Source organism: Dyella sp. (genome assembly GCF_035685805.1).
GTDB lineage: Bacteria > Pseudomonadota > Gammaproteobacteria > Xanthomonadales > Rhodanobacteraceae > Dyella_A.
The window spans coordinates 1-56,683 of record NZ_DASSAB010000035.1 but is presented as its reverse complement, the minus strand read 5'-3'; the positions used below and the strand labels follow the sequence as shown (position 1 = coordinate 56,683).

Annotated in this window: 53 protein-coding genes (1 of these 53 cut by a window edge); 33 read left to right on the top strand and 20 right to left on the bottom strand. The window is 67.0% G+C overall.

What is annotated here, in order from left to right; translation table 11 throughout:
• The 4 genes from aroA to VFG40_RS09105 all read right to left on the bottom strand — a co-directional run.
• Positions 1–703 carry the 5' portion of a 3-phosphoshikimate 1-carboxyvinyltransferase gene (gene aroA, locus VFG40_RS09120; protein WP_324897035.1) on the bottom strand. The gene continues 611 nt to the left of window position 1, outside the view, so 703 of the gene's 1,314 nt are visible here — the first part of the coding sequence; it begins with the start codon at positions 701–703; its stop codon lies off the left edge, out of view.
• The gene (pheA, locus tag VFG40_RS09115; protein WP_324897034.1) at positions 700–1,788 is read right to left on the bottom strand and encodes a prephenate dehydratase; all 1,089 of its coding nucleotides are present in this window, start codon (positions 1,786–1,788) and stop codon (positions 700–702) included. Before pheA ends, aroA begins: the two co-directional genes overlap by 4 nt.
• Before the next feature lie 81 nt (positions 1,789–1,869).
• Positions 1,870–2,955: a 3-phosphoserine/phosphohydroxythreonine transaminase gene (serC, locus tag VFG40_RS09110; RefSeq protein WP_324897096.1), complete on the bottom strand. Its 1,086-nt coding sequence runs from the start codon at positions 2,953–2,955 to the stop codon at positions 1,870–1,872.
• 86 nt (positions 2,956–3,041) lie between these two features.
• Positions 3,042–3,809 (bottom strand): FHA domain-containing protein, encoded by a 768-nt coding sequence (locus VFG40_RS09105; RefSeq protein WP_324897033.1) that lies wholly within the window; start codon positions 3,807–3,809, stop codon positions 3,042–3,044.
• A gap of 98 nt (positions 3,810–3,907) precedes the next feature.
• On the opposite strand from VFG40_RS09105, the gene VFG40_RS09100 reads away from it, so the two are divergent.
• A complete protein-coding gene (locus VFG40_RS09100; protein ID WP_324897032.1) occupies positions 3,908–4,183 on the top strand; it encodes a polyhydroxyalkanoic acid system family protein in 276 nt (91 codons plus the stop codon).
• 82 nt (positions 4,184–4,265) lie between these two features.
• Positions 4,266–4,484, top strand: a complete 219-nt coding sequence (gene infA / locus VFG40_RS09095) for a translation initiation factor IF-1 (RefSeq protein ID WP_007508585.1) — start codon at positions 4,266–4,268, stop codon at positions 4,482–4,484.
• Positions 4,485–4,657: 173 nt separating this feature from the next.
• Here the strand turns inward: infA and clpA are convergent, their stop codons facing one another.
• Both clpA and clpS read right to left on the bottom strand, forming a co-directional pair.
• Entirely contained in the window at positions 4,658–6,928 is a 2,271-nt protein-coding gene (gene clpA, locus VFG40_RS09090; protein WP_324897031.1) for an ATP-dependent Clp protease ATP-binding subunit ClpA, read from the bottom strand.
• Between the two features lie 64 nt (positions 6,929–6,992).
• Positions 6,993–7,319 carry an ATP-dependent Clp protease adapter ClpS gene (gene clpS, locus VFG40_RS09085; protein WP_324897030.1) on the bottom strand — a complete coding sequence of 109 codons (327 nt, stop codon included), beginning with the start codon at positions 7,317–7,319 and terminating at the stop codon, positions 6,993–6,995.
• A 119-nt stretch (positions 7,320–7,438) separates the two neighbouring features.
• On the opposite strand from clpS, the gene VFG40_RS09080 reads away from it, so the two are divergent.
• Genes VFG40_RS09080 through hflD form a run of 3 tightly spaced genes read left to right on the top strand, consistent with a single transcriptional unit; the run spans position 7,439 to position 9,681 of the window.
• The gene (locus tag VFG40_RS09080; RefSeq protein WP_324897095.1) at positions 7,439–7,927 is read left to right on the top strand and encodes an NUDIX hydrolase; all 489 of its coding nucleotides are present in this window, start codon (positions 7,439–7,441) and stop codon (positions 7,925–7,927) included.
• Positions 7,924–9,036: a tRNA 2-thiouridine(34) synthase MnmA gene (gene mnmA, locus VFG40_RS09075; protein WP_324897029.1), complete on the top strand. Its 1,113-nt coding sequence runs from the start codon at positions 7,924–7,926 to the stop codon at positions 9,034–9,036. The genes VFG40_RS09080 and mnmA overlap by 4 nt, the downstream gene beginning before the upstream one ends.
• A gap of 21 nt (positions 9,037–9,057) precedes the next feature.
• Positions 9,058–9,681 (top strand): high frequency lysogenization protein HflD, encoded by a 624-nt coding sequence (gene hflD / locus VFG40_RS09070; RefSeq protein WP_324897094.1) that lies wholly within the window; start codon positions 9,058–9,060, stop codon positions 9,679–9,681.
• 13 nt (positions 9,682–9,694) lie between these two features.
• On the opposite strand, the gene VFG40_RS09065 is transcribed toward hflD, so the two are convergent.
• Positions 9,695–10,612, bottom strand: coding sequence for a LysR family transcriptional regulator (locus tag VFG40_RS09065; RefSeq protein WP_324897028.1), 918 nt, complete (start codon positions 10,610–10,612; stop codon positions 9,695–9,697).
• 227 nt (positions 10,613–10,839) lie between these two features.
• Between VFG40_RS09065 and acnA the strand changes: the two genes are divergently transcribed.
• Positions 10,840–13,590, top strand: a complete 2,751-nt coding sequence (gene acnA / locus VFG40_RS09060) for an aconitate hydratase AcnA (RefSeq protein ID WP_324897027.1) — start codon at positions 10,840–10,842, stop codon at positions 13,588–13,590.
• A gap of 111 nt (positions 13,591–13,701) precedes the next feature.
• Here the strand turns inward: acnA and VFG40_RS09055 are convergent, their stop codons facing one another.
• Positions 13,702–14,145 carry a nuclear transport factor 2 family protein gene (locus tag VFG40_RS09055; RefSeq protein WP_324897026.1) on the bottom strand — a complete coding sequence of 148 codons (444 nt, stop codon included), beginning with the start codon at positions 14,143–14,145 and terminating at the stop codon, positions 13,702–13,704.
• A 129-nt stretch (positions 14,146–14,274) separates the two neighbouring features.
• Between VFG40_RS09055 and VFG40_RS09050 the strand changes: the two genes are divergently transcribed.
• Entirely contained in the window at positions 14,275–15,966 is a 1,692-nt protein-coding gene (locus VFG40_RS09050; RefSeq protein ID WP_324897025.1) for an AMP-binding protein, read from the top strand.
• Positions 15,967–16,044: 78 nt separating this feature from the next.
• On the opposite strand, the gene VFG40_RS09045 is transcribed toward VFG40_RS09050, so the two are convergent.
• Entirely contained in the window at positions 16,045–16,407 is a 363-nt protein-coding gene (locus VFG40_RS09045) for a PilZ domain-containing protein (RefSeq protein WP_324897024.1), read from the bottom strand.
• A 735-nt stretch (positions 16,408–17,142) separates the two neighbouring features.
• Between VFG40_RS09045 and VFG40_RS09040 the strand changes: the two genes are divergently transcribed.
• The 3 genes from VFG40_RS09040 to VFG40_RS09030 are packed head-to-tail and all read left to right on the top strand — an operon-like array spanning position 17,143 to position 20,446.
• A complete protein-coding gene (locus VFG40_RS09040) occupies positions 17,143–18,069 on the top strand; it encodes a segregation and condensation protein A (RefSeq protein WP_414649278.1) in 927 nt (308 codons plus the stop codon).
• Positions 18,062–18,994 (top strand): SMC-Scp complex subunit ScpB, encoded by a 933-nt coding sequence (gene scpB / locus VFG40_RS09035; RefSeq protein ID WP_324897023.1) that lies wholly within the window; start codon positions 18,062–18,064, stop codon positions 18,992–18,994. Before VFG40_RS09040 ends, scpB begins: the two co-directional genes overlap by 8 nt.
• A gap of 12 nt (positions 18,995–19,006) precedes the next feature.
• Positions 19,007–20,446 carry a pseudouridine synthase gene (locus VFG40_RS09030; protein ID WP_324897022.1) on the top strand — a complete coding sequence of 480 codons (1,440 nt, stop codon included), beginning with the start codon at positions 19,007–19,009 and terminating at the stop codon, positions 20,444–20,446.
• A gap of 115 nt (positions 20,447–20,561) precedes the next feature.
• Here the strand turns inward: VFG40_RS09030 and VFG40_RS09025 are convergent, their stop codons facing one another.
• The 4 genes from VFG40_RS09025 to VFG40_RS09010 form a co-directional block, all read right to left on the bottom strand.
• Entirely contained in the window at positions 20,562–21,521 is a 960-nt protein-coding gene (locus tag VFG40_RS09025) for a peptidoglycan-binding protein (protein WP_324897021.1), read from the bottom strand.
• A gap of 540 nt (positions 21,522–22,061) precedes the next feature.
• Positions 22,062–22,862: an amidohydrolase gene (locus tag VFG40_RS09020; protein ID WP_324897092.1), complete on the bottom strand. Its 801-nt coding sequence runs from the start codon at positions 22,860–22,862 to the stop codon at positions 22,062–22,064.
• Between the two features lie 5 nt (positions 22,863–22,867).
• On the bottom strand, positions 22,868–24,013 hold the full coding sequence (locus VFG40_RS09015) for a pyridoxal phosphate-dependent aminotransferase (protein WP_324897020.1): 1,146 nt from the start codon (positions 24,011–24,013) through the stop codon (positions 22,868–22,870).
• A 44-nt stretch (positions 24,014–24,057) separates the two neighbouring features.
• On the bottom strand, positions 24,058–25,035 hold the full coding sequence (locus tag VFG40_RS09010; protein ID WP_324897019.1) for a LysR substrate-binding domain-containing protein: 978 nt from the start codon (positions 25,033–25,035) through the stop codon (positions 24,058–24,060).
• Between the two features lie 112 nt (positions 25,036–25,147).
• Between VFG40_RS09010 and VFG40_RS09005 the strand changes: the two genes are divergently transcribed.
• Positions 25,148–25,729, top strand: coding sequence for an FMN-dependent NADH-azoreductase (locus tag VFG40_RS09005; RefSeq protein ID WP_324897018.1), 582 nt, complete (start codon positions 25,148–25,150; stop codon positions 25,727–25,729).
• Between the two features lie 114 nt (positions 25,730–25,843).
• A complete protein-coding gene (locus VFG40_RS09000) occupies positions 25,844–27,508 on the top strand; it encodes an amidohydrolase (RefSeq protein WP_324897017.1) in 1,665 nt (554 codons plus the stop codon).
• A gap of 255 nt (positions 27,509–27,763) precedes the next feature.
• Here VFG40_RS09000 and VFG40_RS08995 read toward each other — a convergent pair whose 3' ends face one another.
• Positions 27,764–28,549 carry an SDR family NAD(P)-dependent oxidoreductase gene (locus VFG40_RS08995; protein WP_324897016.1) on the bottom strand — a complete coding sequence of 262 codons (786 nt, stop codon included), beginning with the start codon at positions 28,547–28,549 and terminating at the stop codon, positions 27,764–27,766.
• 197 nt (positions 28,550–28,746) lie between these two features.
• Here VFG40_RS08995 and VFG40_RS08990 point away from each other — a divergent pair, with 197 nt between their 5' ends.
• The 8 genes from VFG40_RS08990 (at position 28,747) to VFG40_RS08955 (ending at position 33,922) form a co-directional block, all read left to right on the top strand.
• Positions 28,747–29,070 carry a hypothetical protein gene (locus VFG40_RS08990; RefSeq protein ID WP_324897015.1) on the top strand — a complete coding sequence of 108 codons (324 nt, stop codon included), beginning with the start codon at positions 28,747–28,749 and terminating at the stop codon, positions 29,068–29,070.
• Between the two features lie 2 nt (positions 29,071–29,072).
• On the top strand, positions 29,073–29,447 hold the full coding sequence (locus VFG40_RS08985; RefSeq protein WP_324897014.1) for a GntR family transcriptional regulator: 375 nt from the start codon (positions 29,073–29,075) through the stop codon (positions 29,445–29,447).
• The gene (locus VFG40_RS08980; RefSeq protein WP_324897013.1) at positions 29,444–30,301 is read left to right on the top strand and encodes an ABC transporter ATP-binding protein; all 858 of its coding nucleotides are present in this window, start codon (positions 29,444–29,446) and stop codon (positions 30,299–30,301) included. The genes VFG40_RS08985 and VFG40_RS08980 overlap by 4 nt, the downstream gene beginning before the upstream one ends.
• Complete coding sequence (locus VFG40_RS08975) at positions 30,298–31,269, top strand: hypothetical protein (protein WP_324897012.1); 972 nt, start codon at positions 30,298–30,300, stop codon at positions 31,267–31,269. Before VFG40_RS08980 ends, VFG40_RS08975 begins: the two co-directional genes overlap by 4 nt.
• Before the next feature lie 163 nt (positions 31,270–31,432).
• Complete coding sequence (locus tag VFG40_RS08970) at positions 31,433–32,071, top strand: GDSL-type esterase/lipase family protein (protein ID WP_324897011.1); 639 nt, start codon at positions 31,433–31,435, stop codon at positions 32,069–32,071.
• 62 nt (positions 32,072–32,133) lie between these two features.
• Complete coding sequence (locus VFG40_RS08965) at positions 32,134–32,697, top strand: DUF2884 family protein (RefSeq protein WP_324897010.1); 564 nt, start codon at positions 32,134–32,136, stop codon at positions 32,695–32,697.
• A 100-nt stretch (positions 32,698–32,797) separates the two neighbouring features.
• Positions 32,798–33,487, top strand: coding sequence for a YggN family protein (locus VFG40_RS08960; protein ID WP_324897009.1), 690 nt, complete (start codon positions 32,798–32,800; stop codon positions 33,485–33,487).
• 48 nt (positions 33,488–33,535) lie between these two features.
• Entirely contained in the window at positions 33,536–33,922 is a 387-nt protein-coding gene (locus VFG40_RS08955; protein ID WP_324897008.1) for a hypothetical protein, read from the top strand.
• A gap of 94 nt (positions 33,923–34,016) precedes the next feature.
• On the opposite strand, the gene VFG40_RS08950 is transcribed toward VFG40_RS08955, so the two are convergent.
• Positions 34,017–35,411 (bottom strand): class II fumarate hydratase, encoded by a 1,395-nt coding sequence (locus VFG40_RS08950; RefSeq protein ID WP_324897007.1) that lies wholly within the window; start codon positions 35,409–35,411, stop codon positions 34,017–34,019.
• Between the two features lie 237 nt (positions 35,412–35,648).
• Between VFG40_RS08950 and purB the strand changes: the two genes are divergently transcribed.
• From purB to VFG40_RS08905, 9 genes are all read left to right on the top strand, one after another.
• A complete protein-coding gene (gene purB / locus VFG40_RS08945; RefSeq protein WP_324897006.1) occupies positions 35,649–37,016 on the top strand; it encodes an adenylosuccinate lyase in 1,368 nt (455 codons plus the stop codon).
• A gap of 288 nt (positions 37,017–37,304) precedes the next feature.
• Positions 37,305–38,114 carry a DUF4393 domain-containing protein gene (locus tag VFG40_RS08940; protein WP_324897005.1) on the top strand — a complete coding sequence of 270 codons (810 nt, stop codon included), beginning with the start codon at positions 37,305–37,307 and terminating at the stop codon, positions 38,112–38,114.
• Positions 38,115–38,200: 86 nt separating this feature from the next.
• Entirely contained in the window at positions 38,201–39,079 is an 879-nt protein-coding gene (locus VFG40_RS08935) for a DUF5677 domain-containing protein (protein WP_324897004.1), read from the top strand.
• Positions 39,080–39,138: 59 nt separating this feature from the next.
• A complete protein-coding gene (locus VFG40_RS08930; RefSeq protein ID WP_324897003.1) occupies positions 39,139–39,465 on the top strand; it encodes a nucleoside triphosphate pyrophosphohydrolase family protein in 327 nt (108 codons plus the stop codon).
• Positions 39,466–39,763: 298 nt separating this feature from the next.
• On the top strand, positions 39,764–40,102 hold the full coding sequence (locus tag VFG40_RS08925; RefSeq protein ID WP_324897002.1) for a PadR family transcriptional regulator: 339 nt from the start codon (positions 39,764–39,766) through the stop codon (positions 40,100–40,102).
• A 35-nt stretch (positions 40,103–40,137) separates the two neighbouring features.
• Positions 40,138–41,064, top strand: a complete 927-nt coding sequence (locus VFG40_RS08920) for a hypothetical protein (RefSeq protein WP_324897001.1) — start codon at positions 40,138–40,140, stop codon at positions 41,062–41,064.
• 135 nt (positions 41,065–41,199) lie between these two features.
• Entirely contained in the window at positions 41,200–41,577 is a 378-nt protein-coding gene (locus VFG40_RS08915) for a BlaI/MecI/CopY family transcriptional regulator (protein WP_324897000.1), read from the top strand.
• The gene (locus VFG40_RS08910; protein WP_324896999.1) at positions 41,574–42,806 is read left to right on the top strand and encodes a M56 family metallopeptidase; all 1,233 of its coding nucleotides are present in this window, start codon (positions 41,574–41,576) and stop codon (positions 42,804–42,806) included. The genes VFG40_RS08915 and VFG40_RS08910 overlap by 4 nt, the downstream gene beginning before the upstream one ends.
• A 73-nt stretch (positions 42,807–42,879) precedes the next feature.
• Positions 42,880–44,202, top strand: a complete 1,323-nt coding sequence (locus tag VFG40_RS08905) for a hypothetical protein (RefSeq protein ID WP_324896998.1) — start codon at positions 42,880–42,882, stop codon at positions 44,200–44,202.
• Positions 44,203–44,286: 84 nt separating this feature from the next.
• Here the strand turns inward: VFG40_RS08905 and cysK are convergent, their stop codons facing one another.
• Together cysK and cysG are read right to left on the bottom strand one after the other, a co-directional pair.
• Positions 44,287–45,228, bottom strand: coding sequence for a cysteine synthase A (gene cysK, locus VFG40_RS08900; RefSeq protein WP_324896997.1), 942 nt, complete (start codon positions 45,226–45,228; stop codon positions 44,287–44,289).
• A 66-nt stretch (positions 45,229–45,294) separates the two neighbouring features.
• On the bottom strand, positions 45,295–46,791 hold the full coding sequence (cysG, locus tag VFG40_RS08895) for a siroheme synthase CysG (RefSeq protein WP_324896996.1): 1,497 nt from the start codon (positions 46,789–46,791) through the stop codon (positions 45,295–45,297).
• 277 nt (positions 46,792–47,068) lie between these two features.
• On the opposite strand from cysG, the gene VFG40_RS08890 reads away from it, so the two are divergent.
• The gene (locus VFG40_RS08890; RefSeq protein ID WP_324896995.1) at positions 47,069–48,073 is read left to right on the top strand and encodes a LysR substrate-binding domain-containing protein; all 1,005 of its coding nucleotides are present in this window, start codon (positions 47,069–47,071) and stop codon (positions 48,071–48,073) included.
• 310 nt (positions 48,074–48,383) lie between these two features.
• Here the strand turns inward: VFG40_RS08890 and VFG40_RS08885 are convergent, their stop codons facing one another.
• The 3 genes from VFG40_RS08885 to VFG40_RS08875 are packed head-to-tail and all read right to left on the bottom strand — an operon-like array spanning position 48,384 to position 52,604.
• On the bottom strand, positions 48,384–49,106 hold the full coding sequence (locus tag VFG40_RS08885; protein WP_414649275.1) for a phosphoadenylyl-sulfate reductase: 723 nt from the start codon (positions 49,104–49,106) through the stop codon (positions 48,384–48,386).
• Positions 49,103–50,809 (bottom strand): assimilatory sulfite reductase (NADPH) hemoprotein subunit, encoded by a 1,707-nt coding sequence (gene cysI / locus VFG40_RS08880; protein ID WP_324896994.1) that lies wholly within the window; start codon positions 50,807–50,809, stop codon positions 49,103–49,105. Before cysI ends, VFG40_RS08885 begins: the two co-directional genes overlap by 4 nt.
• Before the next feature lies 1 nt (position 50,810).
• Positions 50,811–52,604, bottom strand: coding sequence for an assimilatory sulfite reductase (NADPH) flavoprotein subunit (locus VFG40_RS08875; RefSeq protein ID WP_324896993.1), 1,794 nt, complete (start codon positions 52,602–52,604; stop codon positions 50,811–50,813).
• Positions 52,605–52,752: 148 nt separating this feature from the next.
• On the opposite strand from VFG40_RS08875, the gene VFG40_RS08870 reads away from it, so the two are divergent.
• The 3 genes from VFG40_RS08870 to VFG40_RS08860 all read left to right on the top strand — a co-directional run.
• On the top strand, positions 52,753–53,958 hold the full coding sequence (locus VFG40_RS08870; RefSeq protein WP_324896992.1) for a JmjC domain-containing protein: 1,206 nt from the start codon (positions 52,753–52,755) through the stop codon (positions 53,956–53,958).
• Positions 53,955–54,905, top strand: a complete 951-nt coding sequence (locus VFG40_RS08865) for a GNAT family N-acetyltransferase (RefSeq protein ID WP_324896991.1) — start codon at positions 53,955–53,957, stop codon at positions 54,903–54,905. Before VFG40_RS08870 ends, VFG40_RS08865 begins: the two co-directional genes overlap by 4 nt.
• A gap of 248 nt (positions 54,906–55,153) precedes the next feature.
• Positions 55,154–56,683, top strand: a 1,530-nt coding sequence (locus VFG40_RS08860) for a thiamine pyrophosphate-dependent enzyme (protein WP_324896990.1), incomplete at its 3' end; no start/stop codon positions are given.

The following is a 56,683-nucleotide window of genomic DNA, read 5'->3' as shown; positions in this document are numbered from 1 at the left end:
GCACGGTGACATCGGTCGCGCGCAGCACGTGCCCACCGGCAAGGCGCGCCCGGCCGGGCGAAAAGACGATCGGCCAGCCGAATGCGGCCAGCATGCGCTCGGTGTAGTCGCGGGTGGGGTGCGGCTCGATCACCTCGGTCTCGCCCCGCGCGTAGAGGCCGGCGAGCAGCAACGCCGACTTCACTTGGGCGCTGGCGACGGGAAGCGTGTATCGAATGCCCTGCAGCGCCCGCCCGCCCCGCACGTGCAGCGGCGGCAGCCCATCATGCGTTGCGATCTGTGCCCCCATCTGTTCCAGCGGATCGGTGACCCGCCGCATCGGCCGCTTCGACAGCGATGCATCGCCGATCAGCGTGCTGTCGAACGCCTGCCCCGCCAGCAGACCGGTGAGCAGGCGCATGCCGGTACCGGCGTTGCCGCAGTCCAGCGGTGCGGCACAAGCTCGCAGCCCGTGCAGGCCGACCCCGTGCACCACGCGCGTGCCGTCGCCTGCCGTGTCGATGCGAACGCCCAACTGCTGCATGGCCGCCGCCGTGGCGCGGGTGTCCTCGCCTTCCAGAAAGCCATGGATGTGGGACGTGCCCTCGGCCAGCGCGGCCAGCATCATGGCCCGGTGCGACACAGACTTGTCGCCGGGCACCGGCACCACGCCGTGCAACGGACCACTGGCGCTGCTGCGCCAGTCGAGCGACGCACCGGTCACGGCAGCGCCACCGGATAGGAACCCAGCACGCGCAGGCTCGCCACGGTGGACTGGATCGCGTCCACCGCGTCCTTGAGGTGGCCCTCGTGGATGTGCCCGGACACGTCGATGAAAAACGCGTACTGCCACTTGCCGGTGTGCGCGGGCCGCGACTCGATGCGGTTGAGGCTCACCCCATGCCTGGCAAACGGGCTGAGCACGTCGTAGAGAGCACCCGGCTTGTCGTTGACCGTCACCAGCAGCGAAGTGCGATCGTTGCCGGAGGGCGGAAACAGCGAGCGGCCGATCACCAGGAACCGCGTGGTGTTGTCGGCGCGATCCTCGATCGCCGTGGCCACCGTCTTGAGCCCGTAGATCTTGCCTGCGGTCTCGCCGGCGATGGCGGCAGCGGTGTCGTCATGTCGTGCCAGCCGCGCGGCTTCGGCGTTGCTGCTGACCGCCGTGCACTCCGCCTCCGGCAGGTTCAGCCTGAGCCAGGTCTTGCACTGCTGCAGCGACTGCGCGTGTGCGTAGACCCGGCGCACGCCGGACAATTCGCCCGACAGCGCGTGCAGGCATTGGTGCACGCGCAGTTCCACCTCGCCGCAGATGGTCGCGTCGGAGGTAAGGAACATGTCCAGCGTGACCTGGATCATTCCCTGCCCCGAATTTTCCACCGGCACCACGCCGAAATCGGCATGGCCTGCGGCCACTTCCTGGAATACCTCTTCGATGCTGCCCAGCGGCAGACCATAGGCGGCGTGGCCGAAATGCTTGTGCACGGCCTGTTCGCTGAAGGTGCCCTCGGGACCGAGAAAGCCGATCTTCAGGGGATCTTCCTGGGCCAGGCACGAGGACATGATCTCGCGGAACAGTCGCACCATCTCCGCATCGGACAGCGGCCCCTTGTTTCGATCGACCACCATTCGCAGCACGTGCGCCTCCCGCTCGGGGCGGTAGTAGTCGATGGCGGACAGACCCTCGCCCTTTACCCGCGCCACTTCCCGCGCGCGCATGGCGCGTTCGGCGATCAACTCCTGGATCTGTCGGTCGATGCTGTCGATGCGCTCGCGCACCTCGCTCAGCGAATTGCTGGTGTCGGACATTGCAAGATGAGCCTGGATGGATAGACGGCCAAACGTGGAGCGACATAGTGCCCGAATGGGCGAGGCATTGCGCTCATGGTTTCATCCGTGACGATGAGCGAAGTCCCACATGAACGACACCAGCGCCTCCACCGCCTCCAGCGGCACCGCGTTGTACAGCGATGCACGCATGCCGCCGACCGCCTTGTGACCCTTGAGGGCGAACAGGCCCGCGGCCTCGGACTCCTCCAGAAACAGCGCGTCCAGCGCGCTGTCGCGCAGCCAGAACGGCACGTTCATGCGCGAGCGCGCCAGCGGCTGCACCGGATTGGTATAGAAGCCGCCGGACTGGTCGATGGCGCGGTACAGCAGCTCGGACTTGGCGCGATTGCGCTCGGCCATCGCCGTCAGGCCGCCCTGCTCCCTCAGCCACTGGAAGGTCAGGCCAGCCATGTACCAGCCCCATGTGTTGGGGGTGTTGAGCATCGAATCGTGCGCCGCCTGCTCCGCGTACCTCAGCACGCTCGCGATTGGCCGGCGCGGCCGGTCGAGCAGGTCGCGCCGGATGATCATCACCACCAGGCCCGACGGCCCGATGTTCTTCTGCGCGCCGGCATAGATCACGCCGAAGCGGGCGACGTCGATCGGCGCCGAGAGGATGTTCGAGGACATGTCCGCAACCAGCGGCACGTCGCCCACCTCGGGCACATCCGGGAACTCGACGCCGCCGATCGTTTCGTTCGGCGTGTAGTGCACGTAGGCCGCCGACGGATCAAGCGTCCAACCTTCGCGCGGGGGCAAGGAGCGGAATTTGTCCGCTCCGCTGCTGGCGGCGATCTGGACACGCACGTACGGCGCCGCCTCGCGCACCGCCTTTTCACCCCAGTGGCCGGTGACCACGTAGTCGGCGCGGTCATCGGGGCCGGCGAGATTCATCGGTATCTGCGCAAAGTGCTGGGTGGCGCCGCCCTGCAGGAACAGCACGGCATGACTGGCGGGAATGCCCATCAGCGCCCGCAGATCGGTCTCTGCCTGTGCCGCCATCGCGATGAACCGCTTGCCGCGATGCGACTGCTCCATCACCGAGGAGCCGGAGCCCCGCCAATCGAGCATCTCGCGCTGCGCCCGCTCGAGCACCGCCTGCGGCATGGCTGCCGGTCCCGCACTGAAATTCCACACCCTGCTCACTGGCCTGGCCTCGCTGTAATGACCGCTGGAGATGTTCCGCATTATGGCGCGCCGCAACAATGCACGGTCAATGCGTACAGGCTGCGTCAGAGGCGAACCAGCAGCACCAGCGCGATGCCCAGAGCGAGCACCGCTGCGGTGACGATCAGCCACCACACTTCGCCCCGCGGTCCGGCGGAATCCTCCGGCAACGCCCCGACCGCAGGAGCTGGCGGAATGAACTCCGGCTCCGGCGGCATGCCGGGGGCGTCCACGATGAAGCGGTGGGTGGCCAAGCCAAGTTGGTCGCCGGGGTGCAGTGCCACCTCGGCGGCCTCGACGCCGTTCACCCGCAACGGATAGCGGGCCGACTCGCGCTCCTGGCAAAGGCGCAGCTCGCCGTCGCGCCAGAACAGCCGCAACGCCGCACTCTCGCCCTGCGGCAGGTCGAGCGGCACCGCTGCCCCGGGGCCGAGCGCGAGCTGCTCGCGCAACGCGAATACCCGACCGGAGAGCGGACCGGCGACCGCGCGCAGGGCTACGGGGCACCGACTGCTCTCGGGCACCCGCAGCGGGGGCCGCTCGGCGGGCGAGTGGTCCGTCTTGAGCAGCATGCGGCAGTCGCCCACGCTGAGCACGTCACCCGGACGCAGCAGCGCACGCTCGCGCACCGGCCGTGCGTTGACATAGATGCGGCTGCCGCCGGGCAGCACTTCGAGCCGGCATCCGCGCCGATCGCTCAGCAGTTTCAGATGGTGGGCACTCGCCTGGTGGGGTGCCAGCACCAGCGCGTTGTCCTGCGCGCTGCCAATGGTCAGCACCGGCTGGTCCCAGTGGACATCTTCGCGGGCAGAATGGGAAAACTCGATGCGCATCTGTGACCCAGTCGACGAACGGCGGAACTCTAGCAGAAGCAACCACTGCGCCCGCGCCCCACGTGACAGCCACGGCATCGTTCCCGGACAATGCCTCCATGCCCAATATCGATATACGCCAACCGCACCAACTCCCGCTCAGCGAAGCCCGTGCCAAGGTTGACCACGTCGCCAGCCGGATGCGCGAAAAGTTCGACATGGAAAGCCGCTGGGACGGCAACACGCTGTGGTTCTCCCGCTCGGGGGTGAAAGGAGCCATCGCGGTGGGTGCCGAGGCGATCGAGGTGCACGCCGAGCTGGGCCTGATGCTGTCCCCCCTCAAGTCAATGGTGGAACAGGAGATCCGGCGCAAGCTGGCTGAGCAGTTTGCCTGATGAATCTTTAACCAGGCCGCCAGACGTGGCATAATCGTCGGCTTACGCATCCATATCGGCATGCGATTGATCGACGGAAAGCATGGCCAAAGACGACGTCATTGAAATGGAAGGCACGGTCCAGGAGACCCTGCCCAACACCATGTTCCGCGTGCAGCTGGAGAACGGGCACGTCATCATCGCCCACATCTCCGGGCGCATGCGCAAGCACTACATCCGCATTCTCACGGGCGACAAGGTCAAGATCGAAATGACCCCGTACGACCTGAGCAAGGGCCGCATCACCTACCGCATGAAGTAGGGCGTGACGTCAGCCGGCTGCGGTGGCTCAGGTGGCAATGCCACGCCATCGCGCCGCCGTCAGGACATGAAAAAGGCGACGCAGTAGCGTCGCCTTTTTCGTTGGTGTCTGCCGCGCGCGCCTCGCGCGGCCCTGGCGGCTGCGACGGCATAACCATCGCAGCCGCCTGGCAGTTACTCCACCACGGCCGGCAGCTTCTCGGCCGCCTCGGTTTCAACGGTCAGCTCGCCGTCCAGCACGCGCAGGTGCACCTTGCCACCATCGGACAGTTTGCCGAACAACAGCTCGTCGGCCAGCGCACGCTTCACTTTCTCCTGGATCACCCGGGCCATCGGGCGGGCGCCCATCTGCGGATCGAAGCCGTGCTCAGCCAGCCAGCGGCGGGCATCGGCATCCACGTCCAGCGCCACGTGCTTCTCGCCCAGCTGGGACTCGAGCTCGATCAGGAACTTGTCCACCACCCGCAGGATGTGATCGAAGTCCAGCGCGTTGAACTGGATGATTGCGTCCAGACGGTTACGGAACTCCGGCGTGAACATGCGACGGATCACCTCCATCGCATCCGTGACGTGATTCTGCTTGACGAAGCCGATGCCGCGACGCGACGCCTGCTGCGCACCGGCATTGGTGGTCATCACCACGATGACATTCTTGAAGTTCGCCTCGCGCCCGTTGGTATCGGTGAGCACCCCGCGATCCATCACCTGCAGCAGGATGTTGAACACATCCGGATGCGCCTTCTCGATCTCGTCCAGCAGCAGCACGCAGTGCGGGTGCTTGGTGACAGCCTCGGTCAGCAATCCGCCCTGGTCGAAGCCGACGTAGCCCGGAGGCGCACCGACCAGCCGCGACACCGAGTGCGCCTCCATGTACTCGGACATGTCGAAGCGGATCATCTCGATGCCCAGCTGCATGCCCAGCTGCTTGGTGACCTCGGTCTTGCCCACGCCGGTAGGGCCGGCCAGCAGGAAGCTGCCGATCGGCTTGGACGGATCGGCCAGGCCCGAGCGCGCCATCTTGATCGATGCGGTGAGCGCTTCGATCGCCTGATCCTGCCCGAACACCACCATCTTCAGATTGCGCTCCAGATTGCGCAGCACATCGCGATCCGACGCCGACACCTGCTTGGCCGGAATGCGCGCCATCTTGGCAACGATGTACTCCACCTCGGGAACGTCGATGGTCAGCGTACGCTGGTCCTCCGGCAGCAGGCGCTGTCGTGCGCCCGCCTCGTCGATCACGTCGATCGCCTTGTCCGGCAGCAGCCGGTCCGGGATGTGCTTGACTGACAGATCCACCGCGGCCTTCAGCGCCTCGTTGGTGTAGGCCACCGCGTGATGTTCCTCGAAGCGCGAACGCAGGCCCTTGAGGATCTCGATGGAGTCGGCCACGGTAGGTTCCACCACGTCGATCTTCTGGAAGCGACGGGCCAGCGCACGGTCCTTCTCGAAGATGCCGCGGAACTCCTGGAACGTGGTGGAACCGATGCAGCGCAGCTCGCCCGACGCCAGCATCGGCTTGATCAGGTTGGAGGCGTCCATGGTGCCGCCAGACGCCGAGCCCGCGCCGATGATGGTGTGGATCTCGTCGATGAAAAGCACCGCGCCGGGCTGCTTCTTGAGCTGGCCGATCACCGCCTTGAGGCGCTTCTCGAAATCTCCGCGATATTTGGTGCCGGCGACCAGCGCACCGAGATCCAGCGACCAGATGGTCGCGCCTTCCAGCACCTCCGGCACCTCGCCGTCGACGATGCGCTTGGCCAGGCCCTCGGCCAGCGCCGTCTTGCCCACGCCGGCCTCGCCCACGTACAGCGGGTTGTTCTTGCGACGGCGGCAAAGCACCTGGATGGTCCGCTCGATCTCGTCGGTGCGACCGATCAGCGGGTCGATCTTGCCTTCAAGCGCCAGCTCGTTGAGGTTGCTGGCGTACTCGCTGAGCGGGTTGCCCTTGGCCTCGCCACCTTCTTCACCCTCACGCTCGCCACTGGCGGCGCCGGCGGCCGGCTCGTCGCCGATCTTGGCGATGCCGTGGGAGATGTAATTGACCACGTCGAGGCGGGTGATCTCCTGCTGGTGCAGGAAATACACGGCATGCGAGTCCTTCTCGCCGAAGATGGCGACCAGCACGTTGGCGCCGGTCACTTCCTTCCGACCCGACGACTGCACGTGGTAGACCGCCCGCTGCAGCACCCGCTGGAAGCCGAGTGTCGGCTGGGTATCGCGTTCGTCCCCGTGCGGCAGCACGGGTACGGTCTCGGCGATGATCTTTTCGAGCTCGGCGGTCAGCCGCGGCAGGTCGACGCTGCAGGCGCGCAGCGCACCTACCGCAGATTGATTGTCGGTCAGCGCCAGCAGCAGGTGCTCCACCGTCATGAACTCATGACGCTGTTCGCGAGCCTGCTTGTAGCACTGGCCGATGGTGACTTCGAGATCCTTGCTGAACATTCGGACCGTCTCCCGAGTAACTGGCAAGCGGCGCATCGCCGCGATGACACCAAAATGGGGCCGCCTAGAGCTTTTCCATAGTGCACAACAACGGGTGTTGGTGGGCCCGTGAATATTCGTTGACTTGGGTGACCTTGGTCTCGGCCACTTCACGGGTAAAAACGCCGCAGACCCCCCTACCGCGCGTATGCACGTGGAGCATCACCTGCACCGCTTTCTCCTGGTCCATGCTGAAGAAGCCTCGCAACACCTCGACCACGAAGTCCATGGGAGTGAAATCGTCGTTCAGCAGCAGAACTTGAAACAGCGGCGGCCGCGCGACCTCCGGCTTGGAAGTTTCCAGCGCCAGACCATGTCCGCTGCCATGTTCGTGTTCGGGTTGATTGGCCATAGATAACGTGTGCTTGCCTGTGGATACGGATTGTACGCCGCGACGGATGCCGCTTTGGCGACCCGACAGGAGGTGATGGCACAATGGCCGCTTTTCCAGTGCCCGAGGGCTTTGTGCCGATGCCTGCCGTATCTTCGCCGACCGCCGTGTGGCGCCCGCATGTGACGGTGGCCTGCGTGGTTGCGGACGGTGACCGCTATCTCATGGTGGAAGAAGAAGTCGGTGGCCGGATCGCCTACAACCAGCCAGCCGGCCACCTCGACGACAACGAGAGCCTGGTCGATGCTGCCGTCCGCGAGACGCTGGAGGAAACGGGCTGGACCGTCTCGCTGGAGCATCTGGTCGGCGTGCACCAGTGGCGCAGCACCGAACACGGCGACGGGGTGATCCGCTTCAGCTTTGCCGCCCGGGCGCTCAGCCACGACCCCCAGCGCCCGCTCGACACCGGCATCCGGCGCGCGTTGTGGCTCACGCGTGGTGAGATCGAAGCGCTCGGCGACCGGCTGCGCAGCCCGCTGGTGCTGCTGAGCATCGACGCCTGGCTGGCCGGCAGACGGCTCCCGCTCGATACCATCGCCAGCCTGATCCACGCAGACGCGCCCGCGTGAAAGTGATGCTGGGCATGTCCGGCGGCGTCGATTCGTCGGTGGCCGCGGTGGTGCTCCAGCAGATGGGGCATGCCGTCGAAGGGTTGTTCATGCAGAACTGGGAGGAAGACGACCGCTCAGGGCCGTGCACCGCCGACGTCGACCGCAAGGACGCCGTGGCCGTGTGCGGCCGGCTCGGCATTCCCTTCCACGCTCGCAACTTCGCTGCCGCTTACTGGGACGGCGTGTTCGAGCACTTCCTTGCCGAATACCGGGCCGGTCGCACGCCGAACCCCGACGTGCTGTGCAATCGCGAAATCAAGTTCAAGACCTTCCTGGACGAGGCGCGGGCGCTCGGTGCCGAGAAGATCGCCACCGGCCACTACGCCCGAGTCGAGGAGCGCGACGGTCGCTTCCGCCTGCTGCGCGGGGTCGACACTGCCAAAGACCAGACCTACTTCCTTCACGCACTTGGTCAGGCCCAGCTCGCTGCCACGGTGTTCCCGATCGGCCACCTGCCGAAGGACACCGTACGGGCCATGGCGCTTGCAGCCCAGCTGCCCACGCACGCCAAGAAGGACTCCACCGGCATATGTTTCATCGGTGAGCGCGATTTCCGCAGCTTCCTGGCGCAGTACATCCCCGCGCGGCCGGGCCGGATGGTGACGCCACAGGGTCGGGAGATCGGCGAGCACCAGGGCGTCATGTACTACACCCTTGGTCAGCGCCAGGGCCTGGGCATCGGCGGGCGCCATGGCGCCGGTGGAGACGCCTGGTATGTGGTGGGCAAGGACGTGACCGCCAACGTGCTGTATGTCTGCCAGGGCGGCGAAAACCGGTGGCTGCAGTCGACCCGGCTCCACGCCGATGCCGCCAGCTGGGTCAACGGATCACCGCCGGCAGCAAGCTTCCGCTGCACGGCGAAGACCCGCTATCGCCAGCACGATCAGGGATGCGAAGTGCAGGTGGTGTCGGATCAATTGCATGTCCGTTTCGACGAGCCGCAGCGGGCGGTGACGCCGGGGCAGTCGATCGTGTTCTATGACGGCGAGGTGTGCCTGGGCGGCGCGGTCATCGCCGCCACCGATGCGCCGTTCGGCGGCCTTCCTTCCTCATTTCCGGAGTCCTGATTCGTGCCCAGCCGTTTTGCCATGACCGAAGAGCGCGTCCTTGGACTCGCCGGCCTGTTCCAGGCCACGGCGCTTGCCCAGCAGCTGGCCAACACCGGCCGCTGTGACGAGGCCGCGTTCGAGGCCAGCCTGGACAGCGTGTTCCGCATCGATGCACCGTCGGTGGTGGAAGTGTATGGCCGCACCTCGCTGCTGCGCCTGGGCCTGCGCACGATGATCGCGCAGTTGGAAGACACCGGCAGCGACATGGCGATAACGCGCATGTCGATCACGGTGATGCGACTGGAGCGCGCGCTGGCCCGACAGGGCGCGCTGATCGAGGAGCTTCAGCAGGGAATCGTGGCCGCCCAGCGCCAGGTGGAGCATTTCGGCAGGCATTCGCCGCAGGTCGTGACCCGCCTGGCAAGCCTCTACGTGTCGACCCTGTCGACGCTCAAGCCGCGAGTCATGGTGACCGGCAACCCGCAGATGCTGCAGCAGGAGCCGGTGGTGGAACGGGTACGCAGCTGCCTGCTCGCGGCAGTCCGTTCGGCCGTCCTGTGGCATCAGGTGGGCGGTCGACAGTGGCAACTGCTGGTGTACCGGCGGCAGTGTTCGATGCTCGCACGTGGGCTGCTGACGGGTTCCACGCTGGAAAACGGCTGAGCGGCCACGGCGATCAGTCGAGCAGGCGCAGCCCCGGCCGCTTGCGCGCAATCTGCCGCAGCAGATCCATCAGGGCCTTCAGGTCCTCAAGCCACGGTGTGGCCTCGCGCCAGTACAGGCCGATCTCCCTGCCCGGCGCCGGGCCCCGGACCCTGGCCAGTGTCACCCCGGGTATCGAAGCGAGCCGGTCATGGGCGAGCCCGGGCACGAGGGCATGTCCACCGCGCAGTTCGACCAGCGCGGCGAGGCTCTCCAGGCTCACATCCTGGATCTGCCCGTTCACCGGCTCGCCTTCCGGGTGGTACTCCGCCATCACGGTCGCTTCTTCCGGCACCAGCTGGCTCAGTGCCACGGTCGGCTTGCCCGCCAGCGGATGATCCTCCCGCAGCATCACTTCCCACGGCTCGAAGAGCAGTGCCCGTCCGGCAATGCCACTGGCCAGGGCCGCCGGCGGCGGCACCAGCACCGCATCCAGCTCACCCTCGTGCAGGCGCCTGAGCAACCCCTTCGGCTTGCCTTCGGACAAGCTCAGGCGGGCACCGGCAAAGTGCTGGCGAAAAGGCGCGATGACGTGCGGCAACAGGTAAGGTCCCAAGGACGCAGGCACGCCCAGGCGCAGTTCGCCGCCAAACGCCACGCTGCCCGCCCGCGCCACCTGTTGCAGGTGCTCGGCCGCCGCGAGCACCGCGCCGATCTGTTCAAGCAGGCGCGCGCCCCCCGCGGTCGGCACGATCCGTCGTCCGCCCCGCTCGAACACCGGGGCACCCAGCGCCTGCTCCACCTTCTGCACCTGGTGCGAGAGCCCGGACGGGCTGATGTGCATGGCGCGCGCGGCACTATTGAAGCTGCCGTGGCGGTGCACCGCCTGGACCAGCGCGAGATCACGCAGCGAGACGGCCGCCAGGGTGGTCGAAATCATCGAATGCTGCATGTCGTGAAATGCGTTTGTCCGGCCACGGGGCCTCCATCATCCTATGTGAAGCGCCCCCGCTGCGATCGTCCCGAACCGGCCAGCCCGCCCGCTGACCTGCCCGGGCGCCTTCGCGGGCTCGGCGGGTTTGCGCGATAATCCACGGTCTTCATGAGCCCGCGCCATGCGCGCCCCGCTCAATCGGTCGATGCCCCATCCCAGCCGCAGGTTCCAGCCAGGAGTTCCCCATGAAAGATTCATTCTCGGTACGTGACACGCTCGAAGCCAATGGCAAGTCCTATCAGTTTGCCAGCCTGGCCAAGCTGGGCCAGCAGTTCGACCTCAAGCGCCTGCCGTACTCGCTGAAGATCCTGCTGGAGAACCTGCTGCGCCACGAGGATGGCGTCAACGTCACGGCCAGGGAGATCGAAGCGATTGCGCGGTGGGACGCCAAGGCCGAGCCGGACACCGAGATCGCGTTCATGCCCGCGCGCGTGGTGCTGCAGGATTTCACCGGCGTGCCCTGTGTTGTCGACCTGGCCGCCATGCGCGACGCCGTGGTGAAGCTCGGCGGCGATGCCACCCAGATCAATCCGCTGGCTCCAGCCGAGCTGGTCATCGACCACTCGGTGCAGGTCGATGCCTACGGCTCCGAGTCGGCACTGGAAAAGAATGTCGAGATCGAGTTCGAGCGCAACCAGGAGCGCTACAGCTTCCTGCGCTGGGGCCAGAAGGCCTTCAACAACTTCAAGGTGGTGCCGCCGCGCACCGGCATCGTGCATCAGGTGAACCTGGAGCATCTGGCCCGTGTGGTATTCACCAACGACGCCAACGGCGAGAACTGGGCCTACCCGGACACCGTGTTCGGCACCGACTCGCACACCACCATGATCAACGGCATCGGCGTGCTGGGCTGGGGCGTGGGCGGCATCGAGGCCGAGGCGGCGATGCTGGGCCAGCCCTCCTCCATGCTGATTCCGCAGGTGGTGGGCTTCAAGCTCACCGGCAAGCTCAACGAGGGCGTCACCGCCACGGACCTGGTGCTCACCGTAACCCAGATGCTGCGCAAGCTCGGCGTGGTCGGCAAGTTCGTCGAGTTCTTCGGTTCGGGGCTCAAGCACCTGCCGCTGGCCGATCGCGCCACCATCGCCAACATGGCGCCGGAATACGGCGCCACCTGCGGCATCTTCCCGATCGACAAGGAAGCGCTGAACTACCTGCACCTGTCCGGCCGCAGCGAAGAGCAGATCGCCCTGGTCGAGGCGTATGCCAAGGCGCAGGGCATGTGGCACGACGAGAACGCAGTCGAGCCGACCTTCACCACCACGCTGGAGCTTGATCTCGCCGACGTGCGCCCGTCGCTGGCCGGCCCGAAGCGCCCGCAGGATCGCGTGCTGCTGGAGAGCGTCAAGCAGAGCTACCTGGACGCCGTGACCACCCTGACCGCCAACCGCAAGCCGGTCAACGACCAGGCCTCGGACTTCGCCAGCGAAGGCGGTGCCACCGCGGTGGGCAACCCGGCCAACGAAATCACCAACGGCGGCGTGCGGGTGGAGAAGGACGGCGAGAAGTTCAGCCTGCATGACGGCTCGGTGGTGATCGCGGCCATCACTTCGTGCACCAACACTTCCAACCCGGCGGTGATGCTGGGCGCCGGCCTGGTGGCCAAGAAAGCCGCTGCGAAGGGGCTCAAGGCCAAGCCGTGGGTTAAGACCTCGATCGGCCCGGGCTCGCTGGTGGTCACGGACTACCTCAAGAAGACCGGCCTGCTGGAGGAGCTGGAGAAGATCGGCTTCTACATCGTCGGCTACGGCTGCACCACCTGCATCGGCAACTCCGGGCCGCTGCCGACCGAAATCAGCAAGGGCATCGCCGAGGGCGACCTGGCGGTGGCTTCAGTGCTCTCTGGCAACCGCAACTTCGAAGGGCGCGTGCATCCGGAAGTGAAGATGAACTACCTGGCCTCGCCGCCGCTGGTGGTCGCCTACGCGCTGGCCGGCACCCTGCATATCGACCTGACCAAGGATGCGATCGGCACGGGCAGCGACGGCCAGCCGGTGTATCTGAAGGACATCTGGCCGACCAACCAGGAAATCTCCGACGCCATCGCCGGCTCGATCAACCCGGAGATGTTCAACAAGAACTATGCCGATGTGTTCAAGGGCGACAGCCGCTGGAACCAGATCGCCTCGCCCGATGGCGCGCTATTCGACTGGAACGACTCCACCTACATCAAGAACCCGCCTTACTTCGACGGCATGAGCAAGGAGCCCGGTTCGGTGGAGGACATCCACGGCGCGCGGGCGCTGGGCCTGTTCGGCGACTCCATCACCACCGACCACATTTCGCCGGCCGGCTCGATCAAGAAGGACAGCCCGGCGGGCCGTTTCCTGATCTCCAAGGGAGTGGAGCCGAAGGACTTCAACTCCTACGGCTCGCGCCGCGGCAACGACGACGTGATGGTGCGAGGCACCTTCGCCAACATCCGCATCAAGAACCTGATGCTGGACGGCGTCGAGGGCGGCTACACCTTGCACGTGCCCTCCGGTGAGCAGATGGCGATTTACGACGCGGCGATGAAGTACAAGGCCGAGAACACGCCGCTGGTGGTGCTGGCCGGCAAGGAGTACGGCACCGGCTCGTCGCGCGACTGGGCTGCCAAGGGCACGCTGCTGCTGGGCGTGAAGGCGGTGATCGCCGAGAGCTTCGAGCGCATCCATCGCTCCAACCTGGTGGGCATGGGCGTGCTGCCATGCAACTTCAAGGCCGGCGAGAACGCCCAGACGCTGGGCCTCACGGGCAAGGAAACCTTCGACATCACCGGGCTGGAAGATGGCCATTCAAAGCAGGCGAAGGTGACCGCCACCGCGCCGGATGGCAGCAAGAAGGAGTTCACGGTGCATGTGATGCTGCTCACGCCGAAGGAGCGCGAGTTCTTCCGTCACGGCGGCATCCTGCAGTACGTACTGCGCCAGCTGGCGAACAGGAAGGCGGCCTGACCCACGCGGCGACCGTCTTGCTCCGGTCGCCGCGCGCGAAGTCCGTGATGAAAGAAGCGCCGCCTTCGGGCGGCGTTTTTCGTGGGCGCAGTTTTCATGGGCGCAGGTGCATCAGAGCGGGCGTTTCCAGCTGGCGGCATAGCAGATCCAGTCGCCGCCCTCGCGGCGCCATGCGCTCTCCACTTCGTACACGCCCATGTCCGAAGGCAGCAGCCGACCGCCGCTGGTCAGCGTGACGGTGAAGCGCGCGACATAGCGGGCGCCGCGCGGCTCGACCGTCACCGGCCCCATCAGCACGTGGATCGACTCGTCGCGTAGCCGTGCCACACGCAACAGGTTCACCAGCTGCCGGCGATCCACGTCGCCCTCGTTGCCGGAGAAATCATCGGCCAGATACGCGCTGAAATCCGCGGCGTCGACCTGCTCCGCCGCTGATTGTGCCGAGTTCACCGCCTGCCTCACGGCCACCTCGTCGGGCGTCCTGCGGCACCCGCCGACGAGGCACAGAAGCACGCAGGCAAGCGAGATCCACCATGGGTTGCGGGACTTCTTCATGACGCTCCGATCTCGCTGCGGCGCGGCTTGCCGCTATACGCGAGCGTATGCTCCAATGCCGCGGCGTGTCGACGGCCGGGGCACACAGGGGTCGCGGCGATCATCCCTAGGTCAGGAGCGAAGGATCACATGAGCAACGAGCGTCCGTGGCTGGACAACTATCCGGATGGTGTCCCCGCACAGATCGACATGAGCGCCTATGCCTCGGTCGTTGCGGTACTGGAAGAGGCCTTCGAACGCTTCAAGGATCGTCCCGCCTTCGCCAGCTTCGGCAAGAAGCTCAGCTACGGCCAGATCGATGCGCTCAGTGCGCACTTCGCGGCCTACCTCACCGGCGAGTTGAAGCTGGTCAAGGGCGACCGCATCGCGATCATGATGCCCAATGTGCTGCAGTATCCGATCGCGCTGTTCGGGGCGCTGCGCGCCGGCCTCGTGGTGGTCAACACTAATCCGCTGTACACGCCGCGCGAGCTCAAGCATCAGCTGGACGATTCCGGCGCAAAAGCCATCGTGGTGCTAGACAACTTCGCCGCCACCGTTGAGCACGTGGTGGGGGAAACCCACGTGCAGCACGTCATCACCACCGGAGTCGGTGATCAGCTGGGCGGGCTCAAGGGCATGATCGTCAATACGGTCGCCAGGCACGTCAAGAAGATGGTGCCGGCGTTCCACCTGCCGCAGGCCATTCGCTTTTCCGACGCGCTGTCGCGCGGCAGTCACCACACGATGCCGAAGGTGACGCTCGATCACGGCGATCTCGCCTTCCTGCAATACACCGGTGGGACCACCGGCGTCGCCAAGGGCGCGATGCTCAGCCACGGCAACATGATCGCCAACATGCTGCAGGCCGGCGTATGGATCGGCCGGAACACGCGGGTTGGCGAAGAGGTGATCATCACCGCGCTGCCGCTGTATCACATCTTTTCCCTGACCGCGAACTGCCTGGTCTTCACCCGCCTCGGCGGCTTGAGCTGGCTGATCACGAATCCGCGCGACATGCCGGGGTTCGTGAAGGAGCTGGCGAAGTCGGGCTTCACCGCAATCACTGGAGTCAATACGCTCTTCAACGGCCTGCTCAACACGCCCGGCTTCGAACAACTTGATTTCTCACGGCTTCGGCTGAGCCTTGGCGGTGGCATGGCGGTGCAGCGCGCCGTTGCGGATCGCTGGAAAAAGGTCACCGGCTGCACCCTCGCGGAGGCCTACGGCCTGACCGAAACCGCGCCAGCCGTGTGCATCAACCCGCTGGACCTGAAGGAATACAACGGCTCCATCGGCCTGCCGATTCCCTCCACCGACGTCGCCATCTGGTCGGAGGAAAACCAGCCGCTGCCGATCGGCGAGGTGGGTGAGCTGATGGTGCGTGGGCCGCAGGTGATGCAGGGCTACTGGAACCGCTCCGACGAGACCGCCAAGGTGCTCGGCAGTGATGGCTGGCTGCATACCGGCGACATTGCGCGGATGGATGCCAACGGATACGTGTATATCGTCGATCGCAAGAAGGACATGATCCTGGTCTCGGGCTTCAACGTGTATCCGAACGAGGTCGAGGACATCGTGATGCAGCACCCGGGCGTGTCGGAAGTGGCTGCAGTCGGCGTTGCCGACGAGCATTCGGGCGAAGTGGTGAAGATCTTCGTCGTGCGGAAAGATCCCGCGCTGGGCGAGGACGAGCTGCGGGAGTTCTGCCGCGAGAACCTCACCGGCTACAAGCGTCCCAAGCTGATCGAGTTCCGCAACGAGTTGCCCAAGACCAACGTCGGCAAGATCCTGCGTCGCGAGCTGCGCGATGAAACCCGCGTCGCCGCGACCACCCACTGACCGCAACGGCAAGGCCGTACAAGCAAACGCCCGCGAAAGCGGGCGTTTGGCTTTTCAGCAGCGGCGTGGATCGAAAGCTCAGTTGCGCCAGTGCTCGAGAATGTCGGCGTAGCCACCGAGCAGGTTCCACAGCGGCACCTGCTTGTCTTCCGGGATACGCGAATAGGCGTAACCCAGGTGGTGATCGGAAATCCGGGCCACCGTCGCCTCGAGGTGGATGTGCAGATCGTTGCCGAAAATCATGTCCAGCACCCACGGTTCCCCCAGCTCGCCCTTCCAGCCGAGCGGACGGCGCACGAGCAGCCCGGTCGCGGAGATGTCGACCAGTTCGGTCGGGTGGGACTGGTCCACGCGACTCATCAGTACCGTGGTCTCGATGCGCATGCGGGCCGGGCGCAGATGCTCGTGCTCCACTCGCGTCGCATTTTTCTCTATCGCCATCATGTTCCCTCGCTTGCCGGGTTCCCGGGAGTGCCCATCGGCGCCGGCCAATCCCTGCTGGAACGTGCCGTCGAGTATCTCATCCCCTGCCTCGACATCGCAGCACGATTGGCCATCGCATCGGCAGACAGACTCGTCCACAACGTAAGCGAAGCAAGCGCTGTGCCAGTGCGCGATTACCGCATCGGCTACAGCCAGGCGCGCCGCATCTTCGTAGCGCTCTCGTCAGCCTGCCCCATCACGCCTGCGATGGACCCTCTGCGGCAGTTATCGTCACATCCTCGTCGTGCTTGGTGGCTGGACTTGCCCCGCGCCAGCGGCTACGCTGTGGGCCATTCATGGGGTTAAGACGTGGCGCCATCCTGCCGGCGAGGCAGTGGAGAGCGTCCCGACGACCACATCCGATGCTCTCAGCCGACCGACTGAAACGCCCCTAGCGTCCCGAACGCCTGGCGGCAAGCGCGCCTCGACCGTGGCTCATCTCCCGGACCGGACGCCCAGCGGTTGCCAACGACCGGATGGATGCAGGCCAGGCAACGGCCGATCCGACGCTCTCGCAAACAAGGCGCACGACACGCCGCGGCCGAGCATCAGCAACAGGTGTTTTCTTGGTGGCGCGGCCCGCCCGGCGCGTACACAAGCCCCGCATCCTTCGGCGCAAGCCGGACGGACGGGCCCGATTTCGATCGTGTGCAACCCTGCCGGATACAGGCAGTGGCCCAACGACTTGCCTTGATGAGCACTGAGCCAACCGAGCCTCAGACCCAATCCACCGCGCCGGACATCTTCGCGTCGATGCCGCAGCAGCAGGAAATGCCGCTGGCCATCGTGCGGGGCGAGCCGATGCTGCAGATGCCACAGGATCTGTACATCCCGCCGGACGCGCTGGAGGTGATCCTCGAGGCCTTCGAGGGGCCGCTGGATCTTCTGCTGTACCTGATTCGCCGGCAGAACCTGGACATCCTCGATATCCCGGTGGCCGAGATAACCCGCCAGTACATGACGTACATCGAGCTGATGCGCGACGTGATGCGGCTGGAGCTGGCGGCGGAATACCTGCTGATGGCGGCCATCCTGGCCGAGATCAAATCGCGGCTGTTGCTGCCGCGGCCACCAAGCGAGGACGGCTTGGAGGAAGACCCGCGCGCCGAACTGGTCCGTCGGCTGCAGGAGTACGAGCGGTTCAAGAAGGCCGCCGAGGACATCGAGGCCCTGCCCCGCGTCGAGCGAGACACGGTGCCGGTGCAGGTCGATACCGGCGAGCGCAACGTGATCCGGTTGCCGCCGCCGCTGGATCTGAAGGAAATGCTGCTGGCGCTCAAGGACGTGATGCATCGTGCCGAGCTGTTCGGGCACCACGCAATCAAACGCGAAGCCCTGAGCGTGCGCCAGCGCATGGGCGAGCTGCTGGGCCGGCTCGAAGGGCCGAACTTCCAGCGCTTCGAGTCGCTGTTCGACCCCGCGGAGGGGCGTCTGGGTGTGGTGGTCACGTTCCTTGCGATGCTGGAACTGGCCAAGGAAATGCTGGTGGAGATCGTGCAGGAAGCGCCGCTGGCGCCGATTTATGTGAAGGCCAGGGCGACGCTCGCCGGCGAACAGGCCTCACGGGAAGACGACCAAGCTGGTGACGAAACCGCTGGAGAAACTTCGGCTTATGAGTGACGTGGAACAGAACGACGCCGCCCTGGAAACCGCCGCTCCGGCCCGCGCGCCGCTTCAACCGGCGCAGCTCAAACCCATCATCGAGGCTGCCCTGCTCGCATCGAGTCATCCCATGACGGTGCAGCAACTGGCCGAGTTGTTCGGCGAAGAGGACGAAGTGGCGCGCGAGCAGATTGCGCGTGCGCTGGAATCGCTGGCGGAGGACTGCGCCGGGCGCGGCGTGGAATTGAAGGAAGTCGCGTCCGGTTTCCGCTATCAGGTGCGGCAGGACGTCCATCCATGGCTGTCGCGGCTGTGGACCGAGCGGCCCAGCCGCTACTCGCGTGCGCTGCTGGAAACGTTGGCGCTGATTGCCTACCGCCAGCCGATTACCCGGCCGGAGATCGAGCAGATCCGTGGCGTGGTGGTGTCTTCCAACATCATCAAGACGATGGAGGAGCGCGACTGGATCCGCGTCGTCGGCCATCGCGACGTGCCGGGACGGCCGGCCCTGTTCGGCACCACCCGGGCGTTTCTGGACTATTTCAACCTGAAGTCGCTGGACGAGCTGCCGCCGCTGTCGGAGATCCGCGACATGGAAGACCCGCAATTGCGCTTCGAAGCCGATCCGCTACCGGCTCGGATCGTGCGGGATCTGCCGATCGACCCGGAGGCGGAAGCGGGCGAGCCCTCCGAAGCCGCGGCCACCGACGCGCACGAGACAATGGGCAGCGCCACCACCGGCAGTACCGAACACGCAGCAGAGGCCAGCGACACGGCCTCCGGTCAGTCGAGCGACGACAGCGAAGCCATCCCGGCTGGCGACGCCGAAACAACTTCATCCGGACCCGCAGCGCCCATGGCGCCGGAAGCCGGCATCCATACTGCCGATGAGGCAGCGAACCCCGCGGCCGCCGACGACGGCGCCGACGAGAAGCATTCCTAAGGAGTCACGCGCATGACTGCGCCGCAAAAATCCGTACTTACCCTCAAACGCTCGGCACGCGCCGAGAACGAACCGCAGATCGAGGAGCGCCTGCACAAGGTGCTGGCGAACGCCGGCCTCGGTTCGCGCCGCATGCTGGAGCAGCGCATCCAGGCCGGTGAAGTCGAGCTCAACGGTGCGCCCGCCACGATCGGCGCCAGCGTCCACGCCGGCGACCGCGTGGTGCTGGACGGCAAACAGTTCGTGGTTGCCACCGACAACCGTGACGAGACCGAAGTGCTCGTCTATCACAAGCCCGAAGGCGTGATGAGCACCCGTGACGACCCCGAGGGTCGGCCCACCGTTTTCGAGCAGTTGCCGCGCCTGAAAGGCGCACGTTGGGTGGCGGTAGGCCGGCTCGACATCAACACCACGGGTCTGCTGCTGCTCACCACTGATGGCGAGCTGGCCAACGCGTTGATGCATCCCAAGAGCGCGCTGGAGCGCGAGTACCTGTGCCGCGTGCACGGCGAGGTTCCCGACGAGATGATCGAGAAGCTCAAGGCCGGCGTGGAGCTGGAGGACGGTCCGGCGCGCTTCGACGAGATCGCCGTGATCAGCCGCGGCGGCAGCCACAGCTGGTTCCGCGTGGTCATCCGCGAAGGCCGCAATCGCGAGGTGCGCCGCCTGTGGGATTCGCAGGGTTTTCTGGTCAGCCGGCTCAAGCGCATCCGTTACGGCACCGTGCAGCTGCCGCGCGCGCTGCGCCGCGGTGATTGCGAGGCGCTCGGCGAGGAGGCCGTGAAGGAGCTGCGCAAGGTGACCGGCCTGGGCTCGCCCCAGCCCGTACTCACGCTCAGCCCGGTGCTGCACCAGCGTCGAGCCAACCGCAACGTCACCGAATACCGCCCGGAGCGTGGCAGTGCCACCGCCTGGAGCAGCGGCGCGGCTGACGAGGCGCGCGAACTGCGCGCGTTCGACCGCATCCGCGACGAGCCGACCCGCGGCAAGCCGCGGCGCGCGCCGGGCCGCGAGGTCAACGGCAATGTCGCAAGGCCGGAGCGCGGCAACGCTGCGCCGCGCAAGGGCCGCGGCGGGAAGCGCGTCGCACCGGGCCAGGAGCTGCCTTCCGTGCGCACCTGGTTCGCCGGCGAGACGCGCGATGGCTACAGCGGCGGGCCGAGCAGCAACCCCGGCAAACCCGGTGGCGCTGGCAAGCGCCGCCCCGGTGGCGGCAAGCCTGGCGCTCCCCGCGCCGGCGGCAACAGTCCTTACAGCGGTTTCGCCGGCGGTCGCGGCGGTGAGGCACGCGCTCCGGCCAGCGGCGGCGCCGCGCGCAGCGGCAACCGTGCCGGCAAGCCGCAGGGCGCCCGCCCGGCCGGCGGACGCGGTGGCAACCGCTCGCCCGGCTCGGGCAGCGGCGGTCGCCCGCCCGGCGGCGGGCGCGGTGGCAACCGGGGCGGCAATCGCTGATCCACGCCATCGCCGTCACCCGGGGTGACGAAAAAAAGCCGGCGCTCTCCACCCATGGGTGAAGGACGCCGGCTTTTTTGTTCGAGGCTTGCAGCGCGCTAGCGCACGGCCATCGTCACTGCCGCAGGGCTTCCATGGTTGCCGAGTCCAGCTGGCCGGTAACACCCAGGCCACGGATGCGCTGGAACTTGCTGATCGCCGACGATGTGCCAGGGCCGGGCAAGCCATCTACCTTGCTGCTGTAAAGTCCCAGCGACGCCAGCTTGCGCTGCGCGTCGCGCAACGAGTAGCCCTCGACCGAGGGTGCGCTGCCATCACCATCCACCTTCAGACCGCCCCCGGTGCCGAGCCCGCCGGCGACCCGCTGCGGCGCATATTCGCGTACCGCCTTGACCATCTGGTTGTAGGAATCGAGGAATGCCGAGGCGATGACCTTTCCCTGAGGCGTCTTTGCATAGGCACCCGCCGCACCCACGGCACCACCACCACCAAAGATGCCGCCAAAGCCGAAGTCCGTGTTCTTTGCACTGCCCTGGGCGATCGCCACCTGTACGCCCGAGCGGGTGTCGGTGAGCATCAAGGTGGTAGAGGCCTCGCTGGTCTTCATCGAACCGGCCACGGCGCCGATCAGCGCGCCGTAGGGCAAGAGGCCAGCCAGACCGGCCGCGCCACCGCCGGTGTTCTGGGAGAACTGGATGTTCGGCGTCGCCACGTAATCGGCGGCCACCATCTGGTGCGGACGCAGATTGCTGCTGCTACGCAGCTCGCCTGACGCCGCGAGGTCGCGCTCGCGCATCATCGACGTCATGCCGCGGCCGCGGTCGACCACCACGAAGCAATTGCTCTGCTGGATCATCATGCGGATGAGCGGCGTGGTGGCTGGGAGGTGGTATTGCTGGGTCAGCACCGCGTACCACGGCTCGCCTTCATCCTCCTCCACCGCCAGCGTACCCAGCGGCTTGGCGCAGTGCTCGAGAGTCGGATTGGCGTTGGTGGCGTTCGCCCCTCCGGCCGAGCCGCTTACCGGATTCTTGCCGCCCCCGGTCTGCATGGTGGAACAACCGGTCAGGCTCATGGTGGCGGCGATGGCCGCTGCGAGCAGGCCGTGCTTAAGAGAGTCAATTCTCATGGTTACTCCGTGGTGATTGCACAAGTGGAACAGTTGCGGCCAGGGCCGCCGGGGTTGAAGCGGGACAAGGCAGTCCCGTGCCTTCCGTGGGAAAGCCGCAGAAAAGTTCGCCGGTGTCAGGTGCCGCGTGCGCTGCTCAGGCGGGGCGCCGCGAGTGGAGCGCTAGGGGCGCACCGCCGAGGGGCGGCCGAGAAGTGGTGTTGGTGATTTCGATTCCCTGCCGGCCATTGCTGCCGGCGTCGGCGCGTGCATTTCGGCGCGCGCTCCCGCATCCATGCGTGACATCGGTTTCTTCCCCTGAAGACGCGACAAAAGCCGGACCAGGGGCAGGTGCCCCGGCGGTGCCGGATGGCCGAGAGGCTACGGGGAGGCGGCGACCGAGATCAACAGCGAAACGGAGGAAATCCCGGGATTTTCGCCGTTTCGCGATCATCGCGCGCTGAACCGACAAGCGCGTCGAGAAAAGCCCTACACGTCTGTCATCCGCTACGGAAGCAGCTGGAAATCGTCAGCGTCCATCCAGGCGGGGAAACGTTCGCGATGCGAGAGCAGCGGTGCCGGATCGATGCGGATCGTGACTACCTGTTCCTGCGCGCCGAGCTCCACCAGCGGTTCACCGACCGGATCGATCACCGCGCTATCGCCGGCGTAGGCGAGGTCATTGCCGTCGACGCCGACGCGATTCACACCGATGACGTAGCTGAGATTCTCGATCGCCCGCGCGCGTAGCAGTGTGCGCCAGGGCTGGCGTCGCGGGGCCGGCCAGTTGGCGACAAACAGGGCGAGGTCGTAGTCCATGCCCGCGGGAGCGGCTTCGTTGCGCCGGTTGCGCAACCACACCGGGAAGCGCAGGTCGTAGCAGACCTGCGGCAGGATCCGCCAGCCCTTCAACTCGACGATCAGCCGCTCGCGGCCGCCACCGTAGCGGGTGTGTTCGCCGGCCATGCGGAACAGGTGGCGCTTGTCGTATTGCCGGAGATCGCCGTCGGGCGTGGCCCACAGCAGACGGTTGTAGACCGTGTCGTGCTCACGCAGCGCGAGGCTGCCGGTGACCACGGCGCCGACCTCGGCAGCCAGGCTCCGCATCCACGCGACGCCGGCACCGTCGGTGGCCTCGGCACTGGCCCGGGTGTCGTTGCTGAAGCCGGAGAGGAAGGTCTCCGGCAGCACGAACAGATCGGTTGCACCGGCGTGCGCACGCACCAGCGCACCGTAGTAGTCGCGATTGGCCTCGGCATCGTGCCAGCGGGTGGCGCCCTGCACGAGCGTGACGGTCAGCGGCTGCATGATGCTCACAGCCGGCACAACCGTTCGGCGGCCGCTTCCATCGTGGCGTCGCTCTTGGCGAAGCACAGCCGCGCCAGGCGCGTGCCCGGCGGCGTGGCACAGAACGGGGTCAGCGGGATCGCCGCCACGCCACCCTCGCGCACCATCCAGTCGCAGAATGCGAGGTCGCCCTCGTCGCGGATCGCCGAGTAATCGACCAGCTGGAAATAGCCGCCCGGTACGTCGAGCAGCTTGAACCGCGACGGCGCCAGCAGCGCGCGGAAGCGGTCGCGCTTGGCCTGGTAGAACGCCGGCAGCTCCAGGTAGTGCTCCGGCGTGCTCGCCATGAACTCGGCGAATGCGACCTGCGCCGGATGAAAGGTGCAAAAAGTGAGGTACTGGTGCACCTTGCGGAACTCGGCGCTCAGCGCCGCCGGCGCCACCGCGTAGCCAACCTTCCAGCCGGTGCAGTGGTAGGTTTTGCCGAAGCTCGACACCACCACGCTGCGCGCAGCGAGCTCCACATGACGCAGCACGCTCTGGTGCGCGGCGCCGTCGAACACGATGTGTTCGTACACCTCGTCGGAGAGCACCACGATGTCGGTATCGCGCACGATCCCGGCCAGCGCATCCAGATCATCCGCGGAGAGCACCGCGCCGGACGGGTTGTGCGGGCTGTTGATGAGGATCATCCGCGTGCGCGGCGTGATCGCGTCGCGCACGCGCTGCCAGTCGATCGAGAAATCCGGCTGGCTCAGCGGAATATGCACGGCACGCGCGCCCTGCAGGTCGATCGCCGGCTCATAGCAGTCGTAGGCGGGATCGAACACGATCACCTCCTCGCCCTGGCGCACCAGCGCGGCGATGGCAGCAAAGATCGCCTCGGTGGCACCCGACGTTACCGTGACCTCGCTGTCCGGATTGACCACGCGGCCATACAGCCGCTGGGTCTTGCGGGCGATTTCCTCGCGCAGGCTGGCCAGGCCGATTCCCGGTGCGTACTGGTTGCGGCCGTCGGCCATCGCTCGCGTCACCGCATCGCGCAATGCCTGCGGCGGCTCGAAGTCCGGAAAGCCCTGCCCCAGGTTCACCGCCTTGTGCTCCACGGCAAGCTGGCTCATCACGCTGAAGATGGTGGTGCCGACGTTCGGGAGCTTGCTGGTGATCTGCATGGTCTGCACGTATGGATGGCTAAACGTCGATGCTAGCACGCACGTCAGTGGCCATCGTCGACCGGCCTGGCGGCAGCCTTCTTGCAGGCCTCGTGTTGCTGCCGCGAGGCATCCGGGAGCCGTGCGGCGAGGAACTCCACCAGCGCCCGCACGCCCGGCAACTGACCGCGCCGGCTGGGGTAGACGAAATGCATCACGCCATCGGGCACGCTCCACTGCGGCAGCAGTACCTCCAGTTCGCCGCGGGCCACCCACGGCGCGCAGACGAATTCCGGCAACATCGCCACCCCCGCGCCGCGGCGTGCCGCCTCCAGCAGCATCGCGAAGTCGCCGCAGATCAGCCGCGGCTGGATATCCACCACCACCCGCTCGCCGGACGCGTCGAGCAGCTCCCAGCTTTGCACCCCATCGTGCTCGGCCTGCGACAACGCCGGCAACGCCGAGAGATCGCCCGGCACCTGGGGAACCCCGTGCGCCGCCAGCAGCTGCGGGCTCGCCACCGGCAGCACGCGTGACTGGCCGAAGGTACGCACCACCAGCGTGGCGTCGGTGTCGAGCTTGTTGCGCACGCGGATGGCGACATCGAAGCCTTCGCTGATCACATCCACGCGCCGATTGCTCGACAGCACCCGCACCTGCACCTTGGGGTACTGCAGCAGGAAATCCGGAAGGACCTCGGAAAGCACCGTCTGGGTCAGCGATACCGGGCAACTCAGCCGCACGATGCCGCGCGGCTCGGCGCGCAGCTCGTCCACCGCATCCTGTGCTGCCTGCGCTTCCTCCAGCACCGCGCGGCAGTGGGTATAGAAGCGTTCGCCCACCTCCGTGACCACGAACCGCCGCGTGGTCCGCTGCAGCAGGCGCACCCCCAGGCGGTCCTCCAGCTGCGCCACGCGCTTGCTCAATCGCGACTTCGGAATGCCCAGCGCCCTGCCCGCGGCAGAGAACCCGCTGTGCTCGACCACGGCGGCGAAGAAGTACAGATCGTTGAGGTCCTGCAAGGCGCCCGCGATAGGATGCATGATCGTTTCCCTGTAAAGACGATACGTCCGGATTTGCCTATCTTATCCGTTTATTGTTCGCGATATATCGTGGGTGCATCGCCGCTTTCCGGCATGCACACGAGGATTCGCCATGAACGTTCTTCATCTTGATACCAGCGCCCTGGGCGCGCATTCGGTCTCGCGCCAGCTCACCGCGGCCATTGTGGCGCAGCTTGTGAACGAACAGACCGCCGCGGTCACCTACCACGACCTGGCCTCCGAGCCGCTGTCGCACTGGCTGCCCAACGCCGACCCGGCCAGCGCCGAGGCGCAGCGGAACGAGGCGGTGCTGCAGCAGTTTCTCGACGCCGACGTCGTGGTGATCGGCGCACCGATGTACAACTTCTCGATCACCACCCAGCTCAAGGCATGGCTGGACCGCGTAATGGTGGCGGGCCGCACCTTCCGCTACGGGCCGAACGGCCCCGAGGGCCTGGCCGGCGGCAAGCGCGTGATCATCGCCTCCAGCCGCGGCGGCAAGTACAGCGAAGGTCCTGCCGCTGCCATGGACTTCCAGGAGCCCTACCTGCGCACGGCGCTGGGCTTCATCGGCATCACCGACGTGGTGTTCGTGCGCGCCGAGGGCGTGGCGATGGGTGACGAGGCCAGGCAGGCCGCACTGCAGGCGGCACACGCCGCGATCGGCGAGCTGGCGCTGCGCAAGGCGGCGTGACTGGCGCCTCGGGATGCCGCCGCGTGCGGCGCTCGGAGACGCGCGTCCCGGTATGTTCCAATGCGGGCTGCGGCGGGCATCCCGGCCCGCCTCGGGCCGACGAGGACGACGCAAATGAAACCGATGCTGCGCCTGGCGCTGCCGCTGATGCTGGGGCTCGCCGCTCCGGCCATGGCCGCCGATCTGCTGGTGAAGAACGTCAATGGCTACACGCTGGACAGCCACGGCCAGCTGCAGCGCTTCGACGCGCTGCTGGTCGATCACGGCAAGGTCGAAGCCACCGGAAAGCTCGACGCAATACAGCCCAAGGCGGGCTCGGCACGTGTCATCGATGGCGGTGGCCGCACGCTGCTGCCGGGGCTGATCGACGCCCACGGCCACGTGATGGAGCTGGGCTACGCCAGCATCCAGGTCGACCTCACCGGCACCCGCTCGCTGGATGAGGCGCTGGCGCGGATCAAGGCCTACGCCGACGCGCACCCCGACGCACCGTGGATCATCGGCGGCGGCTGGAACCAGGAGATCTGGAAGCTCGGCCGCTTCCCCACTGCGAAGGAACTGGACGCCGTGGTGAGCGATCGCCCGGTATGGCTGAGCCGCGTGGACGGCCACGCCGCGTGGGCCAACAGCGTGGCGATCCGTCTTGCCGGTGTCACCGCGAAAACCGCCGACCCCAAGGGCGGGCGCATCGAGCGCGACGCCGAAGGCAATCCCTCCGGCGTCTTTGTCGATGGCGCTACCGACCTGGTGAACGCCAGGGTGCCCACCCCCACCCCGGCCCAGCAGACTGCCGCGCTGGACGCCGCACTGGCCGAGATGGCCAAGGTGGGCCTCACCGGCGTGGGCGATCCCGGCATCGACACCGCCACCTACCGGCTCTATCGCCGCTACGCGGATGCACACAAGCTCACCGCGCGCATCTACGCGATGATCCACAACACCGGCGACGACTTCGACACCATCAGCCAGGACGGCCCGCTGGTCGGCTACGGCAACGACTTCCTCAGCGTGCGCGCGGTGAAGCTCTACGCCGACGGCGCGCTGGGCAGCCGCGGCGCGGCGCTGCTGTCGCCCTATTCCGACGACACGCACAACCGCGGCCTGCTGTTCCAGCCGCAGCCGCAGCTCACCGCGATGATCGAGAAGGCCTTCGGCAAGGGCTACCAGGTGTGCATCCACGCCATCGGCGATGCCGCCAACCGCGAGGTGCTCGACAGCTACGCCGCGGCGTACGAGAAGTATCCAGCGGCCAAGGCGTTCCGCAACCGCGTAGAGCACGCGCAGATCGTGGCGGTGAGCGACATCCCCCGCTTCAAGACGCTCGACCTGATCGCCTCGATGCAGCCCACCCACGCCACCTCGGACATGAACATGGCCGAGGCGCGTATCGGCCACGATCGTATGGCCGGCGCCTACGCCTGGCGCACCTTCCTTGACCAGGGCACGGTGATCGCCGGCGGCTCGGACTTCCCGGTGGAGTCGCCGAACCCGTTCTTCGGCCTGTACTCCGCCGTGACGCGCCAGGATCACCAGGGCCAGCCGCCGGGCGGCTGGTATCCGCAGCAGGCGATGACGCGCACCGAGGCGTTGCGCGCGTTCACACTGGGCGCCGCTTATGCCGAGCACGCCGAAGAGACGCTCGGCACGCTCGAACCCGGCAAGTGGGCGGACTTCATCCTGATCGACCGCGACATCATCGCCGGCCCGCCCGCCGATATCTGGAAGACCCGCGTGCTGCAGACCTGGGTCGGCGGCAAGCAGGTATACGCGGCGCAGTGATGCGCCGCGGGGCATCTTCAGAAGGTGCTCCGGTTGACCCAGTGCAAGGCGCCGCCGTGGCTGTCCGTCCGCACATACGGCATGGCCGGCGTGCGCGGGGAGGTCGCATGGATGCGCCCGGCATGGAGGAGCGCGGAAGGCAGACGGCCCTTCTGTCGAGTCGCCGCGACAAACGCATGCGGGCGGACAGCCACGGCCTGACATGCTCGATTCGCAACGGCGCGGTGATGTCCAGGAGGGTTGATCAGAGCACCCTCAAATCACCGAAGCCTTGCCACCGTCCATCGGCACGATCGCCCCGGTGACGTAAGCGGCCCGCGCCGACGCCGGGTACACGGCCAGGTCCGCCACTTCCGCCGGCTCGGCCGGACGCCCCATCGGCACGCCGGCCATCTGCTGTGCCAGCGCCGTCGATCGGTCGATACCGGACGCGCGCATCGCTGCGGCCAGGCCCTCCTCCATGCGGGCGGTGCGGGTGATGCCGGGGTTGATCGCGTTCACCCGCACGCCCTGCGCCGCATAAGCCTGTGCGTAGCCGACCGTGGCCAGCATCAGCGCCGCATTGGCCGCGCCGCCACCGATGTGTAGTGCATTCGCCTGCCGCCCGCCCTGCCCGATCACGTTGACGATGGCGCCCTGGCCGCGCGCGGCCATGGCGCGGATCACCGCGTCGACGGCATGCATGTACGTGAAGTATTTCGCGTCCATCGCCTCGTGCAATGCCGCGGCATCGAGCTCGTGGGGCGGTCGACGCCGGGCGGCGCCCGCGCTGTTCACCAGCACGTCGACCGGACCGTGCTCGGCCGCGATGCGGTCGAAGATCTCCCGCGTCGCGGCGGCATCACGCAGGTCCACCGCGCACACGGCCATCGCATGATCGGCGGCGGCCAGCGCCTCGCGTGCCTGAGCCAGCCCGTCGGCCGAGCGGGCCAGTCCCACCACGGCGGCGCCTTCGGCCGCAAAGGCATGCGCACAGGCCAGGCCGATCCCCTTGCTGGCTCCCGTGATCACCACCCGGCGGCCGGAAAGTCCCAGATCCATCGCTCCGTCTCCTGTTCGCAAAGGCGCCCAAGCCTAGCGCGACTCGGCTCCTGCACCGCGAGAACGGCTTGGTAGCGCCGTTTTACGGCATAGGCCATCAGTCATGTTGCCAATCGTGCGGCCATCTATTGACGGCTCGAAATGTGGTGTTATAGTTCACTACACCACCGGTCCACGAGAGCACTAGGAGACACATCATGAAAACCCCGAACCTGCTTGCACTGTCCGCCGCCGTCCTTATCACCGCCGCCGGCCTGGCCTCCATGAACCACGGCATCGCCCGCGTCCCCGTCGCCGAAATCAACGGCGTACGCGTGATCGACCTGGCCCCGGTCAATGTCACCCCGACCGCGCAGGATCTGCGCGCCGCGGCGCTCACGGCCTACCTCAACGTGCCCGCCGCAACGGCCGCCGGCACGCTGGACAACCGCGCCGAGGCGGACATCCGCCTGGTCGGGACCCAGATGGCCATGCCCTACTATTCGTTTGGCAACAAGCTCGGCCGTATCAGCAAGGAATAAACATGACCATTACCTGGAACGACAGCGTCCCGATCTACCGTCAGCTGCGCGAGCGCGTCGTGGCGATGATCCTGGACGGCGCCTTGAACGAGGGCGACCCGCTGCCGTCGGTACGCCAGGTAGCAGCGGATTTTCAGATCAATCCGCTGACTGTCTCCAAGGCCTATCAGGAGCTGGTCGACGATCAACTGGTTGAAAAAAGGAGGGGGTTGGGCATGTTCGTCAACGATGGAGCGCGCGAATCACTGCTGAAGTCCGAGCGTGAACGCTTTCTGCGCGAGGAGTGGCCGATGCTTTTCGCCCGGCTGCAGCGCCTCGGACTGGATCTGAAAACCCTGCTGCGCGAGGCCAATGACGGCCCGGAGAAAACATCATGAGCGCCGTGATCACCGCCACCGGCCTGAGCAAGCGCTACAAGAACACCGCCGCGCTGGACAATGTGAGCTTCTCGATTCCGTCCGGGCGCATCGTCGGCCTGATCGGCCCGAACGGCGCCGGCAAGACCACCGTCCTGAAGGCGATCCTGGGCCTCACCCCGTTCCAGGGCGAGCTCAATGTGCTGGGCCTGAACCCGTGCACGCACCGCGACGAGCTGATGGAAAACGTGTGCTTCATCGCCGACGTGGCGGTGCTGCCGCGCTGGCTGCGGGTGCGCGACGCGGTGGACTTTGTCGCCCACGTGCATCCGCGCTTTGATCGCGCCAAGTGCGAGGCGTTCCTCAAGCGCACCAAGCTCACGCCCAACCAGCGCGTCAAGCAGATGTCCAAGGGCATGATCGTGCAGCTGCACCTGGCGCTGGTGATGGCCATCGACGCCCGCCTGCTGGTGCTGGACGAGCCCACGCTGGGCCTGGACATCCTCTACCGCAAGCAGTTCTACCAGAACCTGCTGGAGGACTACTTCGACGAGGACAAGACCATCATCGTCACCACCCACCAGGTGGAAGAGGTGGAGCACATCCTTACCGACCTGATGTTCATCCGCGACGGCAAGATCGTGCTCGACGCGGACATGGATGCCATCGGCGAGCGTTTCATCGAAGTGCTTGTAAATGCCGACCGTGCCGCCGCCGCCCGCGCCATGCGCCCGCTGGACGAGCGCCAGGTGTTTGGCAAGAGCATCTTTCTGTTCGACGGTGCCGACCGGGCCGTGCTCGAGGGGCTGGGCGAGACGCGCCGGCCTTCGGTCAGTGACCTGTTCGTCGCCACCATGAAGGGAACCTACGCATGAAGACCCTCGGCTTGAACAACATGTACTGGCTGGTGAAACGCGAATTCTGGGAGCACAAGGGCGGCTTCTTCTGGGCGCCCGTGATCACCGGAGGCATCTTCCTGCTGCTCAACCTCATGGGCATCATCACGGCCGAGGTGATCGGCGCGCAGCACGGCATCCACTTCGGTGCCGGCGGCGAGCTGCGAACGCTGATGAGCCGCATGGACGCCGGCGACCTGAGCAAGGTCGGACTGGCGCTGGACGTGGCGATGTACTCGGCCATCGGCATCATCGCCGTGGTGCTCGGCTTCGTGGTGTTCTTCTACTGCCTCGGCGCGCTCTATGACGACCGTCGCGATCGCAGCATCCTGTTCTGGAAGTCGCTGCCGATCTCCAACGCCGGCACCGTGCTCTCCAAGGTGATCAGCGCCACGGTACTGGCTCCGGTGATCGCGATCGTGGTCGGCATCGTGGTGGGCATGGCGCAGCTGCTGATCCTGGCCGTCACCCTGTCCTTCCACGGCGTCAACGTGTGGCAGTTGCTGGTGCTGGCCCACCCGTTCCGGGTCATGGCCAACCTGATCGGCTACATCCCGATCTACCTGCTCTGGGCGCTGCCGACCGTCGGCTGGCTGCTGTTCTGCTCGGCCTGGTCACGCAGCAAGCCCTTCCTGTGGGCGGTGGCTCTGCCGGTGGCGGCGGGCCTGTTGATCAGCTGGTTCGGCATCATGGGCCTGTTCAACCTGCCGACCACCTGGTTCTGGGTCAACGTGGTGCAGCGCGGACTGCTCAGCGCGTTCCCCGGCGGCAGCCTGATGGCCAGCTCGCACGGCTTCTCGGTCGGCAACGGCAATGAGCTCGGCCTGCTCGATCTGGGGCAGACCTACCAGATCCTCGGCTCGGCCAACCTCTGGATCGGCGTGCTGGCTGGCGCCGCCCTGATCGCCGCCGCTACCTGGTTCCGCCGCTGGCGCGACGACAGCTGACGATTGACGGGCGGGCCGCAACGGCCCGCCCGGGCTTCTCCGCAGCGCCGATCCCCGCATCGCCTGCACCCCGCGCACCCACCGCGCATTCAACCGCCCACCGCTTGCCCCACGGTCCGACAACGGTCGGCCCGATCGGGCAACTGCACCCCGAGGAACACCGATGCGCTCGATCGTTACCGCTCTGCTCGCCGCCGTACTGGCCTCCTCTGTTGCCCCGGTCACCGCGGCGACGGCCCAACCGGCCACCACGGTGCTGCTGGTCGGGGACAGCCTGAGCTCCGCCCACCGGATCCCCACCGAGGCCGGCTGGGTCACGCTGCTGCAGCACCGGTTGGACAGCGGCCCCGACCGCGGCACCGTCGTGGTCAATGCCAGTCGCGGCGGCAAGACGCTCGCCGACGCGCAGGCCGAGCTGCCCGGGCTGCTGGCCCGTCACCACCCGCAGGTGGTGGTGCTGGAACTGGGTGCGAACGACGCCATCCTGGGCGCCTCGGCAAGCGAACTGCGCCAGCGCATGGTGGGCCTGATCGACATGGCCAAGGCGTCGGGGGCGCGCGTGGCCGTGCTCGGCTTCGAGGTTCCGGCGCAACTGGACCGCGATGGCGTCGCGCACATGCTGCACCAGAGTTATGCCGAGGTCGCGCGGCAAGAGCAGGTCGCCCTGCTGCCGTCGCTGATGGCCGGCGTCTCGGACCATCCGGCGCTCCTGCTGGACGACGGCATCCACCCCACCGCCGCGGCGCAGGCGATCATGCTGGACAATGCCTGGCCGACGCTGAAACCGCTGTTGTCGGACTGACCGGTCGCCACCACCGCTTGCCGAATCGGCAACTCCATCCGTCCCAACTAGAGGATCCTTCCATGTCTGCCCGTTCCCTTGCCTGCCCCCTTCTCGCCATCGCCCTGCTCGCTGGCTGCAGCCATCACGACGGCAGCTCACGCTGGAGCGATACCAGCATTGCCGACGGCAGCATCAAGGTGCGCGGGGACCATGCCGTGCTCCGTCCCGATGGCGCGCCCGAGGCGACCATCGACGCCAACGGCACCCTGCGCATCGACGGCAAGGACGTCGCCGTGAACGACGCCCAGCGCGCGCTGCTCAAGCAGTACTACGCAGCAGCCGCCGCGGTGCGCATGCACGGCATCGAGACCGGCAAGGCCGGCGCAAAGGTGGCCGGCGTCGCGCTCAAGGGGGTCGCCTCCAGCCTGTTGCACGGCGACGGCGACACCATGCAGAAAAACGTGGATGCCCAGGCCAAGGCCGTGGAGCAATCCGCCGGGAAGATCTGCAACGACCCGGTCGACATCCAGACCGCACAGGACGGGCTCGCTGCGCAGCTGCCCGCGTTCAAGCCCTACGCGCACCTGATCACCGGGCAGTCCGTGGCCGACTGCAAGAACGACACCGTCGTCCACCGCTCCTGACCGCGCCGCCCTTGACCGGCTCGTCCTGCCCGGCCCAACCCCGAGCGGGAAGCTCCGGCCACTGCGAACACACCCATCCTCCCAAGCAGGCAGACATCTCATGAAAAGCACCGCCATCACCCGCCGAGTGATCACCACCAGCGCTCTGGCGCTGGCATCGCTGCTGCCGCTGGCCGCGTGCAGCCAGACCGGCGCACACAACGACGACAACGCCGCGCAGGCCGTCACCGAAGCGCACGACCAATCCTCCCCGTCGATGATCTCCGAGGAAATCCACAAAGGCATGCAGCAGGCCAGGAAGGAGCTGCTCACCCAGGACATCGACATCAACAACGTCCACGTCGGCCATGACCGGGACAACGACGGCGCCGACCACCGCGACCTGCCCAAGGCCGTCATCACGCCGCAGGGAAACCTGGTGATCGCCGGCAACACCGTGTCCGCCACGCCGGAGCAGCACACCATGCTGGTGGACTACCGCCAGCAGATCATCGGCATCGCCGAGGCCGGCATGGAGATCGGCGAGCACGGCGCCAACCTGGGCACGCAGGCGGCCAAGGAGGCGATCTGGGGTGCGCTTACCGGCAAGAGCGACAAGGAGATCGAGGCGCGCATCAAGCCCCAGACCGCGCAGATCGAGGCCGCCGCCGCCAAGCTCTGCCTGCGCCTGCCCGACATGCTCGCCTCACAGCAGAAGCTGGCCGCAGCCATGCCGGAGTTCCGCCCCTACGCCACCATGACCCAGAAGGACGTGGAGGAATGCGGCAAGGACGACGGCAACGACGACTGACCGCTTTCGCGGTCAGCCTATCCCACAGGTTTTTCAAGGAAGAATCCCATGCGTTACACCACACTGATCGCCACCCTGCTCCTGGCCGGCGCAGCAGCGCCGCCGGCCAACGCGGGCTGGTACGTGCAGATGCACAGCACCACCGAGAGCCTGAGCTGGAAAGGTGCGCACGGGCAGGCGCTGGAGTTGAGCTCGGAAGACGGCAAGGGCATCACCGTCGGAACGATCCTGCCCGACGGCCACGATGGCCTGCACAAGGGCGACCGGATCACCGCGATCGATGGTCATGCGGTGTCTCATGTCCAGCAACTGCTGGCCTATGCCAATGCGCACATGCAGGATCCGGCACGCTTGTCCGTGCATGGCGGCGGGCATGACATCGACGTCGCGCTCCCGGCGGGTGAGCTGGGAGCCCTGATGCACCCGCACCCCTGATCGATCCGCATCGTGCCCGTGACTCCCGGCGCGAGACCCTCGCCCGGGCGTTGTTCGTTCATGGCTGCGCACACCAGCGAGAAAGGTGCGGCGCTCAGCCGCCGCCACCGCCGCCGTGGATGCCACCCTTGGTCAGCTTGATCGGATCGAGCAGCTTCTTCAGCTCGTCCTTTGACAGGCCCGTGGTCTCCAGCGCCACGTCCAGGATCGGCCGCTTCTCCTTGTACGCCTGCTTGGCGAGCGCCGCGCCCTTTTCGTAGCCGATGACCGGGTTCAGCGCCGTCACCAGGATCGGATTCATCGCCAGCGCCTCGTTCACCCGCTGCACGTTGACCTTGAAGCCGAGGATCGCCTTGTCCGCCAGCAGCCGCGACACGTTGGCCAGCAGGCCGATCGACTGCAGCAGGTTGTAGGCGATCAACGGCAGCATCACGTTGAGCTGGAAGTTGCCGGACTGGCCGGCCACGGTGATCGTGGCGTCGTTGCCGATCACCTGCGCCGCCACCATCGCAGCGGCCTCGGGAATCACCGGGTTGACCTTGCCCGGCATGATCGACGAGCCCGGCTGCAGCGCCGGCAGCTCAATCTCGCCCAGCCCCGCCAGGGGACCGGAGTTCATCCAGCGCAGGTCGTTGGCGATCTTCATCAGCGCCACCGCCAGCGTCTTCAGCGCGCCAGACAATTCCACCGCGGCGTCCTGCGCGGCCATGCCCTCGAAGTAATTCTGCGCCGACTCGAATTTCTGCCCGGTGAGCTTCTTCAGCTCTTTCGCCATGCCCGCGCCGAACCTGGGGTCGGCGTTGATGCCGGTACCCACCGCGGTGCCGCCCTGCGGCAGCCGGCGCATGCGCTTGAGCGCGTCCTCGATCCGCTCGATCGCCGAGTCGATTTGTGCACCCCAGCCGGACAGTTCCTGGCCGAAGGTGATCGGCATGGCATCCATCAGGTGCGTGCGGCCGGTCTTGGCAACGTTCTTCAGCTCGCGCGCACGGCGCGCGATGGTCTTCTTCAGGTGCTTCAGCGCCGGCAGCAGCTCCTCCGCACTCATCAGCGTGGCGCTGACGTGGATGGCGGTGGGGATGACGTCGTTGGAGCTCTGCCCGTAGTTGACGTGATCGTTGGGGTGCACCTTGCCGCCGCCCTTGGCCGCCAGGTGCGCGATCACCTCGTTGGCGTTCATGTTGGTGCTGGTGCCCGAGCCAGTCTGGAACACGTCGATCGGGAACTGGTCGTCGAACTGGCCGTCCGCCACCGCCAGCGCCGCCTTGCGGATAGCCGAGGCCTGGCCCTTCTTCAGATGCCCGAGCGCCAGGTTGCTTTCAGCCGCCGCCGCCTTGATCAGCCCCAGCGCCCGGATGAACCCGCGCGGCAGCGCCAGGCCGGAGATCGGAAAGTTGTCGATCGCGCGCTGCGTCTGCGCCCCGTACAGCGCCTCGGCTGGCACCTTCAACTCACCCATGCTGTCGTGCTCGATGCGAAAGCCGCTCATGGCCACACTCCTTGGAAAAGACCGCCGCACTATAAGCGCCTACCCGTAAGCACCACGAAAAGCCGCCCCGTCCTCCGCTTGCAGGAGCTCGCTCGCGGGCGATGCTCCTCGCTCTGAACCCACGTCAAGGCCAAAGAGCATCGCCCGCGAGCGGGCTCCTACAACGGCGGCAGCGCGTGAGCCGTCACAGGGGGCCGCCATGTAAAATCGCCGTTTTCCCGTTGCCGGAACGCGCCGATGTCCACCCACGCCCTTACCGCCCTGTCCCCGCTGGACGGCCGTTACGCCAGCAAGGCCGAGCCGCTGCGTCCGATCTTCAGCGAGTACGGACTCATGCACCGGCGCGTTCATGTGGAAATCGAGTGGCTGCTGGCGCTGGCCGCCGAACCGGCGATCGCCGAACTGCCCGCCTTTGCCCCGGCGCAGATCGACGCGCTGAAGGTCATCGCCGCGAACTTCAGCGTCGAGGACGGCAGCCGCATCAAGGCGATCGAGGCCACCACCAACCACGACGTCAAGGCGGTGGAGTACTTCATCAAGGAGCGCATCGGCTCCGACGCCGCGCTGGCCCAGGCCAAGGAGTTCGTGCACTTCGCCTGCACCAGCGAGGACATCAACAACCTCTCCTACGCACTGATGCTGCGCGACGCACGTACCGACGTGCTGCTGCCGTCGTTCGACAAGATCATCGCCAGCCTGCGCACCATGGCCCACGCCCACGCCAACCTGCCGATGCTCTCGCGCACCCACGGCCAGACCGCCTCGCCCAGCACGCTCGGCAAGGAGCTGGCCAACGTGGTCGCCCGTCTGGAACGCCAGCGCAAGCAGCTGGCCGAGGTGGAGATCAGCGGCAAGATCAACGGCGCCGTGGGCAACTACAACGCCCACGCCATCACCTACCCCGAGCTGGACTGGCGCGGCTTCTCGCAGCGCTTCGTCGAGAGCCTGGATCTCGGCTACAACGCCTACACCACCCAGATCGAGCCGCACGACGGCGTGGCCGAATACTGCGACGCCGTGCGCCGCGCCAACATCGTGCTGATCGACCTGGCCCGCGACATCTGGGGTTACATCTCGCTGGGCTACTTCAAGCAGACGCTGAAGGCCGGCGAAGTCGGCTCGTCCACGATGCCGCACAAGGTCAACCCGATCGACTTCGAGAACGCCGAAGGCAACTTCGGCTTGGCCAACGCGCTGCTCGGCCACTTCGCTGAAAAGCTGCCGATCAGCCGCTGGCAGCGCGACCTCACCGACTCCACCGTGCTGCGCGCTCTGGGCACCGCCTTCGGCCACACGCTGGTGGCGCTGGAATCGCTGGCCAAGGGCCTGGGCAAACTCAACGTCAACGCCGACCGCCTCGCGGCCGACCTCGACGCCAGCTGGGAAGTGCTCGCCGAAGCCGTGCAAACCGTCATGCGCCGCTACGGCCTGCCTGAGCCGTACGAACAGCTCAAGGCGCTCACCCGCGGCCAGGGCATCACCCAGGAATCCATGCGCACCTTCATCACCGGACTGGACCTGCCGGCCGATGCCAAGCAGCGCCTGCTGGATCTCACGCCGGGTGGCTATGTCGGCTTGGCCGAAGTGCTGGCAAAGGCCATCTAACGCGCCATCAAGGTCGTCTGACAAAGCCCTTCGCTCTTCGAGCGGAGGGCTTTTTTTTCGGCCCCACCATACGGTTTATTCCGTCATTTCCGGGCACATAAAAGATAGCTACCCATTTCTTGCCCTATGCACGGCACCACAGTAGCCGGGAGACCGGGCACTACGCGGGCCAACCCATTGCCCACGCCGGAAAATTCCTGCTTGACCCCGGCACCTCACGCAAAGGACGATCGGTGCATATGCCCCGATGTGGGGTCTAGTATGCGTTAGCTGTCACAGGGGAAGTTCGTGGGTGACGAGAATAAGATCCGAGATGCTGCTGATGCCATCGCAGGAATCGCGAAGGCGGTACCTGTGTATCAAGACGTCGCCCAGCCAGCTGCCCAAGAAGTAGGAAGGGCACTACAGACAGTTGCAAAGACGGTACATATCGCCTTAGCGCCTGTGAGTGCATTGGTATGGGGATATGATCAGATAAGGGAGTTCGTTGCCACAAAGGTTTCTGAGCGACTGAAGACCGTACCACCCGAGAACATTGTTCCACCAAAACCAAATGTCGCCGGTCCGGCGCTTGAAGCACTTCGGTACACAGGACACGAGGGCTCGCTAAGCGATCTGTATGCCAACCTCTTGGCCTCGTCCATGAACAAGGATACTGCCCAGGGTGCGCACCCCGCATTTGTTGACATCATCAAGCAATTGACCTCAGATGAAGCCAAGCTTCTAAAGCTGTTTTCCTTAAACAGACCGCTAGCACTGATTTCTCTCGGGATTCAGATGTCGGGGCAACAAGGCATGAGAAATGTAGTTGAACACTACTCCACTCTTGGCCAAGAAGCGGGCTGCGAGTTTCCTGACATGACGCCTTCCTATATCAACAACCTCTGCAGACTTGGCATCGCGGAAGTTCCAGAATTTGACCACTACACTGCACAAGAAGTCTACGACCCTCTGGAATCGAGCTCATTCATTGCAGGACTTAAGCAGCAAATCGAGGCTGCGCCAAATCAAAAAGCCAAGATCACCAAGAAGATGGTGCGCATTACTGCCCTTGGCAAACAGTTCATGCGGACTTGCTTGTCGGCAAGTGACAGCTAACAATTCATCCAAGCCGACGCCGCTTTGCGGCGAGGCTTAATTCAGGCGTTAGGCATCTCATGGCTCAACAGGATCCTATCGCGAGAATGCTCGCTGACATTTCGGCAACCCCAATCGACCCCGATGCGATTGAGCAGTTCACCTCTGAAAGCGACTACGTCAGTTTGGCTCTCGACCTGCTCATTGAGACTGATTCCTACGTCTGCGTAGCAGCGAACATCTACAAGAATGAAAATGGCGTCTGGAGTCGTGATGAAGCAGTGCTCGGCGGCCATCTCGTTCGACTCTACAAACTCATCGACTCCCTGCTAGATCAAACGTGCAAGCATCGCAGGGAAATGTCGATCGTCTTAGCTCGACTGATATTTGAATGCATCGTCAATCTCCGCTATTTGATCGCCAATGCCTCTTACGAAACTTTCAGATCCTATCGGATCTATTCTCTTCAGCATGAGTTAAAGCTAATTGAGACAATCGAAGAGAACATCGCCGCCAGGAACGGGCTCGTTCTGCCAATCGAAGATCGGATGATCAAGTCCATTCTTTCCAGTTTTCGCGCATCTGATCTAACGCGAGATGATGTTTCTGGAAACAAACAACGCAACTGGAATGGCCTCAATCTCTACGAGAGAGCCAGGAGAGTAGGCCTGGATCAGGCCTATCTCGCTGTCTTCGGAGGAGGATCTCATTCCATTCATGGCAATTGGCAAGACCTCCTTGAGTACCACCTAGAAAAGCTCGACGATCATTCATACAGAGCCAATATGGGGTGGCGCAGACCTAGGCCACAGCTGCTGGAGGCGCTTGTCACCTTGACCTGTGAGGCGCTTTTTGACTATCTCCGCTTTGTATCCCTGCCAGACGAGCATGAGCTGTTTGAACGACTTGATGACCTCGGACACAGAACCCAGAACCTCAGCGACTTGCACGAGAAATTCCTCGTAAATCGCAGAAGAAATGCCTAACAATTCACGCAAGCCGACGCTGCTTCGCAGCGCGACTTAATTCAGGCGTCAGGCGGAACATGAAATTCAGCGACCTTCAAGCATCAGCGCAGCAGCTGAACGATCTCTACGAACAGCTGGAGATCAAAAGGTGGGGTCGCGTGTGGACCACTCAGGAACTTGCGCTTGGTTTCATGGGTGACGTCGGTGACCTGGCGAAGCTGGTTCAGGCCCATGCCGGTGTTCGGGATATTGACGGCTGCAAGGCCAAGCTTGGTCATGAATTGTCGGACTGCCTGTGGTCGATCATGGTCCTCGCGAAGAAGTGCGACATCGACCTGGAAGCCGAGTTTGTGAAAAACACCCGGGAGCTGGTCGCCTACGTTTCCGGCGAGCTGGCCAGCTAGGACATCGCTGTATCGCTGCGAACGCGGTGGCGATTGGTGCCACCCGCTCAGACGCGAACACGCGCGATGCGTCGCCACGTGAATCACGTACAGGTCGAGGCCGGATCAGAGGCTCGACGATCAGCGCACAGCGTTCCCCGGCGCCGATGACGAGCCCGCGCTGATGCCGAGGCATCGGCGCCGGCTTGTATCGCGCGACACGTGCTGCGCCTTGCTCCGGAGTGCGGCAAGCCCTCCTCCCGCCGTCCGTCGCACAAATCTGTTTACACACTGTGCGACGCACAGTACTGTTCGCCACATGGGTAATACAGAGACTTCCGCAAAACTTGAACTGGAGCTGCGCCGGGGCGCGGTGGTGCTGGCTGCGTTGTCGCAGCTGCAGGCACCGCGCTACGGCTACGAGCTGCGCCAGGCGCTGGCGGCCAAGGGCATGCCGATCGAAGAGGGCACGCTGTATCCGCTGCTGCGTCGGCTGGAGACGCAGGGCTGGCTGCAGAGCGAGTGGAAGATCGAGGACGGCCCGCCGCGGCGCTATTACGCGTTGAACGCGCAGGGCCGCAAGCTGCTCAAGCAGCTCACGGCGTCCTGGCACGGCATCAACGCCGCCATGAACCGGCTACTGGAGGACGAGGCATGAATGCGAACAATGTGATCGAGTCGTACATCACCGACGTGGCGCTGCGTCTGCCGCGTCGCCAGCGCAATGACGTGGCGTTCGAGCTGCGTGCCTTGCTCCACGAGGAGTTGCAGGCCCGCGCGGCGGATGCGGGCCTGGCTGCGGATGCGGATATGGCGACCGCATTCCTGCGCGAGTTCGGCCGTCCAGAAGAAGTGGCAGCGCGCTATCGCCCTGCCCTCACCATCATCGACCCTGCGGATGGCCAGCGCTTTGTGCGCGCCACGGTGATGGGGCTGGTCATTCTGTGGGCGCTCGGGTTGGTTGATGCGCTCCACCAGCCGCTGGGCTCGGTGTCGGATGTGCTGCAAATGCTCGGCCATTGGTGGGTGGGCAGCGTGCTGCCGTCGCTGTGGTGGCCGGGCGTGCTGGTGATCGCCTTTGGCCTGGCGCAATGGAGCCGGCGCCGCTGGCCGCAGCGCGCACCGTGGAAACCGCGCGACAGCGGCCGCGTCGCGGGTGGGCGCACGTCGATGGTGTTGGCGATGGTCGGCATTGTCTGTGGGCTGTTCGTGCTGATCGAGCCGCGTTGGCTACTTGATGTGACCCTGCACGGACACGCCGCCGCGGCCGCGTATGACGCGCTCACTTACACCGACACCTTTCGCCACCGCCAGGCCCCGTGGCTGTTGCTGGCGCTACTGCTGAACTTGCCGCTGTTTGCCGCGGTAATCATTCAGGGGCACTGGACACCGCGACTGCGGCAGCTGGAACTGGCACTGGGCGTGCTCACCTGTGCGCTGATGCTGTGGACGGCGCTGGATGGCCCGGTGTTCATCGGTGAGGCGAGCAGTTCCACGGTGAAGTTCGTGCTGGTGCTGCTGGTGGTGATGTCGCTGGGGATTTACGGCAAAAAGCTGTATCGCCGCGTGCGGCCGGGACCGTCGCCGCAGGCGGCGACGTGGCGGGGGAAAAGTGCCTGAGCTGGCTCGGCGACCGCGAGCCGATGGGCAAGGGCTCGCCTGTTCCTCCAGTCGTTCCTTGCGGACCGCATCGCGTCGGCGCTTGCCTGGCGTAGCTCGCTTGCCTGGCTCGCTTCCGCGTCGCATGCTGCGCGGATGAAAACCGCTGCACCCACCACCGCGGAACTGGCAGTCCTCCAGGTGCTCTGGCGACGCGGCCCGTTGACGGTGCGCGAGGTGCACGAGGCCGTCTACGCAGACACCGACACCGGCTACACCAGCGCGCTGAAGATCATGCAGAACATGCTGGCCAAGGGCCTGGTCAGCCGCCGCGAGGACGCCCGTCAACACGTCTACGCGGCAGCGGCGTCTGAGCGGCCCATCCTCAACCGGCTGGTCCGCGGCTGGATGGACAGCGCATTCGCAGGCTCCTCACTGGCGCTGGCCATGCAGGCGCTCGATGCCCGTCCGGTGGCACCGGAGGAGCTGGCCCAGCTCAAGGCGATGATCGAGAAGCTCGAGGGCGGAACGTGAGTTTCTTCACCGCCGCTTACCTCGCACGTCTGGAAGTGTGGGGACTGGCGGCGGTGTGCCTGCAGGGCGCGCTGGTGATGCTCTCGTGGTTGGGCTGGGCGCGCGCCGCGGGGCGGTGGTCTCCGGCCGCGCGCCATCGCCTGACCTGCATCCATCTCGCGGCGATCGCCGTGCTGCCGGCGATCACCGTAGGAGTGCTGCACTGGACAGTGAGCCGCGTGGGCATCGCGCCGCCGCATGGCTCCCCGGTCGCGGAACTCGCACGGCACATGGCTGGCTATCGCAGCTTTCTCGCCTTGGCCCTGCCGCTGGCCGGTGTGTGGATGATGGGTGGCCTGACCATGCTGCTGGGCCTCCTGCGGGAGGTCCGACAACTGGCCCGCCTGCCTTGCCGAGCGGCGCCGGCCGGGCTGTATCGAATCGTGCATCGCCTGGCGAGCGGACACATGGGCATGGCCGTGCCCGACGTGAAGATGGCGCAGGTTGCCTCGCCGCAGGTCGTCGGCCTGTGGCGTGCGGTCGTGCTGGTGCCCGACACCCTGGTGCATCTGCCGCAGGCCGAATGCGAGGCCCTGCTGCTGCACGAGCTGGCCCACGTACAGCAGCGCGATTTCCGCTGGAATCTGCTGCAGCGCATCGCGCTGGCGGCACTCTGGTTCCACCCTGCCGCGTGGATGCTCTATCGCCGGGTGATGCGCGAACGCGAGATGCGTTGCGACGCGCTGGCCATTCGCCACGGCGCCTCGCCGCCAGCGCTCGCCCGCGGGCTGGTCCGCCTTGCCGAGCGGCGAGCCCCGGCAGCACTGGCGATGGCGGTCACCGGCGACGGTGATTTCGTCGCGCGCATCCACCGCCTGCTCAGTGCCGAAGCCACCTCCGGGACGCCGGCAGCAGGCGCACGTCCGGTGGCCCTGGCACTCTCGGCGCTGTGCCTACTTGCGCTGGCCGGAGGGCGACTGGGGCAGGCCGACACATCGCTGCCCGACCTTTACCACTCCAGCATCTTCGGACCGACGGTATTCGTCCTCGCTCACGATGACGCGGGTTCGTTTGCGCTACGTATCCGGCGCGGACGGGTGCTCGGCGCCACCGTGGGGCGGCAACCGCTGGCCCGCGACCGCATCCGCCAGCACGGCGGCCACGTCATCCTGCTGGACGCCGCGCAGCAGCCGATCCTTGCCCTGACAGTGACACCACAGAACCGCATCGAATGGGACGGCCGCCCGTGACAGGCCTTCTGCCGGATTGACTTGGTACGATGCCCATCGTACAAACTACGACATCCATCGTAGAGGGATCACCATGGCATCCGGTTTCGCCGCGCGACGCTCCCGGCAGGCGCTTGCACTCGGGCTCGCCGCCTCCGCCTTATTCGCCATGGCACCGGCGTTTGGCGCCCTCGATCCGGCCGGTGCCGCCGAGGTCCTCGGCGAAGCCGAGGCAATATGCACACGGGATGCGGGCGCCTTCTGGGGGCACAGCCTGTGCGGCCCAATGGTGCTGGTGGACCCGATCGACCGCGACGTCGTCGCCAACCGCGCGGACGGCCGCGGCGTACTGAAACCTTCCGGGGCGTTCTTCGCCGGTACCCTGCCGGCGTCGGTGATCCTGGCGAACACCTCAATCGAGTGGTCTGGCATCCGCTGGAGCGAGATCCTCTGGCCCGGCCCGGGCGACGCCGACCAACGGCACGTGATGCTCGCCCACGAGATGTTCCACCGCATCCAGCCGGCGCTGAAGATGACGCTGCCGGAAGGCGACAACCGGCATCTGGATACCCTGGAGGGCCGCTACCTGATCCAGCTGGAGTGGCGGGCATTGGCGGCCGCGCTGCGCGCACCGACAACCACAGCTCGCCGGCAGGCCGTTGCCGATGCGCTGCTGTTCCGAAACGAGCGCTACCGGCTGTTTCCGGCCGCCGCGACCAACGAGAACGACCTGGAAGCGAATGAGGGCATCGCGGAATACACCGGCACGCGACTCGGCCTGACTACGTCGCAGGCGCGCATTCGTTATGCCCTGCACGACCTGACTGCCTTTGTGCAAGCGCCAAGCTTCGTGCGCTCGTTCGCCTACGCCACCGGCCCGGCTTACGGCCTGCTTCTGGACCAGGCGGATCCGGGCTGGCATAGCCACTTCGCACCCGGCCAGCGGCTGGATCAGCTCTTGGGCGAGGCCCTGCGGCTGCCGCCACCGGCGTTCGCCACGCTCAAGGCGCGGAAGGCGGCCTACGACGACGGGACACTGCGCACCAGCGAAGTAAAGCGCGACGAGGTGCGCCGCGCCCATCTCGCAGAACTGACGGCGAAGCTGGTCGACGGCCCGGTGCTGGTGCTACCGCTCGACCACAGCAGCCTCCAGTTCAATCCGCAGACCCTGGTACCGCTGGGCGACCTCGGTACCGTCTATCCGACCCTGCGTCTGGACGACGACTGGGGCGTGCTCGAGGTGGATGGCGATGCGCGGGTCGACCAGCAGGCGAAGATCGCCACGGTGTCAGCCGCAGGCATCGGCGCATCCGACCGTCATGGCCACGGCTGGAAGCTCACGTTGAGCCCGGGCTGGGTCGTCGTTCCCGGCGCACGCAAGGGCGACCTGGCGGTGAAGCGAGGCGGAAACCCCTGAGTGTCGAGGTAAGCCGCAGGTCGCAACCTGGGGAAAAGCCGTGCCTAGGGACGAACCGACTCCCCGACACACGGCAGACGGGATTTACTCGATGTCGTCGGAGCCTTCGTTGACGCCTTCGAACAGGTACGTCGACAGGTAGCGTTCGCCGGTGTCCGGCAGCATCGCGAGCAGTACGGTGCCTTCCGGTGCATCCTTGGCCACTTCCAGCGCAGCGGCGAGCGTGCCGCCGCAGGACAGGCCGACGAAGATGCCCTCCTGCGCGGCCAGCGCACGGGCCACTTCGCGCGAGCGCTCGTCGGGGATCAGCTTGATCTCGTCGACCACGTCCCGGTTGAGCACCTTGGGAATGAAGTCCGGGTTCCAGCCCTGGATCTTGTGCGGCTGCCACTCCTTGCCGGCGAGCAGCGCAGCACCTGCCGGCTCGGCGCCGATGATCTTCACGTCCGGCCGGGCCAGCTTGAGCATTTCACCCACGCCGGTGAGCGTGCCGCCGGTGCCCCAGCCGCTGACGAAGTAGTCCAGCCGCTTGCCCGCGAAATCGCGCAGGATCTCCGGTCCGGTGGTGCTGCGGTGGTAGGCCGGGTTGGCCGGGTTCTCGAACTGGCGGGCCAGGAACCAGCCGTTCTTCTCGGCCAGCTCGGCGGCCTTCTTCACCATGCCGGTGCCGCGCTCGGCGGCCGGGTGCAGCACGACCCGGGCGCCGTAGGCGCGCATCAGCTTGCGCCGCTCGATCGAGAACGAGTCGCTCATCACCGCCACGAACGGGTAGCCGCGCGCGGCGCAGACCATCGCCAGGCCCACCCCGGTGTTGCCGGAGGTGGCCTCGATCACCGTCTGCCCCGGCTTGAGCGTGCCGCGCTTTTCCGCATCGAGAATGATCGCCAGCGCGAGGCGGTCCTTCACCGAGCCGCCGGGATTGAACGCCTCCACCTTGACGTAGATGTCCACGCCCTTGGGCGCCAGGCGATGCAGCTTCACGATCGGGGTGTTGCCGATGGTGTCCAGAATGCTTTGGTAGATCATGAGGAGCTCCTTGACCGAAAGTGAAAAAGCGCCGGCCATGATGCGCCAGCGCCGGGGGCATGGTGTTCAGCCGCGGTGAATGGCGCCAAGCAGGGCCTCGCGGGCCGGCAGGTCGGGGATGTTGGGTGCGGGCCGGCGCATGTCCGGCATGGCGGGCGCCTGCGCCGCGGCCGCATCCAGCGGTGGCGCGCCGAACCAGGCCAGCGATCCGGCCAGCGCGGCGACTTCTCCCAGGATCAGCAGCGCCGGCGATTGCACCGCGTGCTCGGTCGCGCGTTGCGCGAGCTGGCCGAGCGTGCCGGTGATCACCCGCTGCTCGCGGCGCGAACCGTTCTCCACCAGGGCAAAGGGTGTCGATGCCGCGCGGCCGTGGGCGATCAGCCGCTGCTGGAACGCCTCGAGCTGGGCCACGCCCATGTAGACGGCCAGGGTCTGCCGCTCCCGCGCCAGTGCGGGCCAATCCAGCGTGTCGTGCGATGCCTTGCAGTGCGCCGTGAGCAGGCGCACCGACTGCGCGTGGTCGCGATGGGTCAGCGGGATGCCGGCATACGCGGCGCACGCCACCGCAGCGGTGATGCCCGGCACCACCTCGTAGCGGATGCCGTGCGCGCGCAGCGCTTCCAGCTCCTCGCCGCCGCGACCGAACACGAACGGGTCGCCGCCCTTGAGCCGCACCACCCGCCGCCCGGCCTGCGCGTGCTCGAGCATCAACGCGTGGATGCCCTCCTGGGTGGTGTGGTGATGGCCCGATTCCTTGCCCACCTCGATACGCTCGGCGTCGCGGCGCGCCAGCGCCAGCACCTCGGCGCTGACCAGCCGGTCGTGCAGGATCACGTCCGCTTCGTTGAGCGCCCGCAGCCCGCGCAGCGTGAGCAGGCCGGGATCGCCGGGCCCGGCACCGACCAGCACCACGCTGCCCGCGCTCTGGGCCACCGGCGACGCCAGCGCATGCTCGGCGGCCGCCTGCGCTTCCGCGGCGCGGCCGCTGCGCAGCAACCCCGCCACGGTGTCGCTGAACAGCCATTCGTAGAAGCGCCGCCGCGCGGCCATGTCCGGGTGGCGCAGGCGGATGCGCTTGCGCAGCCTGGCGGCGAGCGTGGCCAGCGGCCCCAGCGAATGATCCAGCAGCGTTTCCAGCCGCTCGCGGATCAGCCGCGCGAACATCGGCGCGTCGCCGCCGCTGGAGATGGCGATGGTGATCGGTGCCCGGTCGATCACCGCCGGCACGTGGAAACTGCAGCGCGCGGCGTCATCCACCACGTTGACGAACACGCGCCGTGCCTGGGCCAGCTCCACGATCTGCTGATGCACTGCCGCGTCGTCGGTGGCGCCGATCACCAGCCACGCATCGTCCAGCCATTGCGGCTCGAAGCGCCCCTCCCGATGGCGAATGCGGCCACCTTCAGCCCACTGGGCGAGCAGTGGCGACAAGGCCGGCGCACCCACCGTGACCCGTGCCCCCGCGTCCACCAGCGCCGCCGCCTTGCGCTCGGCGACGGCACCACCGCCGACCACCAGCACGGGGCGATCACGGAGGTCGGCAAACAGGGGATACAGCTTCATCGGCACGGCCATCAGGAGGGGCGCGCCATGGGGCGCATCCGGCCACGCTAGAAATGCAAGCCACGGTCCACAAATGATTTTTGCGCCGTGACATATAGCGCAGCAGCATAAGACCGGCCTCACGGCGCCCACGCCACGCGGCGCCACTCTTCGCTTGACGCATCGCAGCAAACAGATGTATAGACGTCCAAATGAATTGCCCTTTCCAGGTCGCCCGCCTGCCCTTCCGTCGCTGCCGTACGCGTTTCACGCACGGCGCCCACCGCGGAGCGTTCGCATGACGCTGACCCAGCTGCGCTACCTGATCGCCATCGCCGATTCCGGACTCAATATCACCAGTGCCGCCGAGCGGGTGCATGCCACCCAGCCGGGGCTGAGCAAGCAGCTCAAGCAGCTGGAGGACGAGCTCGGGTTCCAGCTGTTCAACCGCAAAGGCAAGAGTCTGGACGCGATCACCCATGCCGGCGCCCACGTGCTTGAACGGGCCCGCGCCATCCTGGCGGAGGTCGCCAACATCCAGTCCGTGGCTGCCAACCTGCGCCAGGAGGCCTGCGGCACGCTGCGCATCGGCACCACCCACACCCAGGCCCGTTTCGCCCTGCCCGGCGCGATCGCCGCGCTCAACCGCGGCTACCCGCAGGTGAGCGTGCACCTGCAGCCCGTGGCCGATGCCGAGCTGCTCGGCCTGCTGGAAAGCGGCGGCGTGGACCTCGCGATCGTGAGCACCGCCGGTGCGGCACCCGCGGGCGTGATTGCGCTGCCGGCCTACCGCTGGCAGCGCCGCGTGCTGGTGCCCAGGGATCATCCGCTGGCTGCGCTTGGCCGAGCGCCCACGCTGGCGGAGCTCGCCAGCCTGCCGCTGGTCAGCTACGACTCCTCGATCAAGCCGGACTCCTCGCTGCGCCGCGCATTTGAAGCGGCCGGGCTGACACCGCACATCGCCATGACGGCCAGCGATGCCGATCTGATCAAGACCTATGTGCGGGCCGGCCTCGGCGTGGGCGTGCTGGCCGAGATGGCGCTGCTGCCTGCCGACTCGTCCGATCTGCGCGCGTTGCCGGCCGACCACCTGTTTGCCTCCTGCACCACCTGGATCGTGCTGCGGCGCGAGGGCGTGCTGCGCGATTTCGCGCTGGAGTTCATCGTCGATTTCGCGCCGCACCTGGACCGCAAGGCGGTCGCGCGGCACGTGGCAGGCGGTGAGGACGTTGCCTGGCCGGCCGCGCCGCAGTGGCGCGAGCGCGCGACGCGCGTTGCGTCCAGGGCGGAGGTGCGCGCGTAACGAGGCGGGCACCGTGCCGGATGCAGCGGCGGCTGCGCTGGCGCGCCGACAGGCGTCGGCATCGCGACGAATCGTTGCGCGCTCGAGGTCAGCGTGCCCCTCGCTCCGCCCCTCTCCGGGCGGAGAGGGAGCAATCGGATGGGTTGCCCTGTGCTGTCCCCGTCATGCAACGAGCGAGTGCTGCTTGCTAACGAGGCTTCTCTGGCGTCGAGGGCGCGGGCTGACGAGATAGACGGGCGAGACGCGTGTGCGGCTACACGACCACGCGGAGCCGCATCGCCGCGTGGCTGCCCCGGGGCCGGCCGGGCGATCACACCGCCTCGTGCAGGCCGCATTCGCGATGCAGGCCGAAGAAGCGGGTGTCTTCCGCCGCCATGCCGGGCTCCCACGGGCGGGTGGTGTGGGTGTCGCCGATGGACACGTAACCCTTGTCCCACAGCGGGTGGTACGGCAGACCTTGCTGCTGCAGGTAATGGCCCACGTCGCGGTCGCGCCAGTCGGCCAGCGGGTGGAACTTCCAGCGCTCGTTGCGGCGCTGGATGAAGGGGATCTGCTCGCGACTGCGCGACTGCACGCGGCGCAGGCCGGTGAACCAGCCGGTGGCGCCCAGCTCGTCCAGCGCGCGCTGCATCGGCTCGACCTTGCGCAGCTGGTTGTAGCGCCTCAGGCCCTCCTCGCCCTGCTCCCACAGCTTGCCGTGGCGCGCTTCCATCCAGCCGGTGCCGATGTCGGGGCGGTACACCTTGAGGTTGAGCTTGAGCCGTTCGGTCAGCGCATCGACGAACTGGTAGGTCTCGGCGAACAGGTAGCCGGTGTCGATCAGCACCACCGGGATGTCCGGCCGCTGCTGCGTGAGCATGTGCAGCATCACCGCCGACTGGGCGCCGAAGCTGGAGGACATCACCAGCGGCCCGGGCACATTGCGCAGGGCCCAGGCGACGCGGCCCGGGGCGGCCTGCGCACCGAGCCAGGCATCCAGCCGGGCCAGCACCGCGGGATCGCGTGCGGCATCGCGGAGATAGCTGGGATTCACGCCAGCACCTCCGCCGGAATGCGCACCGGTGCCTGCAGTGCTTCCACGCGCAGCAGGAAATCTCCGAAACCTTCGGCCGGCGTGCGCTCGGCCGCATAGCGGGCGAACAACGGATCGAGCGCCTCGAGGATGGCCGCCTCGTCGATGTTTTCCCGATAGACGCGGTTGAGCCGCTGGCCGCGGAAGTCCGCGCCCAGGCGCAGGTCGTAGCGCCCGGGCCCACGACCGACCAGCGCGATCTCGCCCAGGTACGGCCGTGAGCACCCGTTCGGGCAACCGGACAGGCGCAGCAGGATCGGCGCGTCGGTCAGCCCGTGGGCGGCGAGTTGCGCCTCCAGCTTCGCCAGCAGCTGCGGCAGATAGCGCTCGCTCTCGGCCATCGCCAGGCCGCAGGTGGGCAGCGCCACGCAGGCCACGGCGTGGCGCCGGATCGCGCTGCCGCGGGTGTAGCCGTCCAGCCCGTGCGCTGCGACGATCGCGTCGATGCGCGCGCGATCGGCAGCGGCCACGTCGGCCACCACCACGTTCTGGTTGCAGGTCATGCGGAACGTCCCACCATGCATCTTGGCCAGTTCGCGCAGGCCGGTGAGCGCGCGCACCGGGCCGACGTCGGCGAGACGGCCGGCTTCGATCTGCAAGGTGAGATGCCAGCGCCCCTCGTGCCCTTCGACCCAGCCGTAGCGGTCGCCGTTCTGCTCGAAGTGGAACGGCCGTGCCGGCGCCAGCGAAAAGCCGAGCCGCGACGCCAGCTCGGCGGTGAACGCATCCAGCCCGCGGTGATCGAGCGTGTATTTCAGCCGCGCGTGCTTGCGCTCGCTGCGGTTGCCCCAGTCGCGCTGCACGCCGACGATGCCCTCGGCCACGGCGATCAGCTGCTCGGGCGTGACGAAGCCGATCACGCTGCCCAGGCGCGGATAGGTGCTGGGGTCGCCCTGGGTGGCGCCCATGCCGCCGCCGATGGCGACATTGAAACCGAGCAGCGTGTCGCCTTCGATGATCGCGATCAGGCCCAGGTCCTGCGCGAACACGTCCACGTCGTTGAGCGGCGGGATGGCGAGTCCGATCTTGAACTTGCGCGGCAGGTAGGTGGGACCGTAGAGCGGCTCGTGTTCCTCGCCGGAGACCTTCTCCCCGTCGAGCCAGATCTCGTGATACGCCCGCGTGGCCGGCTCCAGATGCTCCGACAGGCGGGTGGCCCAGTCGCAAGTGAGTGCGTGCGTGTCGGACACCAGCGGATTGGCGCTGCTCACCACCGTGCGCACCACGTCGCCGCACGCAGCGATGGTGGTGGCCAGCGCATGGTTGATGGCCGCCATGGTCGGCTTGAGCTGGCGCTTGATCACGCCATGCCACTGGAACGTCTGGCGCGTGGTGATGCGCAGCGTGCCGTTGGCGTACTCGGTGGCGATGCGGTCGAACGCCAGCCACTGCGCCGGCGTCACCACGCCGCCCGGCAGGCGGGCGCGGATCATGAAGGCATAGGCCGGCTCCAGCTTCTGCCGGCGGCGCTCGTCGCGCAGGTCGCGGTCGTCCTGCTGGTAACTGCCGTGGAACTTGAGCAGCTTGTTGTCGTCGTCGCTGATCGCGCCGGTGACCGGATCGGCCAGCCCTTCGACGATGGAACCGCGCAGCAGCCGGCTGGCCGCCTTGACCCGCTCCATCTCTGACACGGGGAGCAACGAGGGGGATGTGGGAGAACTCATGTCAGTACACGTCGCGGGCGTAGCGCCCGTCCTGCAGTAGTTCGGATAGCCAGGCCTGCGCCGCGTCGAGCGAACGCCCGCCGTGGGTGGCGATCACGTCGACCAGCGCGGCATGCACGTCTTTCGCCATGTGCGCGGCATCACCACACACATAGAGATGCGCGCCGCCCTTGAGCCAGTCGTACAGTTCGGCGCCGCGTTCGCGCAGCGCGTGCTGCACGTAGCGCTTCTCCGGCTGGTCGCGCGAGAAGGCCAGGTCGATGCGGTGCAGCGCGCCGTTGGCGAGCGCCTGCTGCCATTCCACCTGGTAGAGAAAATCCTGCGCCTGATGCCGGTTGCCGAACAGCAGCCAGTTGCGCCCGGTGGCACCACCGTCACGGCGCTCCTGCACGAACGCACGGAACGGCGCGACGCCGGTGCCCGGGCCGATCATGATGATGTCGCGGCTGCCATCCGCCGGCAGCCGGAAGCGCTCGTTCGGCTCGATGAACACATCCAGCGTCGCCTGCTCGTCCGCGCCGGCCAGCCAGCTGGATGCCGCGCCGACGTGACGCGCGCCGTGCGCCTCGTAATCGACCACGGCGACGGTGAGATGCACCTCGTCCTCGCCCACGGCAAGCGGACTGGAGGCGATCGAGTACAGCCGCGGCGTGAGCGGCCGCAGCGCGGCCACCAGCGCGGCGGCATCCCAGCGGGCCGGATAGGCGCGCATCAGGTCAATCGGCTGGTGGGTGGCAAGCAGCGCGGCCAGCCGGTCGGGCTGCGCCAGCGCCGCCCGCAATGCGTCGCTGCCGGACCGCTCCGCCTGCGCCTGCACCAGCGGGCGGCTGAGGCGGGTCAGCTCGCGCTCGCGCGTCAGCCAGGCGTGCAAGGACTGGCGCCTGCCGGCGTGTTCCACCTCGGTTGCCGCCGCGAGCCCGAGCAGCTCGAGCAGCTCGGCCACCAGCGCGGCCGGGTTGCGCGGCCACACGCCCAGCGCATCGCCGGCGACGTAGCGCAGGCCGGACCCCTGCAGCGACAACTCGAGGTGGCGCACATCGCGCGCGCTGTCGCGCGAGACGATGCGCTGGTTCGCCAGCACCGCTGCAGGGAACGGCTGGTCTCGGCTGTACTGCGGCCGGCTGGGCGCCACCCGCAGCGGCGTGACGGACGCGCTGGGCAGGTCGCCGGCCACGTGTTCGCGCAGGCGCGCGATGGCCGCCTCGGCCCACGGCGTCGCCACCGGATCGATCTCCACGTCCGCCTCGGCCAGCGGCGCAAGCCGCCGGGCCCCGAGCTCGGCGAGGCGAGCATCGACGGCGCGGCCGGTGGCATTGAACTGCGGGTAGCTCGAATCACCCAGACCCAGCACGGCGTAGTGCAGCTTCGGCAAGGGCGGCGCCCGGCGCGAGGCGAGGAACTCGACCAACCCGCGCGCGTCATCCGGCGGCTCGCCGTCGCCCTGGGTACTGATGACCACGGCCAGGTAGCGCTCCTGCGCCAGCTCGCGCGTGGCGTAGGCGCCGGCACGCAGCAATCGCACGCTTAGACCGGCCGCTTCCGCATCGGCGGCCAGCCGCTCGGCGACACGGCGCGCGTTGCCGGTCTGGCTGCCGTAGAGCACGGTGAGCCGGGTGCTCGCGGCGGCGGCCGCGGCCGGCGTGCGGGCGACCGGATGCGCCGCCTGGTTGGCGACATAGGCGGCGATCCAGTAAAGCTGCGCCGGCTCCAGCGCGTCGACCAGTTGGCGCAGCAGCGCCTGGCGGTCTTCGGGCAGGCCGGGGGAGCTGGCGAGTTGGGCCTGCAATGCGTTCACGGACAACGGCCTTTGGACGTCCAAACGGGATCGTTCCAGCTTGCCCCCGGCCATGGCACCCACAAAAGGATGATTCGGCATGTGCATATGCCGACACACCCGCCGCGTCCGGCATCGCGAGCTTGCCGGCAGTCGCTACAATGCGCCGATGACACTGACCTCGCCCTCCCGCAAAGCGCTGCCGATCGAGGTGCGCGGCTCCGCGCGCCAGCCGCTCGGCATGTCCACCGCCCAGTTCCTGCGCGACTACTGGCAGAAACGCCCGCTGCTGATCCGCGGCGCGTTCCCCGGCTTCGTGCCGCCGATCGCCCCGGAAGACCTGGCCGGACTGGCCTGCGAGGAAGGCGCGCTGTCGCGGCTGATCGCCCACGACCCCAAGCGCGACCGCTGGAAGGTGAAGACCGGTCCGCTCGCCGAGGCCGACTTCGCCACCACCGGCGACGCCGACTGGACGCTGCTGGTGCAGGACGTGGACAAGTGGGATGCCGACGTGGCCGCCCTGCTCGATCACTTCGACTTTCTGCCCAGCTGGCGGGTCGACGACGTGATGGTGTCCTACGCCGAGCCGGGCGGCGGCGTCGGCGCGCACGTGGACCAGTACGACGTGTTCCTGTTGCAGGGCCTGGGCCAGCGGCACTGGGCGATCAGTACCGATCCGGACGCGCCGAAGGATTTCCGCCACGACGTGGAACTGAAGCAGCTGGAGCAGTTCGAGCCCACGCACGAATGGTTGCTGGATGCCGGCGACATGCTCTATCTGCCGCCGGGCATCGGCCACGACGGCGTCGCCTTCGGCGGCCCGTGCATGACCTTCTCCATCGGCATGCGGGCCCCGTCCCAGGCCGAGCTGGTGGGGGACCTCGCCGATTACCTGGCCGAGCGGCTGCCCGAAGAAGCGCGCTACACCGACCCCGATCTCGGTCCGGCACGCAGCGCCGGCGAGATCGACCGCAGCGCGCTCGAGCGCCTGCGCGCCGCCGTGCCGTTTGCCACAGCGCTCAACGATGCCACCGTACTGGACTGGTTCGGCCAGTTCATCACCCGCTATCGCCTGGCGCAGAACCCGGCGCCGGCCGAGCGCGCCACCACCGCCGCCGCGCTGGACAAGCTGCTGGCGGGCGGCGCGGTGTTCCTGCGCCATCCGTGGTCGCGGCTTGCGTGGGCCCGCACGCGCCGGGGCTGCACGCTGTTTGCCAACGGCCATGCCTACGCGGCCAGCGCCGCGCTGGCTCAGCAGTTGTGCGCCAGCCGCGAGCTCGCAGTCGACCCCGCCGTCGATGCCGACGACCGCGCCCTGCTGATCTCCCTGCTCGATGACGGCCACCTGGTGGCGCGCAAACCCCGCCGCCGATGAAGCTCGAGAACTTCCACATCGTCAGCGCAGAATGGTCGCGTGCCAGCGACCGTGAGGCGCTGCTGCACGTGCGCCAGAGCGTGTTCGTGGAAGAGCTCGGCGTGCCGGGTCTGCTGGAGGCGGACGAGCTCGATCACGATGCCTTCCACCTGATTGCCCGCGATGACGCCAACCGCGTGATCGGCACCGCACGACTCACCGCCACCCACCAGATCGGGCGGCTGGCGGTGGTGCCTGCATGGCGTCGCCAGGGTGTCGGCGTGGCGCTGCTGCGCCAGCTGGTCGACCGCGCCCGCGCGCTCGGCTGGCCCGAGGTGCGACTGGATGCGCAGATCGATGCGGTGGATTTCTATCGCCGCGAGGGCTTCGCCAGCGACGGCGAACTGTTCGAGGAGGGAGGCCGGCTGCACCAGGCCATGCGCAAGCCGCTGGTGGCAGCCGCACGCCCGACACATGCCCCGCGTGATCCCGGTGCGCTGGCAGCGCACGACCGGGCCAGCGTGGAGGAGGCCCGGGTCGCACTGCTGCAGGACGCCCGCCACGTGCTGGCGATCCAGCTACCCGAATTCGACGTCGACACGCTCAACAGCGCCCAGGAACTGGCCGAGATCCGCCGCATCGCCACGTCCGGTCGCGGCGCGCGGATCCGCATCCTGTTGCACGACACCGGCGCCCCGTTGCGCGATGGACACCGGCTGGTGGCGCTGGCGCAACGGCTGTCCAGCGTGATCGAGATCCGCCGACCGGTGGACGAGATCGACCTGGCCAACCGGTCTGCCTGCCTGCTTAACGATGCCGGGGGTTACCTGCTGCTGCCCGAGCACGATCGCCCGCAGGGCCGCGCCGCGCGCCACGACCGTGCCGGCCAGGCGCCACTGGCGCAACAGTTCGACGCCGTGTGGGAACGCGCCGAGCGGGCGGTGGAGCTGCAGGCGCTGCATCTGTAGACGCCAGCTGAACGCCCCGGCGCACCCGCGGCTCGGGCGCGCATCGGCCGCCTTCCCCGCCATGGCTGCACGTGCGGCCCCGTCACGGCATGTCGGATGTGTCCCAACGCTGACCGCAGCGCCGTTTTCTGGCGCCCGCGGGTTGCCGCGGCGCAGCAGCCCGGGTCTATAATTAACGGGATTTTTGCCAGCCATTCGCTGCATCCAAGGCAGCGCTGGCGGGCCTCCCTTCCCCGACCGGTGGTGACGTGAGTACAAACCTGATCCGCGAGTTTTTCGAATCCTCCCAACTCGCAGGCGGCAACGCCGATTATGTCGAAGCACTTTACGACGCATGGCTGAGCGACCCGGGCTCGGTCTCCGCCGAATGGGGCACCTATTTCCAGACCTTCAATGGCCGCGCGACGGGAGATGTCTCCCACACCGCGGCCATTGCGCGTATTGAGGCCGCACAGAAGCAGCGGCGCAGCGCGGTGGCTCCGGCGCCGGTCGGCGACGAGCACGCGCGCAAGCAGGCCGGTGTGCTGCGCCTGCTGACCGCCTACCGCTCGCGCGGCCACCTTGCCGCCAACCTCGACCCGCTCGGCCTGGCGCAGAAGATGGACGCGCCGGACCTCGGCCTGGCCTTCCACGGGCTGGCCGACTCCGACCTGGATACCGAGTTCGACTGCGGCACCTATGCCGGCGGCGGCCATCGGCTGAAGCTGGGCGAGCTGCTGGCGCGCCTGAAGAAGGTGTACGCCGGCACGATCGGCGCCGAGTTCATGTACATCAGCGATCACAACCAGCGCAACTGGATCTACTCGCGGCTGGAGCAGGCCAACGGCAGCGCAGGGCTGGACAACGACGGCAAGCTGCAGATCCTCACCGCGCTGACCGCCACCGAAGGCCTGGAGCGCTACCTGCACACCAAGTACGTCGGCCAGAAGCGCTTCTCGCTTGAAGGCGGCGACAGCCTGATTCCGCTGGTCGACGACGTGGTGCGCGCGGCCGGCGCCAACGGCATCAAAGAGCTGGTGATCGGCATGGCCCACCGCGGCCGCCTGAACGTGCTGGTCAACATCCTGGGCAAGTCGCCCAAGACCCTGTTCGACGAGTTCGAGGGCAAGTTCGACCACATCGACGACCCGTCCTACTCCGGCGACGTGAAGTACCACATGGGCTTCTCGTCCGACCTGAAAACGCCCAAGGGCGGCGTGCACGTGGCGCTCGCGTTCAACCCCTCGCACCTGGAGATCGTCAACCCGGTGGTGGCCGGCTCGGTCCACGCGCGCCAGCTGCGCCGCCGCGACACCGAGCACCAGCAGTCGATGGCGGTGCTCATCCACGGTGATGCGGCGCTGGCCGGCCAGGGCGTGAACATGGAGCTGTTCAACATGTCGCAGGCGCGGGGTTTCCGCATCGGCGGCAGCATGCACATCGTGGTGAACAACCAGGTGGGCTTCACCACGTCCAACCCGCAGGATGCCCGCTCCACCATGTACTGCACCGACCTGGCCAAGATGGTCAACGCGCCGGTGTTCCACGTGAATGGCGACGACCCGGAGGCGGTGATCGAAGTCACCCGCCTGGCCTACGAGTTCCGCAAGACGTTCCGCAAGGACGTGGTGATCGACCTGGTCTGCTACCGCCGCCACGGCCACAACGAGGCCGACGAGCCGGCGGCCACGCAGCCGCTGATGTACCAGATCATCCGCAAGCGCCCGACCACCCGCGACCTCTATGCCCAGCAGTTGCAGAAGGAAGGCGTGATCGCCGAGGGCGATGCCCAGAAGCGC

Excerpts from the sequence above, each read along its gene's own strand:
- pheA (WP_324897034.1), bottom strand. The coding sequence starts at position 1,788 with ATGTCCGACACCAGCAATTCGCTGAGCGAGGTGCGCGAGCGCATCGAC.
- VFG40_RS09105 (WP_324897033.1), bottom strand. The coding sequence starts at position 3,809 with ATGCGCATCGAGTTTTCCCATTCTGCCCGCGAAGATGTCCACTGGGAC.
- VFG40_RS09100 (WP_324897032.1), top strand. The coding sequence starts at position 3,908 with ATGCCCAATATCGATATACGCCAACCGCACCAACTCCCGCTCAGCGAA.
- infA (WP_007508585.1), top strand. The coding sequence starts at position 4,266 with ATGGCCAAAGACGACGTCATTGAAATGGAAGGCACGGTCCAGGAGACC.
- clpA (WP_324897031.1), bottom strand. The coding sequence starts at position 6,928 with ATGTTCAGCAAGGATCTCGAAGTCACCATCGGCCAGTGCTACAAGCAG.
- clpS (WP_324897030.1), bottom strand. The coding sequence starts at position 7,319 with ATGGCCAATCAACCCGAACACGAACATGGCAGCGGACATGGTCTGGCG.
- VFG40_RS09080 (WP_324897095.1), top strand. The coding sequence starts at position 7,439 with ATGCCTGCCGTATCTTCGCCGACCGCCGTGTGGCGCCCGCATGTGACG.
- hflD (WP_324897094.1), top strand. The coding sequence starts at position 9,058 with ATGACCGAAGAGCGCGTCCTTGGACTCGCCGGCCTGTTCCAGGCCACG.
- VFG40_RS09065 (WP_324897028.1), bottom strand. The coding sequence starts at position 10,612 with ATGCAGCATTCGATGATTTCGACCACCCTGGCGGCCGTCTCGCTGCGT.
- acnA (WP_324897027.1), top strand. The coding sequence starts at position 10,840 with ATGAAAGATTCATTCTCGGTACGTGACACGCTCGAAGCCAATGGCAAG.
- VFG40_RS09055 (WP_324897026.1), bottom strand. The coding sequence starts at position 14,145 with ATGAAGAAGTCCCGCAACCCATGGTGGATCTCGCTTGCCTGCGTGCTT.
- VFG40_RS09050 (WP_324897025.1), top strand. The coding sequence starts at position 14,275 with ATGAGCAACGAGCGTCCGTGGCTGGACAACTATCCGGATGGTGTCCCC.
- VFG40_RS09045 (WP_324897024.1), bottom strand. The coding sequence starts at position 16,407 with ATGGCGATAGAGAAAAATGCGACGCGAGTGGAGCACGAGCATCTGCGC.
- VFG40_RS09040 (WP_414649278.1), top strand. The coding sequence starts at position 17,143 with ATGAGCACTGAGCCAACCGAGCCTCAGACCCAATCCACCGCGCCGGAC.
- scpB (WP_324897023.1), top strand. The coding sequence starts at position 18,062 with ATGAGTGACGTGGAACAGAACGACGCCGCCCTGGAAACCGCCGCTCCG.
- VFG40_RS09030 (WP_324897022.1), top strand. The coding sequence starts at position 19,007 with ATGACTGCGCCGCAAAAATCCGTACTTACCCTCAAACGCTCGGCACGC.
- VFG40_RS09025 (WP_324897021.1), bottom strand. The coding sequence starts at position 21,521 with ATGAGCCTGACCGGTTGTTCCACCATGCAGACCGGGGGCGGCAAGAAT.
- VFG40_RS09020 (WP_324897092.1), bottom strand. The coding sequence starts at position 22,862 with ATGCAGCCGCTGACCGTCACGCTCGTGCAGGGCGCCACCCGCTGGCAC.
- VFG40_RS09015 (WP_324897020.1), bottom strand. The coding sequence starts at position 24,013 with ATGCAGATCACCAGCAAGCTCCCGAACGTCGGCACCACCATCTTCAGC.
- VFG40_RS09010 (WP_324897019.1), bottom strand. The coding sequence starts at position 25,035 with ATGCATCCTATCGCGGGCGCCTTGCAGGACCTCAACGATCTGTACTTC.
- VFG40_RS09005 (WP_324897018.1), top strand. The coding sequence starts at position 25,148 with ATGAACGTTCTTCATCTTGATACCAGCGCCCTGGGCGCGCATTCGGTC.
- VFG40_RS09000 (WP_324897017.1), top strand. The coding sequence starts at position 25,844 with ATGAAACCGATGCTGCGCCTGGCGCTGCCGCTGATGCTGGGGCTCGCC.
- VFG40_RS08995 (WP_324897016.1), bottom strand. The coding sequence starts at position 28,549 with ATGGATCTGGGACTTTCCGGCCGCCGGGTGGTGATCACGGGAGCCAGC.
- VFG40_RS08990 (WP_324897015.1), top strand. The coding sequence starts at position 28,747 with ATGAAAACCCCGAACCTGCTTGCACTGTCCGCCGCCGTCCTTATCACC.
- VFG40_RS08985 (WP_324897014.1), top strand. The coding sequence starts at position 29,073 with ATGACCATTACCTGGAACGACAGCGTCCCGATCTACCGTCAGCTGCGC.
- VFG40_RS08980 (WP_324897013.1), top strand. The coding sequence starts at position 29,444 with ATGAGCGCCGTGATCACCGCCACCGGCCTGAGCAAGCGCTACAAGAAC.
- VFG40_RS08975 (WP_324897012.1), top strand. The coding sequence starts at position 30,298 with ATGAAGACCCTCGGCTTGAACAACATGTACTGGCTGGTGAAACGCGAA.
- VFG40_RS08970 (WP_324897011.1), top strand. The coding sequence starts at position 31,433 with ATGCGCTCGATCGTTACCGCTCTGCTCGCCGCCGTACTGGCCTCCTCT.
- VFG40_RS08965 (WP_324897010.1), top strand. The coding sequence starts at position 32,134 with ATGTCTGCCCGTTCCCTTGCCTGCCCCCTTCTCGCCATCGCCCTGCTC.
- VFG40_RS08960 (WP_324897009.1), top strand. The coding sequence starts at position 32,798 with ATGAAAAGCACCGCCATCACCCGCCGAGTGATCACCACCAGCGCTCTG.
- VFG40_RS08955 (WP_324897008.1), top strand. The coding sequence starts at position 33,536 with ATGCGTTACACCACACTGATCGCCACCCTGCTCCTGGCCGGCGCAGCA.
- VFG40_RS08950 (WP_324897007.1), bottom strand. The coding sequence starts at position 35,411 with ATGAGCGGCTTTCGCATCGAGCACGACAGCATGGGTGAGTTGAAGGTG.
- purB (WP_324897006.1), top strand. The coding sequence starts at position 35,649 with ATGTCCACCCACGCCCTTACCGCCCTGTCCCCGCTGGACGGCCGTTAC.
- VFG40_RS08935 (WP_324897004.1), top strand. The coding sequence starts at position 38,201 with ATGCTCGCTGACATTTCGGCAACCCCAATCGACCCCGATGCGATTGAG.
- VFG40_RS08930 (WP_324897003.1), top strand. The coding sequence starts at position 39,139 with ATGAAATTCAGCGACCTTCAAGCATCAGCGCAGCAGCTGAACGATCTC.
- VFG40_RS08925 (WP_324897002.1), top strand. The coding sequence starts at position 39,764 with ATGGGTAATACAGAGACTTCCGCAAAACTTGAACTGGAGCTGCGCCGG.
- VFG40_RS08915 (WP_324897000.1), top strand. The coding sequence starts at position 41,200 with ATGAAAACCGCTGCACCCACCACCGCGGAACTGGCAGTCCTCCAGGTG.
- VFG40_RS08905 (WP_324896998.1), top strand. The coding sequence starts at position 42,880 with ATGGCATCCGGTTTCGCCGCGCGACGCTCCCGGCAGGCGCTTGCACTC.
- cysK (WP_324896997.1), bottom strand. The coding sequence starts at position 45,228 with ATGATCTACCAAAGCATTCTGGACACCATCGGCAACACCCCGATCGTG.
- cysG (WP_324896996.1), bottom strand. The coding sequence starts at position 46,791 with ATGAAGCTGTATCCCCTGTTTGCCGACCTCCGTGATCGCCCCGTGCTG.
- VFG40_RS08890 (WP_324896995.1), top strand. The coding sequence starts at position 47,069 with ATGACGCTGACCCAGCTGCGCTACCTGATCGCCATCGCCGATTCCGGA.
- cysI (WP_324896994.1), bottom strand. The coding sequence starts at position 50,809 with ATGAGTTCTCCCACATCCCCCTCGTTGCTCCCCGTGTCAGAGATGGAG.
- VFG40_RS08870 (WP_324896992.1), top strand. The coding sequence starts at position 52,753 with ATGACACTGACCTCGCCCTCCCGCAAAGCGCTGCCGATCGAGGTGCGC.
- VFG40_RS08865 (WP_324896991.1), top strand. The coding sequence starts at position 53,955 with ATGAAGCTCGAGAACTTCCACATCGTCAGCGCAGAATGGTCGCGTGCC.